This window comes from Flavobacterium sp. MEB061, from assembly GCF_000834715.1.
Lineage (GTDB): Bacteria > Bacteroidota > Bacteroidia > Flavobacteriales > Flavobacteriaceae > Flavobacterium > Flavobacterium pectinovorum.
On sequence record NZ_JXQR01000018.1, the window covers coordinates 173,015 to 230,685 of the forward strand.

59 protein-coding genes and 1 tRNA gene (2 of these 60 running past the window's edge) are annotated in these 57,671 nt (G+C 31.3%); 20 read left to right on the forward strand and 40 right to left on the reverse strand.

Features of this window, described 5'->3' with window-relative positions; genetic code table 11:
* The 15 genes from RT99_RS24690 to RT99_RS11455 form a co-directional block, all read right to left on the reverse strand.
* Positions 1-1,310, reverse strand: the 5' portion of a protein-coding gene (locus RT99_RS24690) for a phosphate ABC transporter substrate-binding/OmpA family protein (RefSeq protein ID WP_052483651.1). It extends 505 nt beyond the left edge of the window; the window shows 1,310 of its 1,815 coding nt (coding positions 1-1,310); the start codon lies at positions 1,308-1,310; its stop codon lies off the left edge, out of view.
* A gap of 25 nt (positions 1,311-1,335) precedes the next feature.
* On the reverse strand, positions 1,336-2,457 hold the full coding sequence (locus tag RT99_RS11390; protein ID WP_042564867.1) for a hypothetical protein: 1,122 nt from the start codon (positions 2,455-2,457) through the stop codon (positions 1,336-1,338).
* 4 nt (positions 2,458-2,461) lie between these two features.
* Positions 2,462-3,133, reverse strand: coding sequence for a hypothetical protein (locus RT99_RS11395; RefSeq protein WP_042564868.1), 672 nt, complete (start codon positions 3,131-3,133; stop codon positions 2,462-2,464).
* A gap of 398 nt (positions 3,134-3,531) precedes the next feature.
* On the reverse strand, positions 3,532-4,392 hold the full coding sequence (gene atpG, locus RT99_RS11400) for an ATP synthase F1 subunit gamma (RefSeq protein ID WP_042564869.1): 861 nt from the start codon (positions 4,390-4,392) through the stop codon (positions 3,532-3,534).
* An 86-nt stretch (positions 4,393-4,478) separates the two neighbouring features.
* Positions 4,479-6,056, reverse strand: coding sequence for a F0F1 ATP synthase subunit alpha (atpA, locus tag RT99_RS11405; RefSeq protein WP_042564870.1), 1,578 nt, complete (start codon positions 6,054-6,056; stop codon positions 4,479-4,481).
* 38 nt (positions 6,057-6,094) lie between these two features.
* Positions 6,095-6,628: an ATP synthase F1 subunit delta gene (gene atpH / locus RT99_RS11410; RefSeq protein ID WP_042564871.1), complete on the reverse strand. Its 534-nt coding sequence runs from the start codon at positions 6,626-6,628 to the stop codon at positions 6,095-6,097.
* Between the two features lie 4 nt (positions 6,629-6,632).
* A complete protein-coding gene (locus tag RT99_RS11415; protein WP_042564872.1) occupies positions 6,633-7,133 on the reverse strand; it encodes a F0F1 ATP synthase subunit B in 501 nt (166 codons plus the stop codon).
* A gap of 90 nt (positions 7,134-7,223) precedes the next feature.
* The gene (atpE, locus tag RT99_RS11420) at positions 7,224-7,421 is read right to left on the reverse strand and encodes an ATP synthase F0 subunit C (RefSeq protein ID WP_008465835.1); all 198 of its coding nucleotides are present in this window, start codon (positions 7,419-7,421) and stop codon (positions 7,224-7,226) included.
* A gap of 37 nt (positions 7,422-7,458) precedes the next feature.
* Entirely contained in the window at positions 7,459-8,634 is a 1,176-nt protein-coding gene (gene atpB / locus RT99_RS11425) for a F0F1 ATP synthase subunit A (RefSeq protein WP_042564956.1), read from the reverse strand.
* Positions 8,635-8,751: 117 nt separating this feature from the next.
* Positions 8,752-9,144, reverse strand: coding sequence for a hypothetical protein (locus tag RT99_RS11430; RefSeq protein ID WP_042564873.1), 393 nt, complete (start codon positions 9,142-9,144; stop codon positions 8,752-8,754).
* A 57-nt stretch (positions 9,145-9,201) separates the two neighbouring features.
* Complete coding sequence (locus RT99_RS11435) at positions 9,202-9,429, reverse strand: AtpZ/AtpI family protein (RefSeq protein ID WP_042564874.1); 228 nt, start codon at positions 9,427-9,429, stop codon at positions 9,202-9,204.
* The gene (locus RT99_RS11440; RefSeq protein WP_042564875.1) at positions 9,395-9,802 is read right to left on the reverse strand and encodes a polymer-forming cytoskeletal protein; all 408 of its coding nucleotides are present in this window, start codon (positions 9,800-9,802) and stop codon (positions 9,395-9,397) included. The genes RT99_RS11435 and RT99_RS11440 overlap by 35 nt, the downstream gene beginning before the upstream one ends.
* 4 nt (positions 9,803-9,806) lie before the next feature.
* Positions 9,807-12,428 carry a tetratricopeptide repeat protein gene (locus tag RT99_RS11445; protein WP_042564876.1) on the reverse strand — a complete coding sequence of 874 codons (2,622 nt, stop codon included), beginning with the start codon at positions 12,426-12,428 and terminating at the stop codon, positions 9,807-9,809.
* An 89-nt stretch (positions 12,429-12,517) separates the two neighbouring features.
* A complete protein-coding gene (locus tag RT99_RS11450) occupies positions 12,518-13,213 on the reverse strand; it encodes an ABC transporter ATP-binding protein (RefSeq protein WP_042564877.1) in 696 nt (231 codons plus the stop codon).
* Positions 13,214-13,282: 69 nt separating this feature from the next.
* Entirely contained in the window at positions 13,283-14,743 is a 1,461-nt protein-coding gene (locus RT99_RS11455) for a DUF5687 family protein (protein WP_042564878.1), read from the reverse strand.
* 124 nt (positions 14,744-14,867) lie between these two features.
* Between RT99_RS11455 and RT99_RS11460 the strand changes: the two genes are divergently transcribed.
* The 3 genes from RT99_RS11460 to RT99_RS25685 all read left to right on the forward strand — a co-directional run bounded on the left by RT99_RS11460 (position 14,868) and on the right by RT99_RS25685 (position 16,958).
* Positions 14,868-15,920 (forward strand): ferredoxin--NADP reductase, encoded by a 1,053-nt coding sequence (locus RT99_RS11460; protein ID WP_042564879.1) that lies wholly within the window; start codon positions 14,868-14,870, stop codon positions 15,918-15,920.
* 143 nt (positions 15,921-16,063) lie between these two features.
* Positions 16,064-16,372 carry a hypothetical protein gene (locus tag RT99_RS11465; RefSeq protein ID WP_042564880.1) on the forward strand — a complete coding sequence of 103 codons (309 nt, stop codon included), beginning with the start codon at positions 16,064-16,066 and terminating at the stop codon, positions 16,370-16,372.
* 340 nt (positions 16,373-16,712) lie between these two features.
* Positions 16,713-16,958: a hypothetical protein gene (locus tag RT99_RS25685; protein ID WP_242607193.1), complete on the forward strand. Its 246-nt coding sequence runs from the start codon at positions 16,713-16,715 to the stop codon at positions 16,956-16,958.
* 96 nt (positions 16,959-17,054) lie between these two features.
* Here the strand turns inward: RT99_RS25685 and RT99_RS11475 are convergent, their stop codons facing one another.
* Positions 17,055-18,053, reverse strand: coding sequence for a glycosyltransferase family 9 protein (locus RT99_RS11475; RefSeq protein ID WP_117614814.1), 999 nt, complete (start codon positions 18,051-18,053; stop codon positions 17,055-17,057).
* Between the two features lie 36 nt (positions 18,054-18,089).
* Complete coding sequence (locus RT99_RS11480) at positions 18,090-18,695, reverse strand: DUF4254 domain-containing protein (RefSeq protein ID WP_042564958.1); 606 nt, start codon at positions 18,693-18,695, stop codon at positions 18,090-18,092.
* A gap of 111 nt (positions 18,696-18,806) precedes the next feature.
* On the opposite strand from RT99_RS11480, the gene upp reads away from it, so the two are divergent.
* The gene (upp, locus tag RT99_RS11485) at positions 18,807-19,460 is read left to right on the forward strand and encodes a uracil phosphoribosyltransferase (RefSeq protein ID WP_042564882.1); all 654 of its coding nucleotides are present in this window, start codon (positions 18,807-18,809) and stop codon (positions 19,458-19,460) included.
* Here upp and RT99_RS11490 read toward each other — a convergent pair.
* The gene (locus RT99_RS11490; protein ID WP_042564883.1) at positions 19,455-20,384 is read right to left on the reverse strand and encodes a DUF6427 family protein; all 930 of its coding nucleotides are present in this window, start codon (positions 20,382-20,384) and stop codon (positions 19,455-19,457) included. The two genes, upp and RT99_RS11490, sit on opposite strands and share 6 nt — an antisense overlap.
* Positions 20,385-20,523: 139 nt before the next feature.
* On the opposite strand from RT99_RS11490, the gene RT99_RS11495 reads away from it, so the two are divergent.
* Positions 20,524-20,754, forward strand: a complete 231-nt coding sequence (locus tag RT99_RS11495) for a hypothetical protein (protein WP_042564884.1) — start codon at positions 20,524-20,526, stop codon at positions 20,752-20,754.
* Here the strand turns inward: RT99_RS11495 and purD are convergent.
* Positions 20,746-22,020 carry a phosphoribosylamine--glycine ligase gene (purD, locus tag RT99_RS11500; protein ID WP_042564885.1) on the reverse strand — a complete coding sequence of 425 codons (1,275 nt, stop codon included), beginning with the start codon at positions 22,018-22,020 and terminating at the stop codon, positions 20,746-20,748. The genes RT99_RS11495 and purD overlap by 9 nt on opposite strands.
* Positions 22,021-22,156: 136 nt before the next feature.
* Between purD and RT99_RS11505 the strand changes: the two genes are divergently transcribed.
* Entirely contained in the window at positions 22,157-23,467 is a 1,311-nt protein-coding gene (locus tag RT99_RS11505) for a phenylacetate--CoA ligase family protein (protein ID WP_042564886.1), read from the forward strand.
* A 39-nt stretch (positions 23,468-23,506) separates the two neighbouring features.
* The gene (locus RT99_RS11510; RefSeq protein WP_042564887.1) at positions 23,507-24,034 is read left to right on the forward strand and encodes an ORF6N domain-containing protein; all 528 of its coding nucleotides are present in this window, start codon (positions 23,507-23,509) and stop codon (positions 24,032-24,034) included.
* Positions 24,035-24,174: 140 nt separating this feature from the next.
* Here the strand turns inward: RT99_RS11510 and RT99_RS11515 are convergent, their stop codons facing one another.
* The 3 genes from RT99_RS11515 to RT99_RS11525 form a co-directional block, all read right to left on the reverse strand.
* A complete protein-coding gene (locus tag RT99_RS11515) occupies positions 24,175-24,942 on the reverse strand; it encodes a glycosyltransferase family 2 protein (protein WP_042564888.1) in 768 nt (255 codons plus the stop codon).
* Positions 24,942-26,309, reverse strand: a complete 1,368-nt coding sequence (locus RT99_RS11520) for an undecaprenyl-phosphate glucose phosphotransferase (RefSeq protein ID WP_042564889.1) — start codon at positions 26,307-26,309, stop codon at positions 24,942-24,944. The genes RT99_RS11515 and RT99_RS11520 overlap by 1 nt, the downstream gene beginning before the upstream one ends.
* A gap of 64 nt (positions 26,310-26,373) precedes the next feature.
* Entirely contained in the window at positions 26,374-27,357 is a 984-nt protein-coding gene (locus RT99_RS11525; RefSeq protein ID WP_042564890.1) for a UDP-glucuronic acid decarboxylase family protein, read from the reverse strand.
* A gap of 166 nt (positions 27,358-27,523) precedes the next feature.
* Between RT99_RS11525 and RT99_RS11530 the strand changes: the two genes are divergently transcribed.
* A complete protein-coding gene (locus tag RT99_RS11530; RefSeq protein ID WP_042564959.1) occupies positions 27,524-28,633 on the forward strand; it encodes a glycosyltransferase in 1,110 nt (369 codons plus the stop codon).
* On the opposite strand, the gene RT99_RS11535 is transcribed toward RT99_RS11530, so the two are convergent.
* From RT99_RS11535 to RT99_RS11575, 9 genes are all read right to left on the reverse strand, one after another.
* Positions 28,569-29,705 carry an O-antigen ligase gene (locus RT99_RS11535; RefSeq protein ID WP_242607194.1) on the reverse strand — a complete coding sequence of 379 codons (1,137 nt, stop codon included), beginning with the start codon at positions 29,703-29,705 and terminating at the stop codon, positions 28,569-28,571. The two genes, RT99_RS11530 and RT99_RS11535, sit on opposite strands and share 65 nt — an antisense overlap.
* A 139-nt stretch (positions 29,706-29,844) precedes the next feature.
* Complete coding sequence (locus tag RT99_RS11540) at positions 29,845-30,909, reverse strand: hypothetical protein (protein WP_042564892.1); 1,065 nt, start codon at positions 30,907-30,909, stop codon at positions 29,845-29,847.
* A 12-nt stretch (positions 30,910-30,921) separates the two neighbouring features.
* Positions 30,922-31,941 (reverse strand): glycosyltransferase family 2 protein, encoded by a 1,020-nt coding sequence (locus tag RT99_RS11545; protein ID WP_165587197.1) that lies wholly within the window; start codon positions 31,939-31,941, stop codon positions 30,922-30,924.
* Positions 31,942-31,951: 10 nt separating this feature from the next.
* Entirely contained in the window at positions 31,952-33,256 is a 1,305-nt protein-coding gene (locus RT99_RS11550; RefSeq protein WP_042564893.1) for an MATE family efflux transporter, read from the reverse strand.
* Between the two features lie 26 nt (positions 33,257-33,282).
* Positions 33,283-34,275: a hypothetical protein gene (locus RT99_RS11555; protein WP_042564894.1), complete on the reverse strand. Its 993-nt coding sequence runs from the start codon at positions 34,273-34,275 to the stop codon at positions 33,283-33,285.
* Between the two features lie 8 nt (positions 34,276-34,283).
* On the reverse strand, positions 34,284-35,963 hold the full coding sequence (locus tag RT99_RS11560; protein WP_042564895.1) for a hypothetical protein: 1,680 nt from the start codon (positions 35,961-35,963) through the stop codon (positions 34,284-34,286).
* A gap of 248 nt (positions 35,964-36,211) precedes the next feature.
* A complete protein-coding gene (locus tag RT99_RS25690) occupies positions 36,212-36,412 on the reverse strand; it encodes a hypothetical protein (protein ID WP_242607195.1) in 201 nt (66 codons plus the stop codon).
* Between the two features lie 154 nt (positions 36,413-36,566).
* The gene (locus tag RT99_RS11570; protein ID WP_042564897.1) at positions 36,567-38,051 is read right to left on the reverse strand and encodes a GH3 auxin-responsive promoter family protein; all 1,485 of its coding nucleotides are present in this window, start codon (positions 38,049-38,051) and stop codon (positions 36,567-36,569) included.
* 8 nt (positions 38,052-38,059) lie between these two features.
* Positions 38,060-38,566, reverse strand: a complete 507-nt coding sequence (locus tag RT99_RS11575) for a hypothetical protein (RefSeq protein WP_042564898.1) — start codon at positions 38,564-38,566, stop codon at positions 38,060-38,062.
* A gap of 208 nt (positions 38,567-38,774) precedes the next feature.
* Here RT99_RS11575 and RT99_RS11580 point away from each other — a divergent pair, with 208 nt between their 5' ends.
* Positions 38,775-38,954, forward strand: coding sequence for a twin-arginine translocase TatA/TatE family subunit (locus RT99_RS11580; RefSeq protein ID WP_042564899.1), 180 nt, complete (start codon positions 38,775-38,777; stop codon positions 38,952-38,954).
* Positions 38,955-39,070: 116 nt separating this feature from the next.
* Positions 39,071-40,471, forward strand: a complete 1,401-nt coding sequence (locus tag RT99_RS11585) for a glycosyl hydrolase family 8 (protein ID WP_042564900.1) — start codon at positions 39,071-39,073, stop codon at positions 40,469-40,471.
* A 110-nt stretch (positions 40,472-40,581) separates the two neighbouring features.
* Here the strand turns inward: RT99_RS11585 and RT99_RS11590 are convergent, their stop codons facing one another.
* A complete protein-coding gene (locus RT99_RS11590) occupies positions 40,582-42,705 on the reverse strand; it encodes a Tex family protein (protein WP_042564901.1) in 2,124 nt (707 codons plus the stop codon).
* A gap of 116 nt (positions 42,706-42,821) precedes the next feature.
* Here RT99_RS11590 and RT99_RS11595 point away from each other — a divergent pair, with 116 nt between their 5' ends.
* On the forward strand, positions 42,822-43,091 hold the full coding sequence (locus RT99_RS11595; protein ID WP_042564902.1) for a DUF1294 domain-containing protein: 270 nt from the start codon (positions 42,822-42,824) through the stop codon (positions 43,089-43,091).
* 150 nt (positions 43,092-43,241) lie between these two features.
* On the opposite strand, the gene rpiB is transcribed toward RT99_RS11595, so the two are convergent.
* On the reverse strand, positions 43,242-43,673 hold the full coding sequence (rpiB, locus tag RT99_RS11600) for a ribose 5-phosphate isomerase B (protein ID WP_029271350.1): 432 nt from the start codon (positions 43,671-43,673) through the stop codon (positions 43,242-43,244).
* 786 nt (positions 43,674-44,459) lie between these two features.
* Positions 44,460-44,693, reverse strand: a complete 234-nt coding sequence (locus RT99_RS11605) for a putative signal transducing protein (protein WP_042564903.1) — start codon at positions 44,691-44,693, stop codon at positions 44,460-44,462.
* A gap of 108 nt (positions 44,694-44,801) precedes the next feature.
* Here RT99_RS11605 and rnr point away from each other — a divergent pair, with 108 nt between their 5' ends.
* The 3 genes from rnr to RT99_RS11620 are packed head-to-tail and all read left to right on the forward strand — an operon-like array spanning position 44,802 to position 48,371.
* Positions 44,802-46,982 (forward strand): ribonuclease R, encoded by a 2,181-nt coding sequence (gene rnr, locus RT99_RS11610; protein WP_042564904.1) that lies wholly within the window; start codon positions 44,802-44,804, stop codon positions 46,980-46,982.
* A 23-nt stretch (positions 46,983-47,005) separates the two neighbouring features.
* A complete protein-coding gene (locus RT99_RS11615; protein ID WP_042564905.1) occupies positions 47,006-47,674 on the forward strand; it encodes a head GIN domain-containing protein in 669 nt (222 codons plus the stop codon).
* Positions 47,675-47,690: 16 nt separating this feature from the next.
* Positions 47,691-48,371: a LysE family translocator gene (locus tag RT99_RS11620; RefSeq protein WP_042564906.1), complete on the forward strand. Its 681-nt coding sequence runs from the start codon at positions 47,691-47,693 to the stop codon at positions 48,369-48,371.
* 284 nt (positions 48,372-48,655) lie between these two features.
* Here RT99_RS11620 and RT99_RS25330 read toward each other — a convergent pair.
* The 4 genes from RT99_RS25330 to RT99_RS11635 form a co-directional block, all read right to left on the reverse strand.
* A tRNA-Cys gene (locus tag RT99_RS25330) sits at positions 48,656-48,726 on the reverse strand.
* Between the two features lie 93 nt (positions 48,727-48,819).
* The gene (gene folB / locus RT99_RS11625) at positions 48,820-49,179 is read right to left on the reverse strand and encodes a dihydroneopterin aldolase (protein ID WP_042564907.1); all 360 of its coding nucleotides are present in this window, start codon (positions 49,177-49,179) and stop codon (positions 48,820-48,822) included.
* Positions 49,180-49,184: 5 nt separating this feature from the next.
* Positions 49,185-49,478, reverse strand: a complete 294-nt coding sequence (locus RT99_RS11630) for a type II toxin-antitoxin system RelE/ParE family toxin (protein ID WP_042564908.1) — start codon at positions 49,476-49,478, stop codon at positions 49,185-49,187.
* Positions 49,479-49,697 (reverse strand): hypothetical protein, encoded by a 219-nt coding sequence (locus RT99_RS11635; RefSeq protein WP_042564909.1) that lies wholly within the window; start codon positions 49,695-49,697, stop codon positions 49,479-49,481.
* Between the two features lie 110 nt (positions 49,698-49,807).
* Here RT99_RS11635 and RT99_RS11640 point away from each other — a divergent pair, with 110 nt between their 5' ends.
* The 5 genes from RT99_RS11640 (at position 49,808) to RT99_RS11660 (ending at position 54,407) form a co-directional block, all read left to right on the forward strand.
* Complete coding sequence (locus RT99_RS11640; RefSeq protein WP_042564910.1) at positions 49,808-51,925, forward strand: glutamine--tRNA ligase/YqeY domain fusion protein; 2,118 nt, start codon at positions 49,808-49,810, stop codon at positions 51,923-51,925.
* Between the two features lie 899 nt (positions 51,926-52,824).
* Complete coding sequence (locus RT99_RS11645) at positions 52,825-53,301, forward strand: hypothetical protein (RefSeq protein WP_042564911.1); 477 nt, start codon at positions 52,825-52,827, stop codon at positions 53,299-53,301.
* Positions 53,302-53,392: 91 nt separating this feature from the next.
* On the forward strand, positions 53,393-53,719 hold the full coding sequence (locus tag RT99_RS11650) for a YtxH domain-containing protein (RefSeq protein ID WP_042564912.1): 327 nt from the start codon (positions 53,393-53,395) through the stop codon (positions 53,717-53,719).
* Between the two features lie 77 nt (positions 53,720-53,796).
* Positions 53,797-54,147: a hypothetical protein gene (locus RT99_RS11655; RefSeq protein ID WP_042564913.1), complete on the forward strand. Its 351-nt coding sequence runs from the start codon at positions 53,797-53,799 to the stop codon at positions 54,145-54,147.
* Between the two features lie 5 nt (positions 54,148-54,152).
* Entirely contained in the window at positions 54,153-54,407 is a 255-nt protein-coding gene (locus tag RT99_RS11660; protein WP_042564914.1) for a DUF6327 family protein, read from the forward strand.
* 18 nt (positions 54,408-54,425) lie between these two features.
* Here the strand turns inward: RT99_RS11660 and RT99_RS11665 are convergent, their stop codons facing one another.
* Both RT99_RS11665 and gltX read right to left on the reverse strand, forming a co-directional pair.
* The gene (locus RT99_RS11665; RefSeq protein WP_042564915.1) at positions 54,426-55,409 is read right to left on the reverse strand and encodes an SPFH domain-containing protein; all 984 of its coding nucleotides are present in this window, start codon (positions 55,407-55,409) and stop codon (positions 54,426-54,428) included.
* Positions 55,410-55,607: 198 nt separating this feature from the next.
* A complete protein-coding gene (gltX, locus tag RT99_RS11670) occupies positions 55,608-57,113 on the reverse strand; it encodes a glutamate--tRNA ligase (protein ID WP_042564961.1) in 1,506 nt (501 codons plus the stop codon).
* 162 nt (positions 57,114-57,275) lie between these two features.
* On the opposite strand from gltX, the gene RT99_RS11675 reads away from it, so the two are divergent.
* A protein-coding gene (locus RT99_RS11675; protein ID WP_042564916.1) for an O-antigen polymerase crosses the window boundary here: on the forward strand, positions 57,276-57,671 show its 5' portion. It continues 3,015 nt past the right edge of the window; the window shows 396 of its 3,411 coding nt (coding positions 1-396); its start codon is at positions 57,276-57,278; its stop codon lies beyond the right edge, outside the window.

Below are 57,671 nucleotides of genomic sequence, written 5' to 3' on the forward strand. Positions count from 1 at the left end.
ACCTGATTGTAAACTGATTTATATCTGTTCACTCCATCCGTTAAACCAAAATATTGCATTACATCTGCATAATTAAAAACTTTTGAACCTCCCATATTATAAGTCAGTCCATTTTTTGTTTCTTGCTGACCTTTGAACATTTTATACCAATATTCAGGAGTCTCCATCTGATAAGTATCAGCAACAGCCTTTGATGCTCTTACTTTCCAGTCTTCGTAATTTTTCATCTGGTTAGATGCTGTCAATGAAGATTTCAAAATATTAGAAACAATTTCAGGATTTTTTTCTGCCCATTCTTTTACTCCAATAACAACTGTTGGCATTTGATTGTTAAACTCTTTTGTAGAAACGATATCAACAAATCCTGAAAGTTTATCAAAAACAGTTTTATCACCGGGAGTCCATGTAGCACAACCGTCTATTTTTTTGTTTACTGTTTTTCCGGTTAGTTTTCCATTTACAACTTCCTTAAGACTTACTGTCCAGCCCGTTGTTTGCGATTTTATCAATTCTTCTGCTGATTTAATATAATCATCATTTTCAGATGGGTAAATATTCACCGCGTCTGCATCATACGTAGCCGGATCCGGGTTAACTTTCAAACCGTTGGCAAAGCAATAATTTACTGTTGTAACCCAGTCACCATCTCCAAGAACTGCTGAAATTACGGAACCTTTCATGGATTTAGGATCTGATTTCCAATTTGGCGGACCAATTAATTTATCTTCACCATTACTCATTCCAACAACCCCCATAACTTGTACGTGATATTTATCTTTTCCGTATTTTTCGTTTAATGACTTTTGCATAGAACTGATATAAAAAGGCGCTCCATCACCCATCATCATAATAGCGAAAGCACTTTTGTTGGAAGATGGATATGTTTGCCCTCTATCAAATTCTTCGATAAATTTCATTTGCATATTACGTAACTCTGAAAGCCAGTCCTGACGAATTATTTCAAGATTAACTCCGTTTTTTTCCATCAAAGAACCTTTGGTTGTTTTTGGACCACCATTAGAAACGATAATTCCAGATTGAGCATTCCAGGCATAAGCTGCAATTCTAACTAATGGTTTTCCTGTAACTTCTGACGAAACATCTGTAGACGGAAGTGCTATTTTTTCAGCATTACTTACATTATTAACATCCATTTGGTTAAGATCAATTCCCCTCAATTGCTTTGAAACTGCCGTTTTGATACCCGGAGATAAATAATAAACTCCACCCAAAATAGCACCAATTGCAGCCACTACAATCAATAATTCAGAAAACGTGGTTAACTTTTGTGTTCTTAAAATTTTTCCCATTATATATATAAATTAAATTCTTTTATTAAAAAATATCTCCAAAACCGCCACTTGATAATTTATCCTCTTTGGTCATTTTATAATTAGAACCTGAGTATTTTGTTGAATCCGGTATTGTATTATTTCCCGTTTTAATTTGATCGGCAAGTGAATCTAATCTTGAATACAGTTCATCATTATCAACAGAATATTTAGATGTCAGAGCGTCAATGTCAATTAAGTTTTCAGATGTTTTAGCAATATCCTGAGCAATTGTAGAAGTCACTACTTCTAAAGCGTACTCTAATTCCCAATCTTTAGTAAACATCATCGCGCTTTTTGCACTCTCTGTTGCTTCTTTAGCATTTCTGGCAAATTCGTACTCCTTTTGTAACATTTTAACGGTAGCATCAAAATCAGCAATTTTAATATCGATGGCTGTCCCGGCCAAAGTCAGTTTTCTGTCCATTTTACCAAGGACATTTGCACGAACGCCATATTTTTGAATAAAACTTTTACTTTGCTCGTATTGAGTTGAAATTCTCTGTGAATCACTCAATTTTTTTGCTAATTCACTCTGTAATGCAACATACTCATCTGTATCTTTTGCAGCTACACCGTTAATCTTAACCATTTCATCCATAGCCGATTTTAGCCTTTCTGACTGACGTTGTAAACTCAATACATCATCCTGAAAAGATTTGGCTTCTTTTTCAGATTTATTGGCTTCAATCTCCATTTCGTTTTTTAGCCCTTTTAACTTCGCCTTTGTGTTTTTAAAAACTTCGCGGTTTTTAATCATCTTTTGCTTTTGTTCTTCTAACTCATTAAAAGGATCACTTTGAATTAATGCTTTGTGAATATTTTTTGTAGCAAAACGAAGTGCTTTCATAATTACGGGAGCCATCATAACTAAAAAAACCAAAAAAACACCTGTGGCTGATAATGCAATAGCCTGACCAAGCATTGTAAACAATGGCGGAATTATATACGTCCACATCAGATAACCTCCAACACCAAGTAAACCAAGCGCTAATGCCAGAAATAATGATTTTTCACTACTTTTAAGCGCACCCGTTTTTAAGGCAATTTCTCCCTTTGACTCATCAAAATGTTTTAATATTGGTAATGATAAAAGTGTACTTTTTTCTTGTTCGTACTTATCCATATTTTTATAAGTATTGATTTATACCTGTTATTACAGTATTTATTGATGACATAATTTTTTCTTTTGCTAAATCATTAGCTTCAATTTTCAATTGAATTTCTGTAAGTTCTTTTCTATTAGCCGGATCCATCTTTTGAAGTTCTGCTTTTTTTGCCTCTAATTCTTTTTGAAGCTGCACGATATTCGATTCTAAATCGGTTATACTTTTAGAAAGGTTGTATTTGTCTTTTGTAATATTATTATCAAGCTCTTGCTTTTTTGCTTTCCCAACTACATTATACTTTTCATACACTTTCTCAATTTCTGCGATATAGAAATTTGCTTTTTGCAGCAGAAAATCTTTGGTTAAATCTGAGTTTATAGATTTACCCATTGTAAAAGCCATTTGATAACTCTGCGGATTTGTAACACCAACTACTAATACCGATTTATATAATTCAAAAAAATCAAAGCCGGGCTCATTTAATGATTCAAATCCTTTGTCATAAACTTTAAAAATTTCTTTTAAAAATGGATTTGCTGAGGAGTCTGTCGCATATGTCTGTTCAATTTGTTGAGGGAATTTATTTTCCGGATTTAATGAAACCGGTTCTTCTTTACGAATGACTGATGAAGTACTATGGCTATCATTATCGTTTACGAAAAGACTCTTCCAGTTAAAATTTTCTTTTGCCATTGTCTTTTGATTACTAGTTCATGTCATTCTTACAACTAAAAAATGACATTATTATATGAAAGGCAAAAATATACTTTTAAATCAAATTATAAAGTTTTTCTTTCAAATAAAATAAATGTTTAACAATTTATACTACAAAAAAAGAGTGTGATAAATAAGCAGATAAGAAACAGCTCTAAACATCCTAATAGCTACGGTTTAAAAAAAGAAGAAAAATATACAATAGTAAAATACAGGGACAAGTAAATAATTCTAATTGCAATCCCTGAAAAAATAGGGTCGCAAAAATAGAATTACTTTATTTAGGTAAATTAAAAGCAAAAATTAGTTGAAAATATTATACAAAAAAAGAGCCGACAATTATTTGTCGGCTCTTTTTTTTGTATGTCTTGAATAAATTATCCGTTCAAAGCCTCTGCTCCACCAACAATCTCTAAGATTTCATTAGTAATAGCTGCCTGACGTGCTTTATTGTAAGTCAATTTCAATTGGTTTCTCAATTCAGTAGCGTTGTCAGTTGCTTTATGCATAGCTGTCATACGTGCTCCGTGTTCTGAAGCAAATGAATCACGTATACCTTTATACAGTTGTGTTTTCAATGATTTAGGAATCAAAGTCAATACAATTTCTTCTTTTGAAGGTTCAAAAATATAATCTCCTGTTGAAACTGCAGTATCAGATTTAATTGGAGCTAACGGTAAAAACTGCTCTGTCTGAACAATTTGAGTTGCAGCATTTTTAAACTGATTGTAGATTAATTCAATTCTGTCGTATTCTCCAGATAAGAATTTTTCAGTAAGATTATCAGCAATCCCGGCAACGTTTTCAAAAGTTAAATGATCAAAAATTGCATTATGATGACCGTGAACTTTATGTGTTTTACTTAAAACGTCATTTCCTTTTTTACCAATAGCAAAAACGTCAACTTGTTTACCAGCGTAAAATTCAGTACGGTTTTTAATCTCTTTAATTACGTTTGAATTGAATGCTCCACATAAACCTCTGTTTGAAGTTATAGCAACAAGCAATACTTTTTTTACCTCACGTTGAGTTGTGTAATCACCACCTACTTCACCATCAAGTGTAGCAGAAAGATTTTGCAACAGCTCCGTTAATTTCTCGGCATAAGGGCGCATTGCAGTGATTGCATCTTGTGCTTTCTTAAGCTTTGCAGCAGAAACCATTTTCATTGCCGATGTAATTTGCATCGTCGATGAAACGGAAGTAATTCTATTACGGATTTCCTTTAAATTTGCCATTTGTCGATTAAAGAATGTGACAATTTGAAAATTAGATAATTAGAAAACTTTGAAAGATTCTAATTATCTAATTGACAATTATCTTATTAGTTATATTTTGCTGAAATTTCTTTTGCTGCTTTTTCGATAACATCAGTAATGTTGTCATCTAATTTACCAGCTTTCAACGCGTTAAGCGTATCTTTATGCTTACTGTTTAAGTAAGCAATAAAATCAGCTTCAAATTCTTTTACTTTATTTACAGGAACGTTTCTTAATAAGTTTTTAGATCCAGCATAAATAATTGCAACTTGGTTTTCAACAGGATAAGGATCGTTCAAACCTTGTTTCAAGATTTCAACGTTTCTTTTTCCTTTTTCAATTACGTTTAAAGTAACAGAATCCAAGTCAGAACCAAATTTAGCGAAAGCTTCTAATTCACGGAATTGAGCCTGGTCTAATTTTAAAGTTCCAGAAACTTTTTTCATTGATTTAATCTGAGCATTACCTCCAACACGAGATACAGAAATACCTACGTTAATTGCAGGACGAACCCCAGAGTTGAACAAATCTCCATCAAGGAAAATCTGACCATCTGTAATCGAAATTACGTTTGTTGGGATATATGCAGAAACGTCACCAGCCTGAGTTTCAATAATCGGCAATGCAGTTAATGAACCACCACCTTTTACGATAGACTTAATAGAATCTGGTAAATCGTTCATGTTTTTAGCAATTCCGTCATCAGCAATTACTTTACAAGCACGCTCTAATAAACGAGAGTGTAAGTAGAAAACGTCTCCAGGATATGCCTCACGTCCCGGTGGTCTTCTTAATAAAAGAGAAACCTCACGGTAAGCAACAGCTTGTTTAGATAAATCATCATACACAATAAGTGCCGGACGACCTGAATCTCTAAAGTATTCTCCAATTGCAGCACCTGCGAAAGGAGCATAAACTTGCATTGGAGCCGGGTCAGAAGCATTTGCAGCAACAATAACAGTATAAGCCATTGCACCTTTTTCTTCTAACATTTTAGCAATTCCTGCTACAGTTGAAGCTTTTTGCCCAATTGCAACATATATACAAAATACAGGTTTTCCTGCATCGTAAAATTCTTTTTGATTTAAGATTGTATCGATACAAACAGTTGATTTACCTGTTTGACGGTCACCAATAACAAGCTCACGTTGTCCACGACCAACCGGGATCATAGCATCAACTGCTTTTACTCCTGTTTGTAATGGCTCAGTTACCGGCTGACGGAAGATAACTCCAGGAGCTTTTCTTTCCAAAGGCATTTCATATAAGTCTCCACCAATTGGTCCTTTTCCATCAATTGGAAAACCAAGAGTGTTTACTACACGTCCTACCATTTGCTCACCTACTTTAAGAGAAGCGATACGTTGTGTTCTTTTTGCTGTTGATCCTTCTTTGATTCCTGTTGATGGTCCTAAAAGTACCACACCAACATTGTCTTCTTCAAGGTTCAATACAATAGCTTCAAGTCCGTTGTCAAATTCAACCAACTCACCATATTGTACATTCGATAGCCCGTAAATACGAGCAATACCGTCTCCAACTTGAAGTACTGTTCCTACCTCTTCTAGCGTAGCACCAGATTCAAAACCTTCTACTTGCTTTCTTAATATTGCTGAAATTTCAGCAGGTTTGATTTCCGCCATCTTAATTTATAATTTAGACACTTTTATGTGTAATAAAACTAATTACTTAACTCTCTTTTTAATACTTGCAATCTGTTTGCCACAGAAGCATTATATTGATTATCACCTATTCTTAAAATAAATCCTCCAATAATTGCCGGATCTACTACATTTTCAATTGTAATTTTCTTATCTGATAATGTTGCAATTTTAGCCAAAACTTTAGCCTCTAATGCTGTATCCATTGGAATTGCTGTTGTAACTGTTGCTACTTCAACACCATTGTTTTCATCAAATAATTTTTTATATTCTAAAGCAATTGCTTCTAAAATTTCGAATCTTTTGTTTTCAAATAATAAATGAAATAAACCTTTAGTAACTCCATTTACATTTGCAAAAACTTCTAAAAGAGCACTTTCTTTTACTTCAACCTTAGTAGTTGGGTTTTGAATAAAGGTACTCAATTCTTCATTTGTTTCAATTGCTGATGCAATTGACTTCATGTCGTTATTGACAGCTTCGGCAACACCTTTAGAGTTTGCTAAGTCTAGAATTGCTTTTGCATAACGAATTGCTGCTCTTGTACTTGCCATAATCTTAGTTTAACTTTACGTCACCTAACATTTTCTCTACTAATTTAGTTTGAGATTCTTTGTTAGATAATTCATCTTTCAACAATTTTTCTGCAATGCTTAATGATAGTGTTGAAACTTGTAATTTCAATTCTGCCATTGCAGCATTTTTTTCGTTTTCGATAGCAGCTTTTGCCTGCTCGATCATTTTTTGACCTTGCTCTTGTGCTTCGTTTTTAGAATCAGCTATCATTTTCTCTTTCATTTCACGAGCTTCTTTCAACATCGCGTCACGTTCAGCACGAGCTTCATTCAAGATTCTTTGATTATCAGCTTGCAAGTTTTCCATATCTCTCTTTGCATTTTCAGCAGAAAGTAATGCATCTTTAATACCTTCTTCTCTATCTGTAATAGATTGCATGATAGGTTTCCAGGCAAATTTTACTAAAAGTAAAATTAAAACCAACAAGATTAAAGCTTGCCAAAAGAATAAACCGAATGAAAAATCGTTAATTAACTTATCCATTTTATACTATATTAAAATATTTAATTTCTTTTTTTAAAAGGTAACAACACCTTTAACCAACCGTTAAAGATGTTGCTATTTTCTTCTTTATTATTTTCCTAAGATTAAAGCAGCAAATGCTAAACCTTCTAATAAAGCCGCGATAATAATCATCGCAGTTTGAATTTTACCAGCAGCTTCTGGCTGACGAGCAATCGCGTCCATAGCAGATCCACCGATTTTACCTAAACCTAAACCTGCACCGATTACTACTAAACCTGCACCTACTAAAGTTGGAATTGTTCCCATAAGTATTTATATATATAAAATTAAACTTCTAAAAAAATTAAATGATTGCTGTTTCATCTTCATGGTGATGTGCATGATCATGATCCTGAACAGCCATACCTATAAATAGTGATGATAACATAGTGAAAATGAATGCCTGTAAAAATGCAACTAAAACTTCGATAACAGAAATAAATAATGTTAATCCTAAAGAAATTGGCAAATCAGCAGCTAAATTTTTTCCAACAAAAATCATCGCAATTAAACTCATAATTACTACGTGACCTGCAGTAATATTTGCATACAAACGAATTAATAAAGCAAATGGTTTTGTTAATGTTCCTAACACCTCGATTGGTGCAAGGATAATTTTCATTGGTACAGGAACTCCCGGCATCCAGAAGATGTGTCCCCAATAATCTTTGTTTGCACTAAATTGTGTAATGATGAAAGTAAACATTGCCAAACAAACTGTAATTGCAATATTTCCTGTAACGTTAATTCCTAGTGGAGTCATACCTAATAAGTTTAACACCCACACAAAGAAAAATACGGTTAATAAGTAACCCATATATTTTCTGTATTTTTTTTCACCAATATTTGGAACAGCGATTTCGTCTCTGATAAAAATAATTAGCGGTTCTAAAACTCTACCAAATCCAGTTGGGATTGGTCCTTTTTTATATGACTTAGCTAAACCGGTAAACATGAAGAATAATAGTACTGCAACAAAAAGCATTGAAACAACATTTTTTGTAATAGAAAAATCTAACGGTTTTTCATTTTCAGGATGTCCGTGCTCATTAAAAGTAATTGTTCCGGCAGCATCTGTTTTGTATATTTTACCATGAACCAGTTTATAGAAGTTTCCATCAACTTCTGCAACTTCTTCTCCATGGTGTAATTTTGAAGATGAGAAAATTTTCAAACCTCCATCAATAAGAATAACCGGTAATGGGAAACCATAATGTTTATTTTCTTTATCATCTGAAAAGAAAACAAAATCATGAGAGTCTTGTAAGTGGTGATCAATAAAAGCATCAACTTTTGCTTTTGGATCCTGTGCTACATGTTCTGCTTCTGCATGATTATCATGTGAAATAACTTTCTCCTCATGAGTTACCTCACTTTGTACATGCGTTGAGTCATTCTCTGAGTTTGCAAAACCCGATACTGGAAGACAAGCTACTAAAGCTGCAAGAATAAATTTAAGCGGTCTGTTTGAAATCACCATATCTGTTAAAAATCTTATTTTTACGTTTCTGAAATTTGGTGCAAAGGTACATTTTTTATTAATATTCAAAAGGATATGAAAAATTATTTTTAAACCTTGTTTTACAGAATCGTTATTTTAACGCTTTTCATTTAATAATCGGACAGTTAAAAGCGTCTCAAATAACAAAAATAAAATAAATGTTACAAAAAAATTGATTTTCTCAATCATGACCTCTTCCGATTTGTTTTCTAAAACAGGTCTCAAAATTAAATATCCTAATAACATTTGCGTAAAGGTCCCGAACAGGAAAACCATTCCAACAATTTCAAAATTATTCTTTTTTACTATTAATAATATAAGGTATAACAATGCGGAAATTCCGAAAAAAATTAAATACAAAAATTCTATACTATAATAAAAGTTTTGGGGGTTAACTTTTAAAAGTAAAAAAGCTGCTTTATGCAAAATATATGCTGCTAAAGCTAAAAAGAACAATTGTAAAATAGGTTTGTAAATTTTTAAAAGCATTTGAAATAATTTTTATGCAAAGATGCAACATTTATTTAAAGCGCTTTTAAACGTAATTTACTTTGTTTTATTAATGTCGTTTACTTGCCGAATAACATTATATAAGGCAAGTCCAACACCAAGCATTACAAAAATTGTATTATAATAAACTTTAGGACTTGGATGATTTTCATCTAACCAAGTACCAAAATAGGAAAACAAAAAAATAATAATTCCCATTTGAACGGGAATATTTATTAGCGGCAACCATTTATTCCGCCTGTTTTTGTTGGGCTCCTTTTCCATCTTTATTTGTTACTTCGTTGTTTTTTAACATCGTACAAGTAGCTGTAAATTCGGCTCCTGGCTCAATAGATAATTTTCCAACAGCAACTTCTCCATGAATTCTTGCTGTTGCCTTAATATTAAGAATTTCAAGTACTTTTATTTTTCCGTGAAATTCTCCTTCAATATCGGCATTGTTACAAATAATTTCTCCTTTAATAACACCACTTGCACCAATCACTAATTTTCCTTGTGATGTAAAGTTTCCTATTAACTCTCCATCTAACCTAAAATCGGCTTTAGAAACAATATCGCCAATAATGGATGTGCCTTCTACAATTCTGTTTGTTTTACCTAATTGCTCAGTTCCGTTTTTTTTTACTTTGTCAAACATTTTATTATGGATTTTTGGGGGCTAAATACGCTTCAATGTTTTTCTTGATTTGAATAACTTTATAATTGTCACTCGAGATAATAATTCCTGGCTGTGCAATTTTATATTTTTTATCATCTCTTAAGATTCCAACAACATCATTTGCATACGCCTCTGATTTAATTCCATGGATAACTACAAAATTGTAAGTTTTATTGTACTTATCTACAGAAGTTGTTAATCTTTCATAATTTTCAACTAATAAAAATACTCTTATTGCTTCTTCAATTTTTTTACTTATTTGAGAATCAGTACTAGAAACCTGATATAAAATTTTCCAGTTTTTATTGTCAACTGTTGTAAAATCAAGCTTTTCTAAACTCGGAATTTGTTTCTCCAGGATTTCGCGTGCATTTTTTCCTTCTTCCGTATTTGGATAATTATCTGCAACTGCTTCAAGACCTTTTTTATAAGCCGCTAAACCATTTGTCTTCCCTAAAGTATTCGCTTTCAACAATTCATATTTAGAAACGATTTCATCACCTGAATATTGATTTATTAAATTATCAATATTGTCTAAAACAACATAATATTGTTCTTCTTCAAACAGCTTATACCATTTCTTGTATTCTTTGTCGGGTGTAATTAAATCATCTTCACTTGTCTTATTCAAAATTTGCGCATATCTCGAATTTGGATAAGTTCCTGTAATATTTGCTTTTATAGCTTCGGCTTTAGCAGGATTTGTAATTTGATAGATTTTATACAAATTATACATCGATGGCAAAACCAATTTCTCTTCAGGATTGTTTTTTAATAATTGTTCCAGCTTATCGCTTGCTAAATTATACTCTTTAAATTTTTCTTTATAAATAAGTCCTAACTGATAGTAAGCAAAATTTCGTTCTTTACCAATGCTGTCCATTACAATTTGAGATGTTGGAAGCTGTTTTTCATAAAATTCTGTGGTGTACTTTTCAATAACAATGGTATCTTTTAATGCATTAATTGCATCTGGATTATTATTTAAAGTATCATTTAATGCAATATTATTTGCAGATTTTACAGCTGCTAATCTCCAGTTTGTTCCTAAAGTTCGGTTGTTGCCCCACATTTTTTTAAATTGCAGCTTACCGTAGGCAACTGTTGTAGGATTATAAAAATAGAAAGTACTTACCGTCGAATTTCCATCAGGCGGCATAATAGCTCCCACATTTGGATCTGATGGTTTTCCTATTGATGCAGGATTCACAGCTGTTGGCCCGCCACCACCAGAATTTGAATTACGTTCTATGTTTGCCAGTCTTTCTTTTTCCTTTTCTTCTAAAATACGTTTGGCTTCATCTTTCTTTTTTAATTCAGCGATGTAATTTTCAAAATAAATTTTTCGATCCGGTGCCGGTAAATCATGAACTTTTATAATACTGTCATTTCTTTTGGCAATTGCTTCATATTTAATGACGTCATCTAGATTTTTTCGGTTTTTTTGAATAAAAGCGTATTCTCTCGTTTTAGGATCTAATTTTACCAATGTACTGTCATAATATTTGGCAGCCATTGTATAATCTGTATTTTTAAAATACATATCTCCTATATTTCTATAAGTCGAAGCTACTAAATATGAATCTTGCGATTTTCTGGCTAATGATTTATTATAGAATTTCAAAGCGTTGTCTTGCTGTTTCTTTTTATCATAAAAAACCCCCATTTCATAAAAAAGGACATCATAGTAAGGTCTGTTTTCACGATCCTTTACTAAATCATTATAGGTTTTTAAAAATATTGTGTCATTGCCATTTTCATAATCATACATCTGCGCTTTTTTAGCATACGCATGCATCATATATTTTCTGTCGGCTTTGCGGTTCATATCAATTACACCATCATAAAAATAATTGGCGCTGTCTTTTTTTCCAATTTCCTGATACATCTGTCCAAGAATAAAACGATAGCGTGCTTTGTCTTCGTTTATTCTCGAAAATTCTTCCGCAATTTTAAGCTTCGTCACAGCACTATCTCTTTCTTCTAAATTTAAAAAAGCTTCTGCTAATAATGCATTTGCATCCGAAAATGTTTGCTTATTTAAATCCGTATTTTTTAATAAAAGATTGATGTTTTTTACTACAATGGCATCGTTACCTAAACGCATATTGGTTTTTTCGCGCCAGATTTTTGCTGTATAAATATTACTGCTGTTTGGGTATTTATATAAAATATAGTTGAATGCTTCCAAGGCAGGAATAAAGCGCTGATCGTAGTATCTGGCTTTTCCTAACATTAAATAAGCCTCATCAATTTGGGAGTTTTTTTCTCTTCCCCCAATATTCATAGAATGTTTCTGAATGGCTTTTGTTGCTTTGGTTTCTGCTTTTTCAAAATCTGCATTTTTTGCTTTTCCTTCTTCAGAAAAATTTTCATCAACCTGCATTTTTTCAATAGGAAGCATCTTCCAAAAATTATCCTTATTATCTGCCTGAATAGATTTTAAGCCTTTGTCTAAACCAATACCGCCATTGTACAAAATATTATATTTTGTACTTAAAGCGTGAGAATTTCTTGACAAAAAAGTGTTCTTTTTGGTAGAACAAGCTATCAAGACAAACAGAAATGCCAAAGCAGAACTATATTTAAGAGTATTCTTTTTCAATAGAAAAGATTTTAAATCAATTAACTTCTAAAAAGGATTTTTAGTATAATGCCCCGTAAAATTACGCTTCTTTTTGATATAACTGTACTTTAAACAGCAAAAAACGATTCGAGTTCTTGTAAGGTTTCTTCTGATGTTTGAATATCTTTTACAATTTCACCCTTATTAAGTGCAACAATACGATCGCAAACTTCCACTGTATGCTGCAAATCATGGCTGGAAACCAGAACTGTAACGTTTGGATTTTGTGCCAGCTCTTTTATAATTTTTTTCAATCGGCTTACAGTTGTCGGATCTAAATTTGCAAACGGTTCATCCAGAATAACAACTTCAGGATTTCCTATAAGTGTGGCAATAATCCCCACCTTCTTCTGATTTCCCTTAGATAAATCACGAAGATATTTTTTGTTGTTGAGAATTTCTCCATTAAAAAACTCTTCATATTGGGCTAACAAAGCGTCTATATCTGCTTTATTTTGATGGCGCAAATCTCCAATAAAATAAAAATATTCTTCGGGAGTTAAATAGCCAATCAAAAAACTTTCATCTAAAAATGAACCTGTAAATGATTTCCAGTTTTCACTTGTATTTACCTCAATATTATTGTTTTTAATATTTCCTGTTGATGGTTGAATCAGGTCTAACAGTAAACTAAAAAAAGTAGTTTTCCCTGCTCCGTTATTTCCCACTAATCCAAAACTTTGACCTTTTGGTATTTCAAGATGTTTAATGTTTAAAACTGTTGTTCCGTTATATATTTTTGAAAGCTGATTTACTTGTATCATCTGTAATTTTTGATTTTAGATTAAAAAATCTGATAAATTATCTCATTATCAAATTGGCACACTGGCTAATTAGTTTTTCTGTTTGTAAGCTTGAATCGTACTATATTTTTCTATTTTATATCTTTTTTCGATTAATGAAAAAACAGAGTTCCTAAAAATAAAACCCAAAACCCCTGCTCCTGCCACTAAAAGTAATCCGAGATTTTTATTTCCTAAATAAAGTCCGATGCCGTATAATCCCAAAGGCAATAATAATTTTGGTAAAGTCAACAACATGGCGCTTACGTTAAATGCTTTTTTGTCTCCAAAAGCGCCTCCGGCATTACTTAAATCAATTGGAGTCTTTGTAAATGCACCTCCAAGAAGTACCAAATGCGAATTGACTCCTATATTATAGATGGCTCCAACGACAATGGTTAAATAAATTTCCCATCCGTACAAAAGATAAAATGATGCTAAAATTGTCGAAATAAAAGTGGCAATTACAACCAGCCACCATTTTGAAGTAATGTATCCGCGATATGGAATGTTTTGTGTCATCATCAACTGATAATACGAACTGTCCCAGCTTGGTACAAACTGTCCGAAGACAAATAAAAATCCGCCCGAAACAAATATTCCGGCAAAAATATGCATGATTGGTGGTTGATGTGTATTTCCAAAAAAGATCAATCCGTAAAACAAAAAGAAAAAACTCATAATAAGAGTCGTTTTTGATCTTTTGTTTCTTCGGATTAATTTAATATCATTTTTAAGAAATGTTCCTAAAGTTCCAAATTGATTTAACCAAACTAAATTTTCGGTCGTTGCAATATCTTCTTTTTTAGAAAGTCCGGCATCTAAAAATAAATTGTTTTTAAAATATTTAAACGTAAACTGATACAACGCAATTAAAATTAAAACTGGAATTAAAAATAATCCCTTTTTGTTATAAAGTCCCTGAAAAAATGGTGTTGTAAAAACTGTAATGTCAAATAATTTATAATATTGGGCTATTCCTAAAACCAAAGCAAGTGCAATAAAAACAACAAATAATTTATCGATATTGCTTAAAATAATATTGAGAAAATTGTTGATGTAGATTAAAGAAAAAATCGCCAAAAGCCAAAACGCAATTCCAATGATATCATAACCTTCTATTATTAATACAATTGCAAACGGAACAAAGAAAAGCGCATGAACCCAATTGAAAAACGACAAAGCCGTTTTGCCCAATGAAAAATGAACAATTGTTGGTTTATTAAAAGGTAAAACCAACAACGGTTTTATATTAAGAACAGGAATTGCCTGCATTAACAAACGAATGACCAAATCGAATAAAAAATAATAAATCAAAAATCTATTGACTGTTGATAATGGTTCGAAGTTCATTTCTTTGAGGAGGTAAAATGTACCAACGCCCATTGCGATAAAGATGACCGAGAAATAGACCATCAAAAAGCCTATTAAAATTTTCATGGCCAGATTTGCTCCAAAAGATGCAGATCTTGTAAAGGCTTTCCATTCAAGATAAATAAACTTTCTAATCATTGTTTTGGTTTTGAGTTTATAGTAAGAGTCCAAATGTAAGAAAACATTACAAAAAAAGTTAAAAATAATAAATTCGTATCTATCAATTAAGCGCCGTTTGCTACTTTTGCATAAAAATTAAATCATGCCTTCATTCTTAAAACTTATAATTAAAGAGGTAAAACGTGAAACTGCCGATGCGGTTTCGATACTTTTTAATGTTCCGGAAGAACTAAAATTAGATTATAAATTTATTGCCGGACAATACGTAAACTTAAAGTTAACTCTTGATAATCAAGAAATTCGCCGTGCTTATTCTATTTGCTCAGCTCCAGAAAGCGGTGAATTGAGAATTGCAGTAAAAGCAGTAAAAAACGGTTTGTTTTCGCAATTTGCCAATACTAAATTAAAAGCAGGAGACGTTCTTGAAGTAGGGCAGCCAGAAGGAAAATTTACTTTTGAACCAGATGCCGAAAGACAAAAAAATTATGCGGCTTTTGTTGCCGGAAGCGGAATTACTCCAGTACTTTCTATCATAAAATCGATATTAAAAAGTGAGCCAAAAAGCTCATTTGTATTAGTTTACGGAAATAGAACTCCAGAAGACGCCATCTTTTACCAGGAATTGCACGACTTGCAATTACAATATGTAGGACGCTTTTTTGTACATTTTGTTTTTAGTCAGGCTAAAGCTGAAAACGCATTGTTTGGCAGAATCGAAAAATCGGCAGTAAATTTTGTTTTGAACAACAAACACAAAGAACTTGAATTTGATAAATTCTACTTGTGCGGTCCTGAAGAAATGATCAATACCGTTTCGGCGATTTTGAAAGAGAAAAACGTAAAAGATTCCGCAATTAAATTTGAGCTTTTTACTTCTTCATCTCAGGAACATGAAATAAAAACTTCATTGGAAGGACATACAAAAATCACTGTTTTGGTTGATGATGATGAAGTTTCTTTTGAAATGTCTCAAAAACAAACCATTCTTGATGCAGCTTTAAAACAAGGAATAGATGCTCCGTATTCTTGTCAGGGCGGAATTTGCAGCAGCTGTTTAGCGCGTGTAACATCCGGAACTGCAGAAATGACTAAAAATTCTATTTTAACCGATAAAGAAATTGCTTCAGGTTTAATTTTAACTTGTCAGGCTCACCCAACTTCAGAATCTATTTATGTAGATTATGATGATGTTTAGAGGTTAAAATTCCAATAAAAAATTAAATTCCAAATTCCAACTTTACAATTGGGATTTGGAATTTTTTTTGTTTGTAATTATTAGCAATCTTTGTCAAATTGGAATTTGGGATTTAAAAAATTTGGAATTTAATATTAGCTATTATGAAATCAGTACGTGAAATTTTTAAAAGTAAGGAATACCTTTTAGATGAACCTGAAGTTGTAAAACTTATTGATTATTGTGAAGAACTGCAAGATGAAATTGTGGAGTTTAAATTTCAAAAAAACAATAATAAAGAACTGGCAATGCTAGACATGCTTAGGGAAGTTATAAAAGGTTGTAATGAAATTGAAAAAGCACAAATGGAACATGAACGATTTGGCTTTGAAGTTCCTGATTATCAAGCTACAATTTCAAATCTTAAAAGTTATATTTATGGAAGATGCCGTGATGAAAAAATTTGGTTGTAAAAATTAAAATTTCCAAATTCCAACTAAAATTAAAACCGCTATGTGTAATTGACAAAAAAGTATATTATATTTTAAGTATTTTTAAAAAAACGAGCTAGAATTTTAGTATATTAGTACTTCAAAAGCTGATACATTTTTATCTATGTAAAGCTATTTCTATTTGTCAACACGTTTAAAACATTAAATTATGGCAATGCATCACTACCTCCGTTTAACTTTTATATTCCTTTTTGTTGTAACATCTTTGTTTTGTGTCTACTTTATAATTAAAAAAAGAAGAAACAGAAAAGTTCCTAAACTACTTTCGAAAGAAAAGTATAATTCGACAATAACTGGGGAAATGGCAGAAATATCAGTCTCTACAGATAGTTTTTTTAATATTTGGCCTTATATAAGTGAATTAAAAGCTGCTAAAATTTTATCAAATAAAATCAAAGAATCTCAATTGATACACAAGGTTTACAGAAATTCTACCGAAGATTTTGAACACATTTTACTCGCTACCGAAAAAGAAAATCATTTTGTTAAAATCGTAGTCGATAAAAACAAAAAGAAACCAATAGGATATCTTTTTCTTGATTTATGAGAAAATTAAATATTCAATAAAAAAAATTCCAAATTCCAATTGTAAAGTTGGAATTTGGAATTTGGAATTTTTTTAGATATTTCTATTTTGGAATTTTTATAATAACCGCTGAATCTTCTCAACAACAGTCTTCGAAGAAATCGTTCTCATCGCATCTTCGTAACCTTCAACAATTTTATTTCCGTAAACAGATGTTGGCAATTTCGGATATTGATTTCTGTCTGAAGTTAAAGCATTTTCCAAGCTTTGATTAAACGGCAAAAATCCTGCATAAGGATGCGTTGCGCCCCAAAGTGTAATAACTTTTACGCCCAACATTGCTGCAATATGTGCATTGCCGGAATCCATAGAAAGCATTACATCGAGATTGCTTATTAGTTGTAATTCCTGCTGAAATTTAATTTTTCCAGCCATGTTTATTACATTTTCAAATGGTTGTGAAAGTGAATCTAATATTTCGATTTCTTTTTTTCCTCCGCCAAAAAGCAAAATTTTATAGTCTTGATTTTGTGCCAAAGTTGTAATAACTTCTGTCATTAAATCCAAAGGGTAAACTTTAGAATCATATTGTGCAAAAGGTGCAATTCCAATTAATTTTTGATTTTGACCGCCAATAATCTCTACACTCAAATTTGCCTTTTCAGGGAAAGTTGCCTTTGATAAATCCAGAGGAAAACCAAGTTCTTCAAAAACCTTTGCATGTCTTTCGAACATTGTAGGCAATTGCTTGAATATTTTATTTTCTGCCCGGGTTAATTCTTTTTTTCCTTCACGGCCTTTGTCAACAGTGGCTCTTTTTTTTCCGCTTAAAGCGAAAAGCAAACTCACAATTTTAGATCGTAATACATTATGAAGATCTGCAAAAGCATCAATTTTTAATTTCCGGACATCCTGAAACAACCGTAAAAGTCCTCCGAAACCTTTGTGACGTTCTTTTTCATCAAAAGCAAAAAAATCAAGATTGGGAATTCCTTCAAAAAAAGGTTTAAAAAACGGACGTGAAATTACTGTTAGTTTAACTTCCGGATATTGTTTTACAAAAGCGCGTAAAACAGGAACCGTCATGGCGACATCTCCCATTGCGGAAAGTCTCATGACGGCTATATGCTTAATATTGGACAATTTTGCCAATTATTTTTTATTTTGATATAAAACAGGATTTAATTCATCGTCGTTGTACATTTTCATTTGTTTGTACACTTTCATGAATTTTTCTCCACTTTCGATGTCTGCCAACAAATCATCAATAGCTGTAGACAAATCGCTTCTTTGCTCTAAAAGAATGTTTAATTTTTCCTGGCATTTATCTCTGTGTTCTTGTGAAGCCTCAGCACGAGTAGCTTCTTCGTTCATGTGATAAATTTTTAAAGCCAAAATAGATAATCTGTCAAAAGCCCAGGCCGGACTTTCAGAATTGATTTTTGCACCATCTTTTGCTTTTACATCACTGTATTTTTGCAAAAAATAACTGTCAATATATTCCACCATATCTGTACGTTCCTGATTTGAAGCATCAATTCTTCTTTTTAAAGTTAATGCAGCAACCGGATCAATTTGCGGATCACGAATAATATCTTCAAAATGCCATTGAACTGTGTCAATCCAGTTTTTTAAATATAATAAATGCTCGAATTTATCCTTAGAATATGGATTGTTTATAGGTTGATCAACGTTATCAAACTGGTGATAATCTTTGATGCTTTGTTCGAAAACAGAATATGCTAATTTTGAAAACATGTCTTTAATTATTAGAGAAGCAAAGATACTTTTTATACTTTTATGCTGTGAAAAAAACGTTGGTTTTTTCATTTTAGTATCACAAATCATTGATAATTCTAAAAACTCCACATGAAAATTCATTATATATCTGAAAATAATAGCGTTTTAAATCATTTTTTGGGTCAAATCAGAAATGTAAATGTTCAAAATGACAGTATGCGTTTTAGAAAAAATATCGAACGAATTGGCGAAATTATGGCTTATGAATTAAGCAAAAATTTGTCATATAAAAATGTAGATATTCAAACGCCGCTTGGCATTAAAAAAACTACCGAAATTAATGATGATTTGGTTTTATGTTCAATATTAAGAGCCGGATTACCATTGCATAATGGCTTTTTAAATTATTTTGATCATGCTGAAAATAGTTTTGTTTCTGCTTGCAGATATCATCCGAATAACGATCATGAGTTCGAAATTCGGGTTGAATATCAAGCCGTTTCAAATATCAATAATAAAACAGTTTTACTTCTTGATCCCATGTTGGCGACGGGACAATCAGTAGTGGCAGTTCATGAAAAATTGGTTCAGAATGCTACTCCAAACGAAATTCATATTGTTGTCGTTATTGCAGCTCCTGAAGGTGTCGCTTATCTTGAAAAAAATCTTCCGGACAATTGTCATCTTTGGGTTGCATCTTTGGATGAAAAACTGAATGAAAAAAATTATATCGTGCCGGGACTCGGCGACGCCGGTGATCTTGCTTACGGCAACAAATTATAATTGGCTGAAAAAAGTAAATAAACTACACGCAATTAAAGTATAAAATACAATTTCGCTGTTTAATTTTTGCTGTACATATTCGACATAACTTGCCGCCATCATTGTTAAAGGAGCAATGCTGAACAACAATAAATCGTTGCTTTTATCTGGTGAAATAATGAAAACAAAAGCTGCTATAAAAAAACAGGCTACGATTTTTTTGTATGAAGAGTGTACAATTTGAGGTCTGTTTGAAAAAGTCATTAACATCGAAACGACAAAAAATAATGCCACGGCAACATAAATTGATAGCGCTCCGTTTTCGTAATTGTTTTTAAAATAATCAATATTAAAATCAACCACAGCGCGTTTTTGAAAAAATTCAATTGCGTTAATATGGAAGATTAAAGAGATCAGTAAAAAGATAACCGCAACGGCCATAAGTGCTATAAATGGCAAAACCCAGTTTCTATAATCGCGCGAAACGTGAAAAATAATCGATATAAAAACCAATATCAGGAAAAGAATAGACCAAAATTGAAATAAAGAAGCTATTAAAATCCAAAAAGAAGCATCAAATATTTTTTCTTTTGAAGCTTTTAAAGATTGTAAAGAAATCAATCGTCGAAGTGCCAGCAAAACAAAAAAGTTGGCATATACTACATTTGCATTATTAAATATTGTGGGGAAAAACAATATAAACAATAAGTAAAAAAATATCGCGTAACCATTGTCTTTACTGAGTCCGTTCTTTTTTACAATAAAATTTATCAGAAAAAAAGAAGCAAATATAAAGCACAATAAACTTATTTTCTGAAACGCCAAAAATGAAGAACTCATCCATGATGGTTCCTGAAATTGAAACAGAAAAAAGAAAACCAGTATTAAAATTACGACCAGCGAATAATTTAATGGCGTAGATTTTCTAAAAACACTTGTTATCATAAGGATATTTTATACTTTTGTGATTGTAAATATAATACTTGTTTAAAAAGTAAAACCAACAAGTTGAAAAAAGATTCTATAATCTGAATTTGATTTCAATGCGTTACACAACAATAAATAACATATAATTTTAGAAATTATGACAGCTTTTTTTGAAGGAATACAATACTTATTCGTTAACATTTTATTTGCTCCACTTGACTTTTTACGTCGCTTAGAACTTGTTACATGGTTTGGTGCAAATACAATTAACTGGATTTTTATGATCATCTGCGCATGCGCAATCGTTTATTGGATTAAACAATTACGCATTTTTGATGACGCTGGAACAGAAAACCAAGATACTACAGCTCACTCTTTTTTAAAGTAAGTCGAAGCCAATATCTTTTCTAAAATACATCTTATCAAAATTTAGTTTATCTATGTTTTGGTAAGATTTTTTTATGGCTTGTTGGAAATCATCTCCATAAGATGTTACTGTTAATACACGTCCTCCATTACTAACGACATTTTTGCCATCTAATTTTGTTCCTGCATGAAAAACAATAGAATCTGTAATATTTTCTAATCCGGTAATTACTTTTCCTTTTTCAAAATCTTCAGGATATCCGCCGGAAACTACCATAATTGTAGTCGCACTTCTTGGATCTACTTTTAATTCGAAAGAATCTAATTCCTGATTAGCAACTGATAAGAATAATTCAACCAAATCAGATTCTAATCTTGGAACCACAACTTCAGTTTCAGGATCTCCCATTCTTACATTGTATTCAATAACGATTGGTTCATTTTTTACATTAATTAAACCAATAAATACAAAACCTTTGTATTCGATTCCGTCTTTTTGGAAACCTTCAATTGTTGGTTTTACGATTCTTGTTTCAATTTTTTCCATCAAAACAGCATCAACATAAGGAACCGGAGAAACTGCTCCCATTCCGCCTGTGTTTAATCCTGTGTCACCTTCACCAATACGTTTGTAATCTTTTGCAGTTGGAAGAATTTTATAGCTTTTTCCGTCTGTCAAAACGAAACAGCTTAACTCGATTCCGTCCAAAAATTCCTCAATAACTACTTTTGAACTTGCTGCTCCAAATTTTTGGTGAACCAGCATGTTTCTCAATTCAGTTTTAGCTTCTTCAAGATCCTGAATAATCAAAACACCTTTTCCGGCTGCTAATCCATCCGCTTTTAAAACGTATGGAGGTTGTAGAGTTTCAAGAAATGCACATCCATTCTCTACTGTTTCGGCAGTAAAACTATCATAAGCAGCAGTTGGAATATTGTGTTTCATCAGGAATTCTTTAGCAAATTCCTTACTTCCTTCTAATTGAGCACCCAATTTTGATGGACCAATAACCGGAATATGTTGTAAACTTTCGTCGTTTTTAAAATAATCATAAATCCCTTTTACCAACGGATCTTCTGGTCCTACAACAACCATTTTTACATTTTCTTTTAGTACAAATGCTTTTATGGCATCAAAATCGGTTGGAGACATTGCAACATTTGTAGCAATTGCAGCTGTTCCCGCATTTCCTGGTGCAACAAAAAGTTTTTCGCAAAGCGGACTCTGAATCATTTTCCACGCAAAAGCATGTTCTCTTCCGCCTGATCCCAATAGTAAAATTGTCATGGTATAGTTGTATTTAGTTGTGGTGCAAAAATAATTGCTTTTGTACGTAAAAAATAATTAAATCTTAAAAAGTTGTTGATTCTTCTATATTAGTAATTGGTAAATATTATTTTTGGTGAAAATTTATCTTCAAAAAATGCTGTCACTTTTCGATCTTTCCTTAAAAATAAATGGTTTTCCGATAAAGAAAGCAAAAGCCGAATTAGAATCAATTGTGAATTTATCTACTGAGGAACATGCAAAATTCATTCAGGATAAAAAAAGAGAAATTGTTGATTTTCATTTACAAAACAATTCTTTTTACCAGAAATTAGTTGAAAATAAAACGAATATCAACTGGGAAGATTTACCCATTTTAAACAAACAAAATCTACAAAAACCACTTTCAGAAAGACTTTCTAAAGGATATACATTAAAAAACGTTTACCTCAACAAAACATCCGGATCTAGCGGAACTCCTTTTGTTTTTGCCAAAGATAAATATGCTCACGCTTTAACATGGGCGTCGAATATTATGCGTTTTGGATGGTTTAATATTGATTTTAATCATTCTTACCAAGCGCGTTTTTATGGCATTCCGATGGATTTTATTGGATATCAAAAAGAACGTTTTAAGGATTTTTTGAGCAGACGTTTTCGCTTTCCGGTTTTTGATTTATCTGATGAAGTTTTGACAAAATTTCTAGCAAAATTTAAAACGCAAAAATTCGATTATATCAATGGTTACACAAGTTCGATCGTTTTGTTTGCTAAATTTTTAGAAAAAAGAAATATCATTTTACGTGAAATTTGTCCGACTTTAAAAGCTTGTTTTGTTACTTCGGAAATGCTTTTTGAATCGGATAAAATATTGCTGGAAAAACAATTCGGCATTCCAATTATCAATGAATACGGAGCTTCAGAACTTGATTTGATTGCTTTTGAAAATACAAAAGGCGAATGGCAAATAAATGCTGAAACATTATTTGTTGAAATTTTGGACGAAAATAATCAGATTCTCCCTTACGGAAAAGAAGGCCGAATTGTAATTACTTCTCTTTTCAATAAAGCAAATCCTTTTATAAGATATGATATTGGAGACATTGGGATTTTGGATGAAAAAAGTACGCCACAAAAACCAATCTTAAAAAAATTGGTTGGTAGAACAAACGATGTTGCCATTTTACCAAGCGGAAAAAAATCTCCTGGCTTGACATTTTATTACGTTACAAAAAGCATCATTGAAGATGATGGAAATGTAAAAGAATTTATCATTAAACAGACACAACTAGATACTTTTGAAATTGAATATGTTTCTGAAAATCAATTAAATTCAGAACAAATTCAAAAAATAAAAGAAGCAATCGCTCTATATCTTGAACCAAACTTGAGCTTCATTTTTACCCGAAAAAATGTTTTAGAAAGAACCAATCGTGGTAAATTAAAGCAATTCAAATCTTACTTATAATATAAATAAAATCTTACATTTGTTTTTTTAATTAAACTTATGGACGATCAATCTTTACTTTCTGAAGAAACTATTTCAAACAAAATATATTTTATCCGCAATCAAAAGGTTATGCTTGATAGCGATTTAGCTTCACTTTATCAGATTGAAACTAAAGTTTTAAAACAAGCTGTTAAAAGAAATTTGTCAAGATTTCCAGAAGATTTCATGTTTGAGCTTACCAAAATAGAATATGATTCTTCAAGGTCACAAATTGTGACCTTGAAGAATGGTAGAGGATCAAACTTAAAATATTTACCATTTGCTTTTACAGAACATGGTATTTTAATGCTTTCAAGTATATTGAAAAGTGACAAAGCCATTCAAACCAATATTCAAATTATGCGCATTTTCACAAAAGTGCGACAAATGCTTCAGGACACAACAGAAATTAAAGTTGATATTCTTCAGATTCAAAAGAAACTAGAGAACCATGATAAAAATATAGAGTTGGTTTTTTCTTATTTGGATGAATTGACAGAAAAAAAAGAAAATGAAAGTGAAAGAGTGAAAATTGGATATAAATAATTTTTAAGTCCTATTTTCTAAGGTCGCAATTTGCGACCTTAAAGAATTAAATCACAATCTTGAAGCCGCAAATTGCGACTTCAAGATTTAAAAACAAGATCTGATTTCTCTAAGGTCACAAATTGTGACCTTAGAGGATACTAAATCTTCTTGATATATTGAGGTTTTATAATCAATTGTGTGAATAAAAATCGTGTCATCAACAAAACAGAAAATACAAAATTGAATCCGTGAAATTCTCTATAAACACCAAAGTTGTGTTTTATCAATTTGAATTTTGAAGAGGATATGGAATCTTTCCTAATTCTGTAAAGGGCTAAAATCTCCGGTACCGGTTTTGTTGCTTCAATTTGTTTTAAAATGGTAAGCCATAATCGCCAGTCTTGTCTTTTTTGGGTCGCTTGGATAACAATTTTTCCGAAAAAATCTACATCATAAATTGCGGTTAAGTTCCCAACGTAATTGCAAAAAAACAATTGATCATAAGTCAATTCTAAAGGCGCTTCAACTCGCCTGTTTAAAGAATTTCCTTCTTCATCTATACAATCATAAAAACTGAAAGTAAAGGGTAAATTGTTGGCTTTTAAAAACTTGATTTGCTTTTCTAGTTTTTGTGGCAACCAAATATCATCTGCATCTAAATAAGCAATATATTTTCCTGTTGCTTTTTCTAAAGCTATATTTCTCGCAAAACCATTTCCTGAATTTTTAGGCAACTCGGTTAATTTTAAACGATTATCTTTTTGAGCAAATTCTTTTATGATCAAAACAGTTTCATCTGTAGAAGCATCATCAACCAAAATCATTTCCCAATTTTGATAACTCTGATTTTGCACAGATTCTATCGTTGCCCGAATAAATTTTTCGGCATTAAAAGTTGGCGTTATAATCGAAACTAATTCATTCATTAATATGCTTTTTTATCGCCTTTAAAAATATTGATTACAGTTTGAAGAATTATTTTCAAATCTAAAATAAGAGACCAGTTTTCGATATAAAAAACATCAAATTTAATTCGGTTAATCATGTCTCTTTCTATTGTGATTTCACCTCTAAAACCACTAACCTGTGCCAATCCGGTAATTCCGGGTTTAACACAATGACGAATCATATATTTTTTTACTTTGTTTCCGTATTCTTTATTCTGCGACCAAAGATGTGGCCTTGGCCCAACGACCGACATGTCTCCTTTTAAAACATTAAAAAATTGCGGTAGTTCATCTATACTTGTTTTTCTCATAAAACGACCAATTGCCGTAACGCGGGGATCATTTTTTGAAGCTTCTGTTTCGGTTGTTTTATTAATTCGCATAGAGCGAAATTTATAACATACAAATTCATTTTCTCCTAATCCAGGTCTTCCCTGTGTGAAAAAAACCGGGCCTTTAGACTCTAATTTTATTAGAATTGCTAATATTGGGCCTAACCAGGATAACACAAACACAATGATTAAAATAGAGAAAACAACATCAAAAGTACGTTTCAATATTTGAATTGCCGGTTCATTAAGCATGGTCTGCTTTAACGAAAGTACGGGAAAAAAATCGTAATAATCTATTTTTAGATTCTTGGAGAAAATCTCTTTTGTGTCTGGAATAAACTTTATTGTTTTATTATTTTCATCGGCAAAATCAATCAAATCTTTCAAATATTTGTTTGATACTTCATTCAAAGAACAATAGATCTCATCTACTTCATTTTCAATTATAAAAGGTTTTAAATCTGTCAATTTTCCTGTGATATTCTCGCCTGATTTCTTATCTGAAAAATATCCAAGAAACCGATATCCATAATCTTTTCTGGTTTCAAAAAGGTTTTTTAATCGAATTGCTTCTTCTGTAAATCCTATTATAACTGCACTTCGATAATTGCTTCCAGTAATTATTCTGTATTCTTTTAAATAAAAAAACAATGAGAATTTAAAAATTGTCACCAATAATATTGCTAACACTATAAATATTATAATGGCAATTTGGCTGAAAATCACTTGTGGCGAAAAAGGAAAAAAAGCAATTACAACGAGAAGAAACAAAATTTCCTGTCTTAATATTTTTGCGGCAATTTCTATTGGAGTTGTAAATCTGTACACATCATAAAAATGTGTTGAAAAAGCTATTAAACCCCAGCCAATATATTGATACAAAACAAAAACCAACATATTTGAAACCAGCTCTTTAAATATAAAAAAGCTTAATACTGTAATAATTGTCAGATCAATTAAAATACTAATTGGCCTGATATATTTTGAGTATCTTCCTGTTTGAAATACTGTCATAATTTGTTCCTCTATACAATCATTTTATTGCACATGTGATTTTAAATAGCCTGACTTATAATAGCTATTTTATATAATTCGAAAAATCCTTGTGCTCTTCTTTTGAAAGTTCTTCTTTTGAAAGTGATCTAAAATAATCATATGTAATTTTCATTCCTTCAGAACGGCTTACTTTTGCTTCCCAACCTAACAATTCTTTTGCTTTGGTTGTATCTGGCTGACGTTGTAACGGATCATTTATTGGCAGCGGATGATAAACCACTTTTTGATTTGTTCCGGTAAGTTTTATAATTTCTTCGGCAAAATCCTTAATTGTGATTTCATCCGGATTTCCAATATTTACCGGATAGACATAATCAGAATGCAGCAATCTAAAGATACCTTCAACCTGATCGTCAACATAGCAAAAAGAACGCGTTTGCATTCCGTCTCCAAAAATGGTTAAATCCTCACCACGAAGTGCCTGACCTATAAATGCAGGAATTACACGTCCGTCGTTGAGACGCATTCTTGGTCCGTAAGTGTTAAAAATACGAACGATTCTGGTTTCAACACCGTGAAAAGTATGGTAGGCCATTGTTATAGATTCCTGAAAACGTTTGGCTTCGTCATAAACGCCTCTTGGTCCAATTGTATTTACGTTTCCGTAGTATTCTTCGGTTTGGGGATGAACCAAAGGATCTCCATAAACCTCAGAAGTTGAAGCAATCAAAATTCTTGCTTTTTTAACTCTGGCCAAACCTAATAAATTATGTGTTCCTAATGATCCGACTTTTAATGTCTGAATCGGAATTTTTAAATAATCGATTGGGCTTGCAGGCGAAGCAAAATGTAATATATAATCTAAATCTCCCGGAATATGAACAAATTTAGTGATGTCATGATGGTAAAACTCAAAGTGCTCTAATTTGAATAAATGTTCGATGTTTTTAAGATCACCGGTTATTAAATTATCCATACCAATAACATAATATCCTTCTTTGATAAATCGATCGCACAAATGCGATCCTAAAAAACCCGCCGCTCCGGTAATAAGTATTCTTTTCATAATGGTTTTATTTAACCTATTGGTTTTGATAATCTCTGCAAATATGCACAAATGTAATAAAATATCCTGCCTTTAAATTGACTAAATTTTTATGCAAAGAGAGATTCAATTTTTAATTCATTATTAATTGCTTTATTCTACTTTTACTAAACTAAATTTAATTATTTTGAAAGTTGTACATGTCGTTGAAGCACTAGAAGGTGGTGTATATACTTATTTTAGAGATTTGTCTAATTTTTTTGGAGATGATGGAATAAGTAAAAATATAGAAACCACTATTGTCTACAGCAGTAATAGAAAAGGAATTAGTTCTGAGAAAGTAAACTCTGAATTTTCAAATGGTGTTAATCTGATTCATCTTAATATGGTTCGGGAGATTTCTCCTTTTCAGGATTTAAAATCTATTTTTAAATTAATTAAAGAACTTAAAAAAATTAACCCTGATATAATTCATCTTCATTCATCAAAAGCAGGTGTTTTAGGTCGAATTGCCTATTTTTTCCTATTCAAAAAAAAGAAAGTTTTTTATACGCCTCACGGATATGCTTTTCTAAGAACTGATATTTCAAAATCTTCCAGAAAATTATATTCGATCATTGAAAAAAGTTTTCAGAGATTATTTGGCGGAACAATTGTGGCATGTGGAGATACCGAATTTGAAATTGCTAAAAAAATTGGTCCCTCAAAATTGGTGAGAAATGGTGTAGATATTCCGCCTATTCGTGAATACTTTTTACCTCATCAAAACTCAAAATTAACTGTTGGCATTTTAGGCCGAATCACAGCCGCAAGAAACCCTAAATTATTTAATGATATTGCCCTAAAGTTTCCGGATTTCAATTTTATCTGGATAGGCGATGGCGAACTAAGCCATTTAATTACTTCTGAAAATATTAAGATTACCGGATGGATTATGGATAAAAATATTGTTTTTGAAACTTTAAATTCAATCGATATTTATCTCCAAACCTCTCTTTGGGAAGGCTTACCAATTGCATTATTAGAAGCAATGGTTTTAGAAAAACCAATTATAGCAACCAATATTATTGGTAATAAAGATATTGTCTTACATAATAAAACAGGATTTCTTTTTGATAATATTAATGAACTTGAAAATTATTTTGAAATTCTAAAAGAGAATAAAACCAGAACTGATTTTGGAAAAAATGCATTAAAAAGATGCGAAGATTTATTTGATAAAAATCAAAATTTTAAGCAGCTTTTTGCTCTTTATCAAGAATCCCTTTTTGCTGAAGCCAATAACTTGCAAAAATAGAAAACCATAATCCACTGAAAGCTATTCCATCAAAACGAAGTAAAAAATCATCGGTTAAATTTGAAGTAAAGAAGATCATAAAAAATGAAATTATGATGGCACTTTTTAAATCGTAACCTAAAAATCCAATCGTAAACATATAAAGCAACACTACTATTGGCCCAAGAATTCCGAATTTTAATAAAAAATCAAGAAACTGGTTATGTGTTGGAAATTCATATTTAGCCAAAAAATGCTGATTGGTTTGTTCGTAATATTTAACCAATTCCGGCTTTCCGTCTGAAGCTCCAACTCCGAAAGGAAGATTTTTTTCAGACAATTCCCAAGCAGATTTCCAGATAGAAAGACGGGTTACAAAAGAATTGAAAACCTTAATTTCAGGATGATCAATTTCATCTAATTTCCCTACTTTATCCATATAAGCAAAAGTTGTTTTAGAATATTTCTCTTTCATGTATGGGTTTTTTTGAACGAAGAAAAACAAAATACTTCCCAATAAAATCAAAGCAATTGCTGAAATTATTGCCGTTTTTTTTACGTTTATTTTTGATTTAAATTCAAGAAAGAAAACAATCGCAAATCCAGCCAAAACATTAACCAACGCTATTCTGGTATTCACAAAAAGGACGAAGAAAAACGATAAAATAAAAACAATTAATCGAATAATCTTAAAACTTCTTTTTTCCTGATTTTTAATACTGTAAAAAACAAAAAACAAAGCACAAACCGAAACAAAAGCCAAGTGCATATTTAAAGCCGGAGCATGAATACCAATACTGTCTGCAAATTGATATCCCATTTCCCATAAATCGATTCCGTTAAGGTATTTATTCATCAATTCGGGATAAATAACATTAAAACGGATAAACAACAACAACATTAAAATTGTTGTTGCAATGCTGTAAATTTGTGTTATTCTCAAAAAATTAATTCTTTGATAATTACCAATAATAAAAATTGGAAACAATAATAACGAAGTGCTTTTTTCTATTGCTTTTAGTCCTTTTGTAAAAGAATCATTATTCCAAAAAAACAATAACTCCAACAATATAGGTGAAGCAATACAGGCCATTAAAATAAGGCTCGTTTTGGTGAATTTTAACTTTCGAATAAAAACCAAATTAAAAACAGCAAATAAAATTATAAGCAATGAACATGGTTTTCTAAAAATCATCGCAACAGCGATGAGACATAAAAAAACATGGAATATTTTATTGAAGTTCTTTTCGGAAAGATTCATAGTATAATGCAAAATAAATTAAAGGAAAAATGCCTATTTTATGTCGAACTGCAGTACCTAAATCTGGTTCGAATACACCCTGAACAATAAAAAAGGAAAAAAGAATCAATAAAATCAGAAGTTCTTTTGAATACGTTTTTCTTTCTTTTAGGCATTTAGAAAAGCGAACCAATAAAATGTAAAACAACAAAAGCTGCCAAATTATAAAGATTATAATTTGAGGAGAAAATATATATTTTAATCCATTTAAAGGAACATTCACTGTAAAAAAGCCGTAAAAAACACTCACCATTTCTCCATACCAGGTATCTGTTTTTACAGGCGAAACAATCATAGAATTTGCATCTGCAGAACCTATTCGGTCATTGTTTACCAATTCACGACTAATTTCTGAAAGATATTTTCCCTTTATAATACCATGGCTCAATGATAAAAAAAAGGCAATTAATAAACCGTAAAAAATGGTAGTTACGGTTTTGTTCTTAAAGCTTATCAAACTAAGCAAATACATTCCCCCGCCAATAATAGGAATTAAGGCAAAATAAGGACGAAAAATTGCGCCAAAAAACAACAAGATTAAAATGGTATATACAACTGTTTTCTTTAGCGATACCTCATCATTCATACACAAAAAAACAATTGGCGTTACGTATAAAAAGGTTATAAATTCTTTTGATGGCATTGAGATAAAAATGGCAATCATTAAAATTCCCATATAAACCAAAATGTTCTTGACATTAAGTTTTTCAAATCTATCGGGAATACCAATTTTATACAAAACATACATCAAAACGGGGAATTGAATTAACGCTATTACGGGAAATGGCAAATAACGGAACCCTGAAATTTTATAGAATAAGATTGAAAGGGGATAACTTCCAAAATATCCTATCAAATTTCCTTTATCATAGGCTATAATGGCCGCATCATAAAAAAAACGGGGTGGCAAAATAAAAAAAGCAGTACATGCAATAACCAAATTGGCAATTGCAATAAGCAAAAATGCTGCGGTGCTTTTTTTTATATTTTTCTGCATACTAAAATCCTTTTATTTTAAAGCTCTGTATTTCTTGAACAAAATTGTTTTAATTCTATATCCGTTTAAAAAAAGTATCAATGCTGTGAACGGTAAATATTGATAAAAAGTTACCACTTTATCAACTCTTAAATTTCGCTTTTTTTGAAGCAAATACTTCCAGGAAACTATATCATTCCAAATATTACTTCTCGTTTTTGAAGAGAGTACGTAAAAATCTTTTAAAATTACAACATAATTAAAAGCCCAATAATTTTCTATCGCCTGATTTATATTTTCAAAATTTGCTTTTGGTGCATTTAAACCATTTTTTACCATAAAATAAACATCTTCAATATGTTTTTCGGTTACGTTTGTAGTTATAGATCCTTTTCTAACCTGACGATAAATGTAAAATGATTTAGAATAAATACTAAAAGTGTCAATGTAATGCATTAATCGGCCGCACCATTCAATATCTTCAGATTTTCGTCCTAAGGGGAAAAACAATTGATTATCTATTAAAATTGATCTTCTAATTACTTTATCCCAGGCAGATGCAACATACAAATCATAATAAACCAAGTTGATTATTTCGTCATCAAATTTTCCTGATTTGTTTTTTATAAATCGCTGGTTGTACTTGCAATGCACATCCTGCTCAGAAAAAAAACGGCTTTCCTCATGAATAATCAAATCCGGATTTGATTCTTCGATCAGATTATTCAAATCCCTTAAAACAGAATCTCCTGACCAGTAATCATCGCTGTCTGTAAAAATAATATAATTGCCTTTTGACGCTAATAAACCTTTATTTCTGGCGTCTGATAAACCTCCGTTTTCTTTGTTAATTAATTTTATGTGTGATGAAATTTGCTGGTATTTTTGACAAATTTGAAAAGAAGAATCTGTAGAACCGTCATTAACCAAAACAATTTCATAATTAGAATAGGTCTGGCATAAAATACTTTCTAAACATTGGTTTAGATAATCCTCAACATTATAAACCGGAATAATAATGCTAAAAAAAACAGCTTTTTCCTGATTACTCATTTCCTTCATTTTAATTCAAAAAAACTATTATCTTATCTTTTTTATAAATGATTATCGCAACCATAAAATTCCAGAAAAAAGAGCTGGAAACAAACGCAATTGCGGCACCGTTCATGCCATAAACAGGAATTAAAAATCGATTCATCATAAAATTAATTATAAAAGCGATTATCAAAATAACCTGAAAAGCATGCTGTCTTCCCGTCATATTTAGATAAACAGGAGCGGCTCCAAATGCAGAACAAATTCCCTGACCTATTATTAAAATTAAAAATGCCTGTTGGGCGACCACATATTGATGGCCAAAAAAGTTCAGAATATTTTCTGAAAAAATGCACATTGCAATAATTACCGGAACTGTAATTCCGAAAATTAAGCGCGAGCTATTTCTTAATGTTTTTGTTAGTTCTGCTTTGTTCTGACTTGAAAAATATTCTGAAATTTTAGCTGAAATCGTAATATTGATTGACAAAATAACTACAGAAACAATAGTCATTAATTTGACTCCAATAGAATAAAAGGCAACTGTTTCATCATTACGGTACTTTTTTAAAAACATAATATCAAAACACATTAATAAAAACATAGCCATGCTGCTAATCGCAATTGGATATGATTTAAAAAAAATTTCTTTACTAGAAATACTGTAAGCTGTTTTTACAATTTTTACTTTTCTAAAATAATGTAAAACCAATGCTGAACTCACTATTGCTAATAAAACAAATCCCCAAAAGAAAACATCAACCAAATAGTTTTCTTTATTCCAGTAAAGCAAAACGATAGAACCTATTATGAGCGGTATATATTTGAGAATGTTTCTGAATAATTCTGCAATGTAGAGTTTATCTAAAGCTCTTATGACTTCTGTATTTAATATTGAAAGGCCGTAAAAAAATAAGGTTGCAGCACCTTTTAGAAAAATAAGATATACCTCAGAATCACTAAAATAACCATTCACTATTTCGTCATCGATCATTAGAATTATAATGAATGCAAGTACAGAAGTTGCAAAAAGCATCTTTACCATTTTAGCGTAAATCTTTTTCAATTCTGAAATCGCATTGTCACTGGCTAATTTCCCTTTAAAATATAAAATGGACTGATCAAAGCCCAACATACAAATACTGCTAACCGATATCAAAAACGATCTTGCGAAATCATATTGCCCTACTAGTTTTGGGCTGTAAGATTTGGTTAGAAGGACCGTAAAACCAAATAACAAGAGAACTCCAAAAACCCTTAAAAGCAAAGTGGCAAAACTTTGTTTTAAAAATGGGTTTCGAGATAATTTCTCAAATATAATATTGATTTTCAATTGGTGTATGTTAAAGAGAATATCCTTTAAATTGATTTTGTATTATGAATTCTCTGCTGTTTGCTGTAAAATTTAGAAAATAAGCTGATAAGAACAAAAATAAATATGAAGAAAATTGGAAATAAAAATTTGAGCTTTCCATTTGTAATTTTATTATCATTTATGTTAAGCGTCGAATTAATTTCTCTAATGGTTTTGTCAAAACTTATTAATTTTAATCTGTTTTCTCCCTGATCTGTAACTAATTTTTGTTTGGTTTTTATAATATCGTTTAGCTGTAAATTCTCGTTGTAATAAATCAGTTTATCATTGTTTGAACCTCCTTTTACTTTATTCGAAAATCCGTTCAAAACATTGTCTATCTGCAGCAATATCGTATCGTTTTGAGCAATTTGCTGTTCCAGATTTTTATATCCTATTTTTTGAATTGCGGCAAAATATTCAGAATCATTCAAATATTTCATCAACGGTTCAACTACTTCTTTTTCATTTATAGCCTCACCTGAAACGAAAGAAATTGTATGAAAAGTATAGTTTTTACTCGTTACATTATCTTCTAAAACTTTTTTTACTTCGCCAACCTCAGCCATTAATTTTATAAGTTCGAAGTTTTGCTCTTTGTCTTCAATAAATTTATAAACGTCGGCAACAGGTTTAATCTCTATTTTCTTAATTAATTTTGGATCTGAAATTCCTACCACATTTTTTAAGAAAGACGTATCTCCCGAAATAACTTTAGATTGAATTAAATCGATTTTAGCATACAAATAATCAACACTTCCAAAATTTGGTGTGACAATTACCTGATTTTCAAATGATTTCTTATTAGAATCTAAGTACCATCCAAAACCAAAACCAACTATAAGCAAAATCAAAACAACAACCCAGTTTCGAACAAAAAATTGAATCGACTGAAAAATTGCAGCATTAATTCTATCAAAAAAATTACCAATACTTTTTGAAAGCTGAAAAATATCAATTTCCTGATCTGTGGTATTTTCGGGTACTTTTGTACTCATTTAAGTTTTTATTTTACGTTGAAAATTTGTTCCAAAATTTTAATAGTAATCAAATAAGTTGGTTTTACACCAGTTGTTCCTAATCCGCCCGAAGCAAGTGTGCTTCCGGTTTCCAGTGGGTTATCTGAAGCATAATAAGCATATCGAACTTTAATATCGTGTGGTACGCTTTTTCTAATTTTTGATGCCGATTGTATTGCTTTTTGATAATAAGAACCTTCCATTTCAAGACCAATTACTCCCCAGGTAGACTCATGAAAGAATTTTAGCAAATCTCTGTTTTGCAATGATGTTCCTAAAACAGTAACCATTGCGCCTTCAAAAACAGCAATGTCGTTACCTTCAAACATAGCACCTGTTAATTCATTTTCGAAGAAATAATTATCTGCCGTTCCCTCATTTATATGTGCAGACGGAATCATAATATCGCCTTTTCCGCCTTCCAGGATTCCGGCTTTACCCATTATCGAAACTGATTTTACATTTAGTAACGTTTCTTTTTTATATGGTTTTAAAAGTTCGTCGATAGTTTCGTAAGCCTGCTCGCCAAATGCATAATCCATTACAATGATTACAGGTTTTTCTTCATCTATATTTCCATATGAAAATGCCGTTTTTGACCAGTCAATTTTGGCCGTGTCAAAAATTTGAACATCAATATTTGTTCCTGAACTATCCGGTAATGAAATCATTCCGTTTTTCAACGCCAGTTCTTCAACGTGTGCTCTAAGTTCTTTTGCGCCAGACTTGCTTAGTTCTTCATAAATAAAGAAATCAGATTTGTCTTTGAATTTTGTTTTCAACAACGGCGTTGCAAAAATCGAATTCATTACACTATGCATATTCGCACTTATCACATGAATTGGGCGCTTTAAAAGACTATTTGCTTTTAAAACTTCCTTGATATTTGTTGCCCAGATTTCACCATGAATATGATGTCCAAGACGTTCTCTCAAAACAGGACTAAAAGTGATTGTACGTTTGTTATTATCGATCATTTCTTCTATCGCTAGTTTCCCTAACCAATAAATAACGTGCAGAAAACGATCCGGAGCATTTTCTGATCCAAAAGCATCATAAATATCCAGAACTTCTTCAAATGTTCTGCCTAAAATATTAGCAACATGTGAGATTGCTTTTTCTTTTTCTATTAAAGAAAGCTTTTTCGTTTGCAATACAGCTTGTTCCAATTTCATCCAATCGCGCGAAACTTCGCCACCGTCATCCAATAAAACTCTGTTTTTTATTTTGTGCGATTCGATAAAAATAAAAGTCAAATGCGTCAGAATATCATAAATGTCAGATCGTCCTCTGGTGATTTCAACATTCATTTGTTCCTCATCAATTCGGTAACAATTTCTTCTTCTTTTTGGAGGAACAATGGCCTGAAAGTGTGATTTAGAATATCCTTCATCTGAAGTTAAATTAATAAATCGACATTGTTCAATTCCTATCGGAAGACGCTCTATAACGTATAAAAGACCGTTAAGTTCTACTTTTTCTTCACCAATGTTTCCGTAAATTTCCGGACGTAAGGCCAATAATGATTCGCGTAAACTATCACCAGAAACTCCCATAGGTTTATAAAAACCACGGTTGAATAAGTGGCGCATTGTTATGTACATTTTTTCAATTGCTGCAGATGATTCCTGCGCTCTTGATCTTGATATATGTTTGGTTTCTTTCATGCTTTATATTTTAAAAATCTTCCGTTTTAGAAGATTAATCTGAGTATTATTAATTTTAGCGAAAATAGGAATTAAAAACGTTAACTCTGCAAAACATCATTATTACTAAACTGTTATTACAATATAATTTTATAGTAAGTAACTTATTATCTGCAATTTAAAAAATTTAGAAGAAGAATTTATCTTAAGTTTTCTATTTCAAATTATCGCTCTTATTTGATAATTCTAAACTATTTATTATTGTATTATTATTTATAATCTTCGAAGTTAACTTCTGCTTTATGGAAATTTTTATCTTTTAGTAAAATCAAATTTATCTTGTTGATACATTCCTGATTATTATCTGACATTATAAAAGCCAGATCCCAAATGTCTTTTGAAACATAGAATAAACCAATATCCGAGCTAACTTCTATCTCAATTTCATCATTCATCCAAAGGTCATTCATTTTATCAACTTTTGGATTTATTTCTGAAATTGAATCTAATAGGTCTGTGAGAAAACATTCGTCTTCGGCACCACTAAATATCTCTATTAACAGATCTTGAGATTTATATCCCGGTCTTAAATAATATTTATATTTCATAAATATAAACTGCTCTCTATTTCAAATTATCTGCAATATCTCTATTGTTTGATAATCTCGGAATTTTATTTTGTCCGCCTAATTTTCCCTGCGATTTCATATACTCCTGAAATCCGTTTTTAGACACTTTGGTAACAACCACTTTTCTTAAAACATTACCGGTAATTAAATCATCGTAGTAGATGTTTTGTTTTCGCATCGAATTGTCAATTGCTTCTTCAAAAACTTGCATATTCTCCGGCTCATTTTCAAATTCTACAAACCATTCGTGATAGGGTAATCCGCCTGACGGATTAATTTGTGGTGCAACTGTAAATTCGTTTATAACCGTTTTTGTTGCTTCGGTTGCTTCTTTCATCGCTTTTTCGACTTCATTGGCAATAACGTGTTCGCCAAAAGCAGAAATAAAATGTTTAATTCGGCCCGAAACAATTACACGATGCGGAAACAAAGACGTAAACTGAACTGTATCTCCTATATTATATCCCCAAAGTCCGGCATTTGTAGAAATTATTAAAGCATAATTTACACCTGTTTCTACTTCGCCAATAGTATGTCTTTTTGGATTTTCTGTAAAAAATTCATCGGCTTTAATGAACTCGTAAAAAATTCCTGAGTTTAAAAGCAACAACATTCCTTTTTCTTTTTGTGAATCCTGATAGGCAAAAAATCCTTCTGAAGCTGGAAACAACTCAATGCTATCGACTTTTTTACCAATCATTTGTTCAAACTTGGCGCGATATGGTTCGTAATTTACGCCACCGTAAATAAACAGATTAAAGTTCCTGAAAATCTCGGTTATCTTTTTTCCACCGCTTTTTTCCTGTAAACGCTCAAAATACATTTGAACCCAGGCCGGAATTCCGGAAATAACCGACATATCTTCTTTAATCGTTTCGTCTACAATTGCATTTACTTTTGTATCCCAATCTTCTATACAATTGGTTTCCCACGAAGGCATTCGGTTTTTCTGCAGATATTTAGGAACAAAATGCGCCACGATTCCGGAAAGTCTTCCAAATTTAATTCCGTATTTTTCAGTCAAAATAGGGCTTCCCTGCAAAAAAATCATTTTTCCGTCTACAAAATCTGCATTTCCGGTTTCATTAATATAATGAAGGATAGCATTTCGTGCTGCATTTACGTGCGTAGGCATTGATTCTTTGGTAAGCGGAATATATTTTGCCCCGGATGTTGTTCCGGATGTTTTGGCAAAATAAAGTGGTTTCCCTTTCCAGAGAATATCTTTCTCTCCCGTTCTAACTTTGTCGATATAAGTTTTTAAATCTTCGTAATCGCGAACCGGAACATTTTTTCTAAAATCTTCGTATGTTTTTATTTTATCAAAATGATGATCAATACCAAATTCAGTCCTTTTTGCATCTTTGATTAAATTCTTAAAAACTGCCAATTGTGTTTCAACAGGTTTATTGGCCCAGGTTTTGGTTTGATGGTATATTTTGCCGGCAAATAATTTTGCTGCTACTGATTTAATTGACATTGTATTGATTATTTTTTGGCTTTTTTGTTTTTATTTCCCGTTTTACCGCCTGACCCTGACTCCTTTTCTATATTATTTACTTCTTCTCTCAATTCCATTTCCTCTTCTGAGGCTTTCATATTAAGGTACGGAGTCTCTTCTGCTTCTGATAAAATAGAATCTTTATTGAATTTTGCATAATCCAGTTCGCCTCTCAATACTTTTTGAATTCCTTTTATATAAGCTTCGTTTTTCTTTAAAGCAACAGCCAGAGAATCTGATTTAATGGCCAATTGTGTTGCGTTCTTTTTTAATTGCGTTGAAGAGTATCCCGGAATAAATTCTCTTAATGGCGTAAAAGCGATAATAAAAGTTGTTACTAATATTAAGAATATTCCACCCAAAGAAAAAACTACAAAAACATTCATTAAGGTTAGTTTAAATGAAAAAATCTCTTCAAAAGTATCTTCATTCAAAATTACCAATCGGTTTTTGGTATATAATTTTTTCCGTAAATCGCGTTTTTTCCTTGCCATTGTTATAAGATATACTCGCAAATATAATAATTAATCGCCTTGTTAATATCAGACAAAAATTGGCAAGCGTATTAATTTACTTATTTTATAAAATATTTAACGCTCTAAAAAATAAATTTTTAATCCAAAAACACTTGTTGTTCGTATATTCTATATAACTTTGCGTCAAAATTAAGAATTAATTTGCTTCGGCATTAAATATACAACCATGGGAAGATTAGGTCTTACAGAAATCCTTGTTATAGTAGGTATTGTGATATTACTTTTTGGAGGTAAAAAAATTCCAGAATTAATGAAAGGTTTAGGAAGTGGAATTAAGGAATTTAAAAACGCTGCTAAAGACGATCAACCTGCGCCTGCTAAAAAACAAGAAGAGGAAACTAAATAATAACCTTCAAATTTATTGAAAATCCCAAACAACAATTTTAGAATTGTTGTTTGGGATTTTTTTTATATCTAAAAATTCTTACTTTTAGAGTCCCTAAATCAAATAAATAATATTTTATGAAAAACCTACTTTTAGTAAGTATTGCATTTTTGTGTCTCAAAAGTTATTCACAAACTCCTACCCAGCCTTTTCCTGCCAACAAAGTTTATAGTAATGGCCTTATGGCAACCAATAAAAATAGCCAGGATGCTCAGACTAATTATGATACCTGGAAAAACAATTTTGTTGCAGATTGTACAAATGGCCGAAAACGAATAAAATTTGACGATCCTTCTAAAACTGTTTCTGAAGGAATTGGTTATGGAATGCTTTTGTCTGTTTATATGGCCGATAAAACGCTCTTCGACGGACTTTGGCTGTATTATAAAGACAATGTCAATTCAAACGGTGTTATGAACTGGAAAATCAATGGCTGTTCCGGAATTGACGGCCCCAATGGTGCAACAGATGCTGAACTGGACGCAGCTTTTGCTCTTATCGTAGCCGATTATCAGTGGGCAAGCACCGGAAATATCAATTATAAAGCGGATGCCAAAACATTAATCGCTACTATTAAAGCACATGAAGTCGAAGCAAATACTTTTGTTTTAAAGCCCGGAGACCAATTCGGCGGAAGCACAATCACCAACCCTTCTTATTTCTCACCAGCCTATTACAGAGTTTTTGGAACTTTTACTAATGATGTTTCTTTTTGGAATTCGGTTATTGCAAAATCGTATACAATTATCAACAATAATTTAACTGTAAATAATGCCACCGGTGGATTGGTTTCTGACTGGTGTATGGCATCCGGAGCTTATTCTTCTGCGGCTGGAGGCTATAATAACGGAGGAAAGACCTATACGTATGATGCAGCCAGAACTCCATGGCGTATTGCTGTAGATTATTTATGGTTTGGCAATGCCGATGCCAAAACCTATTCTAAAAAATCATCCGATTTTGTTCGCGTAAACCTTGGCGGATCTGCAAATATTAAAGATGGTTATAATCAAAATGGTTCTTTAATAGGACAATGGCATAACGCCACGTTTGTTGGAGCGTTTGCCTGCGCTGCGATGGGAGGAGAAAATCAAACGCATCTTGATGCTTCTTATACTGATTTAAAAAACTTAAACGAGCCTAACAGTTATTTTAATCACACGTTAAAAACATTATATTCTTTGTTATTAACGGGTAACTTTTATTTACCATTGAATGCAACATTATCAAATGATAAATTTGAGTTAGAAAATTCGACTGTTACTTTATATCCAAATCCCAGTGCCGATAAATTTACCGTTTTTGCTCCCGAAAAATCTGTGATTTCAGTAATTTCACCACAAGGAAAAATTATCTCCGAACAAAAAACAAATGCCGAAACCACCGAAATTAATTTGGCCAATCAATCGTCTGGATTGTATTTGATAAAAATTTCAAACGAAAATAAAAGTATTACCAAAAAGGTGATTTTGAAATAATCCCAAAACACAAAATCCCAAATTACAATCGTAATTTGGGATTTTAATTTTTAAAGTTTAGCAATTCCATTTTGGATTGGAATTTGGAATTTAGCTTTTATTAGAATTTTCTACAAAACCATGGTCAACTGAATTCTCTTTCTATCCTCATCCACCTCAGTAACTTTTACGTCAACATGCTGGTGCAATTTTACAACCTCATTTACATCGCTTACAAAACCTGCTTTTAGCTGAGAAATGTGAACCAATCCGCTTTCTTTGATTCCGATATCAACAAAACAGCCAAAGTTGGTAATGTTGTTTACAATTCCCGGTAAAATCATTCCGGTTCTTAAATCTTTGATTGATTTTACATTTGCATCAAATTCAAAAACCTTCGCAGACTTTCTTGGGTCTAATCCTGGCTTTTCAAGCTCTTTTATGATGTCTTTTAAAGTTAATAAACCAATTTCCGGTGTAATATATTTTTCGGCTTTAATTAAGGCGGTTTTCTCTTTGTTTGCAATTAAGTCGTTTACCGAAAGATTTAAATCTTTTGCCATTTTCTCCACAACCGGATAAGCTTCAGGATGTACTGCCGAATTATCCAGCGGATTTTTTGCGTTCGAAATTCTAATAAAAGCCGCACCTTGCTGATACGCTTTATCGCCTAATCTAGGCACTTTTTTAAGTTGTTTTCTATCTTCAAACGGTCCGTTTTCTGAACGATATTGCACAATGTTTTCTGCAAGCTTCTCTCCTATTCCACTCACATAACTTAGCAAATGTTTACTAGCCGTGTTAATATTAATTCCAACCGAGTTCACGCAGCGAATTACCGTATTGTCTAATTCTTCTTTTAGTTTAGTTTGATCAACATCGTGTTGGTATTGGCCTACGCCAATGGCTTTTGGATCGATTTTTACCAATTCGGCCAAAGGATCTGAAAGTCGTCGACCGATAGAAACCGAACCACGAACGGTAACATCGTAATTTGGGAATTCTTCACGTGCAATTTTTGATGCCGAATATACCGAAGCTCCAGCCTCAGAAACGATAAAAACCTGAACGGGTTTGTCAAAAGCGATTTTTTTTATGAAAAATTCAGTTTCTCTCGAAGCCGTTCCGTTTCCGATAGAAATGGCATCAATTTGATACGCATTTACCATAGAACGAATTTTTTTAATCGCCATTGCTTCCTCATTTTGCGGTGCATGTGGATAAATGGTTTCGTTGTATAATAAATCGCCTTTTTCATCCAGACAAACTACTTTACAACCACTTCTAAATCCAGGGTCGATTGCCAAAATTCGTTTTTCGCCCAAAGGCGGCGCTAATAATAACTGCCCTAAATTGTTCGCAAAAACCTGAATGGAGTTGGCATCAGCTTTAGCTTTAGCTTCTTGTAAGGTTTCGTTTCCAATTGCCGGATTCAATAATCGTTTGTAACTATCTTCAATCGCCAATTGCAAATGTGCCGTTGTACTATTTTGTTTTTTAATGATTATTTCGTCAATAATATCATAAGCTTCATCGATATCAACATCAACTTTCATTTTTACAAAACCTTCATTTTCTGCACGAAGCATTGCTAATAATCGGTGAGATGGTGCTTTTGTCAACGGTTCTTCCCAATCAAAATACTGACTGAATTTTTGGGCTCCTTCTTCTTCGCTTTTCTTTTTTACGACTTTAGTTCCTATTGTCGCTTTTCTACTAAATAATCGTCGCAGTTGTTTACGAACATAAATGTTTTCATTAATCCATTCGGCGATGATATCACGTGCGCCCTGCATTGCGGCTTCTTCATTAATGACATTTTCATTTAAATATTGTGTCGAAATAAAATCAACATCAACATCATTTTCTGACATGATTATTTTTGCCAATGGTTCTAAACCAAATTCGCGAGCTACATCGGCTTTTGTTTTTTTCTTCTTTTTAAAAGGTAAATAAAAATCTTCAATTTCTTGTAGGTCAAAACTTTGCTCTATTTTTTGCTTCAATTCGGGTGTAAGTGCTTTTTGCTCTTCAATCGATTTTAAAACTGCTTCTTTACGTTTTACAATCGCTTCATATTCTTTATGAAGTTTTGCTATCTGCTCAATTTGAACTTCGTCAAGATTTCCGGTTGTATCTTTTCGATAACGGGAAATAAACGGAATCGTACAGTCTTCTTCTAACAGTTTTACCGTGTTTTGAATGTTAATCGCTGCTGTTTGAACAGTCTTGGCAATGAATTGAATATTAGTCATAACTTTTAATGAAATAATTCTTAATTACAAAATGATATAATTTACTTGTTAAAATAAAGAAGCAAATTAATCAATAATTCTGCTAAAATAATATCTTTGTTTTTAATTTTAAGCCTATGGAAGTTTTATTCGCGTATTTTTTAATTGTAACTTGCCTAACCTTCGTCATTGCTGGATATGACAAATATTTAGCCATTAAAAACAGATATCGAATTCCTGAAAATACATTATTTACAATCGCTTTTTTTGGAGGTTCAATCGGATTATTGTTAGCCATGTTATTGTTTAGACATAAAACGAGTAAATCTTCTTTTATTGTTAAATTTGGGATAATTCTTTTACTTCAAATTGTATTGGTTTATCTAAAATTAACCCATAAAATATAAACATTTCCATTGTTAACAACTCTACAAATAACTATTTATCAGTTAGTTAATTTATTAATTTTTAAGCTTTTTAAATAAAAAACCGGATGAATTAAAAATCCACCCGGTGTGTTTATTTATAGGTGCGTAGCACCCGATTTTTTTGACTTTTTACGAACAGGCGATTTTATTCACTCTGTTTTGGTGTCTTCCTCCTTCAAATGCGGTTGTTAAAAACGTTTCAACAATTTCTACTGCTTGTGGAATCGAGGTAAAACGTGCCGGAATACTCACGATATTGGCATCATTATGTAAACGTGTTAAATAAGCAATTTCTTTAGTCCAGCATAAACCAGCTCTTACTTTTGGATGTTTGTTAACGGTCATGGCAATTCCGTTTCCGCTTCCGCAGATGACAATTCCAAAATCAGCTTTTCCTTCAGACACATCATTTGCTACCGGATGTCCAAAATCAGGATAATCAACAGAATCTTCAGAATCTGTTCCGTAATTGGTTACTTCATATCCTTTTGCTTTAAGCATTGCAACGATTGCTTTTTTATAATCCGGTCCTGCGTGGTCGTTTCCTATCGAAATTTTCATTTTAAATACTATTAAGTTGTGTATTGCAAATTTACTTAATTAATAAATGGTTGCCACTAATTCCGCTAATTTTCACTAATATTTTTCTTTTAAACCTTTTTAGAACACAATTTAACAAATCAATATAATTCGTGTACATTCGTGAAATTAGCGGTAAAAAAAACTAAATTTATAACTTACTTCATATCAAAATCTTATACGTTATCAACAATTTTAATAACTTGTAATTATCTGTAAATCAGTTAAGAATATTTTACTTTTTTGTTAAAATTTTAGAATGTTAATACCTAAACCTAATTCGTTGATATTCAGTTAACTTTAAATTAACATTATTTGTTAATAAGTTAAGATAGAAAATTAGAAGTATTTTTTGGTTGTGTCGAAAAAAAACCTAATCCAAAACCGGAATCAAAAAACCTAATAAAGTTTGATGAATTTTTAGAAAAGTTATCAATATCAAAAATGCCATTTTCAACAAAAATCAACATATGAACTTATCTACAAATTGAATGTGTTTTTGGTTGTCAACCGTTGTTAATTAAAATACAAAAAGTCTTATAAATTAATCATTTAGCAAAATATAACTATGTTGATAACTCTATATAACTAAGAGAAACTTCATTTCAATACTTTTAAAAATAAATTTATTCGACATATTAACAAGCTATAATAACCATCAAAAATTAATTAAATTTAAAATTTCTTTTTTGTTGTATTTAATATATGTTGACAACTTTGAAATTTGAAAAGAGAAAAAAATTTTTGAAACTGAAAAAAAGAAACTGTTTAAACGATTTTAAGAGGGTTATTAAGATTGTCCAGAATTTGTTGAACTTCTTCGAAATCGTTTGGATGAACTTTAAGTTTAATTCCGCCGAGTGCCGAAGTATACATTGGAACAACCGAAAGTGTTATTTCGTTCTCAAAAAAATACGGAATTTCTTCTTGCTCTAATAAGTGTTTCAGAACCACTGTTTCGTGCTGATAATTAAATATTGCGATGGTTTTAAAGCTTTCCATAAAGTGTCTTTTTATAAAGATACGAAAGTTATATTTTTAATAATTTATTTGTTAAAATCTATAATGTGGTATCTTATTTGTAATTTTAACTTTTTAAGAAAAAGATTTATGAGTAAGAAAATTAGAAAGCCGATAAAAAATGAGAAAGATTTCTCGAGCAAAATAGTAAAAATTTTATCGCAAAGCCCAAATAAAGCATTCAATTATAAACAGATAGGAGCAAAGTTAGAACTTGATGATACAAAAAGCAGAAATCAGATTATAAAAGATTTAAAGATTCTGGCTGCTTCAAAGAAAATAATAGAGACTGAACCTGGTAAATATTTAGTAAAAGTCGAAAGCCAGGATTATTACGAAGGAACAATTGATATGACCAGTAGAAAAACGGCATATTTTATTTGTCCTGATTTTACAGAAGATGTTTTTATTCCGACCAATAATTTAAATCGTGCATTAGATAAAGACAAAGTAAAAGTTTACGTTTATAACAGAAGAAAAGGAAAAAGACCTGAAGGTGAAGTAATTGAAGTTATAGAAAGAAACAAAACAGAGTTTGTTGGAGTAATTGATATTCAGGCAAATTTTGCATTTGTGTCTACTGCAAATCCTAAAATGTATACGGATATTTTTATCCCGAAAGATAAAATTGGAGAAGCAGAAAATGGTGATGTTGTTTTAGTTACAATTGAAGATTGGCCAAAAAGAGCTGATAGTCCGTTTGGATCTGTAATCAGAGTTTTAGGAAAACCAGGAGAACATAATACAGAGATTCACGCGATTTTGGCTGAATATGGTTTACCTGCAGATTTTCCGGTAGAAGTAGAGGTGTATGCTCAAAAAATAGATACTTCGATTCAGGAATCTGAAATTGCAAAACGTCGTGATATGCGTGATACGCTTACGTTTACGATAGATCCAAAAGATGCAAAAGATTTTGATGATGCCTTGTCTTTCAAAAAGTTAGAAAATGGAAACTACGAAATTGGGATTCATATTGCCGATGTTTCTTATTATTTGGAAGAAGGAACAATTTTAGATGATGAAGCCTATCAACGTGCAACTTCTGTTTATTTAGTAGATAGAGTAGTGCCGATGCTTCCTGAAGTTTTATCCAATTTTGCTTGTTCGCTACGTCCAAATGAAGAGAAATATACATTTTCTGCCATATTTGAAGTTTCAGAAAATGCTCAGGTTATTAACCAATGGTTTGGTAGAACTGTAATTTATTCTGATCAGCGTTTTGCTTATGAAGAAGCGCAATATATCATTGAAACAAAAGATAGTACGATTCCAGTTGATGTTTCTATTACAGGAGAATCTTATACAGTTTCGGATGAAATAAAAAATGCAACTTTAAAATTAGATGAATTAGCTAAAATTTTAAGAAAGAAAAGAATGGCAAATGGTGCTATTTCTTTTGATAAAGTAGAAGTAAAATTCAACTTAGATGCTGAAGGTGAACCAGAAGGAGTTTACTTTAAAGTTTCTAAAGATGCCAATCATTTGATTGAAGAATTCATGCTTTTGGCTAATAGAAAAGTGGCAGAATACATTGGAAAACAGAAAAAAACATTTGTTTACAGAATTCATGATGAACCAAATGAAGACAAATTAATTGCGATGCAAACCGTAATTGCTAAATTTGGTTATAAAATTGATTTCCGTAACAAAGGTGATATTTCGAAGTCTTTGAATGCATTGATGGAAGAAGTAAATGGGAAAAAAGAGCAAAACTTAATTGATACTCTTGCAATTAGAAGTATGAGTAAAGCCAAATATTCAACAGATAATATTGGTCATTATGGTTTAGCTTTTGATTATTACAGTCATTTTACTTCGCCAATTCGTCGTTATCCTGACGTTATGGTACATCGTTTGCTACAATATTATCTGGATAATGGAGCTTCTGTAGATGATGAAGTTTATGAAACAAAATGTTTGCATTGTTCTAATATGGAAAGTTTAGCAACAAATGCTGAACGTGATAGTATTAAATACATGCAGGTTAAATACATGCAGGATCACCAGGACGAAGAATTTTTGGGAGTTATCTCAGGAGTTACAGAATGGGGAATTTATGTTGAAATTGTTTCTAACAAATGTGAAGGAATGGTAAGAATCAGAGAAATTAAAGATGATTATTATACTTTCGATGAAAAGCAATATGCTTTAGTTGGCGCAACTTCAAATAGTATATTGCAATTGGGAGATGAAATTTATGTTAAAGTAAAAAATGCAGATTTGGTTAAAAAACAACTGGATTTCCATTTTTTAAGAAGAGCAGAATAGTTGTTAAATTAAAAAATAGAGAGATGAAAAAGTTATTAATAGGAGCTGCAATTTTTATTGCACAAATGTCTTTTGGTCAGGTTACTAAAGAATTAGGTGATTTTGATACAGTGAAAGTTTATGATAAATTAAGTGTAAAACTAGTTCAGTCTTCTGAAAATAAAGTTGTTATAAAAGGAGCAAGAGAAACAGAATTAGAAGCTGTTAATAAAAATGGTATTTTAAAAATAAGAATGCCTTTTCCAAAACTTCTTTCAGGAAATGATCTCGAAGTGACTTTGTATTATAAACACATTGAATTAATCGATGTGAATGAAGGTGCAGAAGTTACGAGCAAGGAAACATTGAAAGCAACTTCATTTAAAGTAAGTGCTCAGGAAGGTGGTAAAATTAATGTAGATTTGAATGTTGATAAGTTGAAAGTAAGTTCTGTTTCTGGCGGTGAAATCACTGCAACCGGTAAAGCAGATAACCTTGATGCAAGTTTAGGAGCCGGCGGATATTTCTTAGGAAGTAAATTAGCGACCTCTCAAACTAAAGTAAGCGTTTCTGCGGGAGGAAAAGCAGATGTGAATGCTTCTACTCTTGTTGATGCAAAAGTTAGCGCAGGAGGCTCTATTTACATTTACGGAAAACCAAAACAAATCAATCAAAAAACTGTTCTTGGTGGTAAGATTGAAGAAGTAAAATAAATCAATTTGTATTTGAATGATAAATGATATTTTAGCTGGGCTGCCATGGGGAATTTTCCTGAGTTTTATGGTAGGCCCTGTATTTTTTATACTATTAGAGACCAGTATTACAAAAGGGTTCAGAGCTGCAATTGTCTTTGATTTTGGTGTAGTATTAGGTGATATTTTTTTTATAGCAATTGCTTATTTAGGGAGTTACAGATTAATTCAGAGTTTAAAAGATAAACCGGCACTCTTTATTTTTGGTGGAATTATAATGGTGGCTTATGGAATTATTTCTTTCGTAAGATTAAGAAATGAAGAAAAAATTGATGACGAAGAAATAGATCGTGATATTATAAAAAGAAATTATGGTAGTTTGTTTATAAAAGGCTTTTTACTCAACGTTATTAACATTGGAGTTTTGGGTTTTTGGCTGGCAGTTATCATTTCTGTGGGACCAAAATTAGAAATGCAAAACTCAAGAATGTTTACTTTTTTTACTTCAGTTATTATTACTTATTTGCTAGTTGATTGTATTAAAATACTATTAGCCAAACAATTAAAATCTAAAATGACACCAAGAAATATTCTAAAAATTAAAAAAGTAATTAGTATTGTTTTAATGATTTTTGGATTGGTTTTAATAACACAAGGCTGGTTTCCAGGTGAAAAAGAAATGGTTAGAAATGCTTTTGAGAAGATTGAAAAAAAGTAGTTGTTAATAACCTTAAAATATAAAATTAAACCTCTGAATTTCGGAGGTTTTTTTTATGTTCTAAATCTTTGTCAAAGTTTCAAACTTTGACAAAGATAATTGCGGATTTGATGCAATCTTATCATTTCAGAAATTACATAAAATGCGAAAAAAATATGCACAAAAAAACCTCCAAGTTTCCTTGAAGGTTTTAGAGGATTGTCCGGATTCGAACGTAAATCTTTATCTAATTTTTTCTAAAAATTAATCATAAAAAAACCTCCAAGTTTCCTTGAAGGTTTTAGAGGCATCGTCCGGATTCGAACCGGAGTAGGAGCTTTTGCAGAGCCCAGCCTAGCCGCTCGGCCACGACGCCGTAGTTGAACGGATGGCAAAAGTAACTAAAATCTTTAAAATTCAAAACTTTAAAAGTAACTATTTTAAAAAATTAGTTTTTTACCTGAAAGAATTACTTTCTAATTTCCGTCATTTTTATAGTAACTGATTCAACATCACCACCAATAGGAGGATTTATTTTAGAAACCCAAACCGTTGTTTTTTCTATCATTTCTATTTCTGCAAGTACCCGAATATTGATTCTTTTGGCCACATGTTCTAATAAATGCGAACGAATTGCCATTTCTTCAGTAACAATTCTATTCAAATGTACATAATCAACTGTGTCAGCTAAATGATCTGTTTGTGCTGATTTTTGTAAATTGGTTTTAATTTTTAGATCGACAGTGTAATCAGATCCAATTTTTCCTTCTTCAATTAAACATCCGTGGTAGGAGAAAGTTCGAATGTTTTTTAGTTTTATAACTCCCATTTTTATTATTTTATTCTTGTAATATTTGGATCTTGGTAATTGGATGTTAACGCTAGAATGAAAACTATTTTTTTGTCCTCATCAACTGTAAAATGAATAGTGTAAGGAAATTTTCTTAATGGTAATGTACGAACTGTTTTATATTTTTCCTCGAAAAAAGGAAATGTTATTAAAGTGTCTACATAATCTTGATATTCATTAAAGAATTTTGTTCCCAAGCCATTTGATAAAGATTCGTAATATTCAGCAGTCTCATCTACTTCTTGCTCAGCGCGTATGAGAATAATTATTTCATACATTTATTTATTCCATTTAGTGTTGAGTCTTTTTTTAGATTCTTCCCAGCTAATATAATCTTCTGGTTTAGCATTTTTCAATCGTTCTAAAACCATTTCCTGTTGCCATAGCGGAATTTCATTCGCAGTGTTTTCATCAATAGAAACATCAGGAACATGTTTAAAAAAACTAATAAAAGTTTCGTAAAAATCGTCTGGAATTGTAACAGTTAATTGTCTCATAACGCTTAATATTTATACAAAAATACTAATAAATTTAATTCAAAGTCTATGAACCCTAAGTCCCTATCTATCATCTATTTTTTTATCTTTGCTAAAATTACTATAAAATAATGGCATCAGAAGAGAAATCACTCAATTTTATTGAACAAATCATAGAAGAAGATTTGAAATCAGGTCTTTCCAAAACTAAACTTCATTTTCGTTTTCCACCAGAACCAAATGGTTATTTGCATATTGGACATGCCAGTTCTATTGCTTTAAATTTTGGTTTAGGAATTGATTATCAGTCACCTGTAAATTTACGTTTTGACGATACTAATCCGGAAAAAGAAGAACAGGAATTTGTCGATGCTATTAAAAAAGATGTCGAATGGCTAGGGTATTCCTGGTCAGAAGAACGTTATGCTTCTGATTATTTTCAACAATTATATGATTGGGCCGTTTTGTTAATTAAAAAAGATAAAGCTTATGTTGATAGTCAGTCTTCTGAAGATATGGCAATTCAAAAAGGAACTCCATCTACTGTTGGAACTGATAGTCCATACAGAAATCGTTCTGTTGAAGAAAATTTAGATTTATTCGAAAGAATGAAAAACGGTGAATTTGAGGCTGGAACACATATTCTTCGTGCAAAAATAGACATGAAATCGACCAATATGTTGATGCGTGATCCTATCATGTACAGGATTTTGCACAGGCATCATCATAGAACCGGAGACGATTGGAAAATCTATCCAATGTACGATTGGGCACACGGACAAAGTGATTATTTAGAAGAAATCTCACACTCATTTTGTACACTTGAATTTTTGCCTCACCGTGAATTATACGATTGGTTTTTAGACCAGATTATTGATGAAAATCAGATTCGTCCAAAGCAAAGAGAATTTGCAAGACGTAACCTTTCACATACAGTTGTTAGTAAAAGAAAATTGCAGCAACTAGTTAAGGAAAAGCATGTTAACGGTTGGGATGATCCAAGAATGTCTACCATTTCAGGATTAAGAAGACGTGGTTATACTGCAGCTTCATTGCGTAATTTTGCCAATACAATTGGTATTGCAAAACGTGATAATTTAATAAATGTATCGGTTTTAGAGTTTTGTATTCGTGAAGATTTAAACAAAATTGCACCTCGTGTAATGGCTGTTTTAGATCCTGTAAAATTGGTCATCACAAATTATCCTGAAGGAAAAGAAGAATGGCTTGAAGCTGAAAATAATCAGGAAGATGAGAATGCAGGTTTCAGAAAAGTACCTTTTTCTCGTGAATTATACATTGAAAGAGAAGACTTTCTGGAAGAAGCTCCAGCGAAGTTTTTCCGTTTGACTTTAGGTAAAGAAGTACGTCTTAAAAATGCATATATCATTAAAGGTGAAAGTGTTATAAAAGATGCTAGCGGAAATATTACTGAAATTCATGTTACTTACGATACTGATTCTTTAAGTGGAAGTGGGACAGAAGCAAGCCAAAGAAAAGTATCCGGAACCTTACACTGGGTTTCTATTCAACATGCCGTTGAAGCAGAAGTTCGTATGTACGATCGTTTGTTTACAGATGAAGCTCCGGACAGTTATAAAGAGAAAAATTTCTTAGATTTTGTCAATCCAAATTCATTAGAAATCATCAAAGGATTTGTTGAGCCAAGTTTGGCAACAGCTCAAAACGAGGATAAATTTCAGTTTCAACGTTTGGGATATTTTACTATTGATAAAGACTCAACTCCTTCAAAAATAGTATTTAACAAAACTGTTGGATTGAAAGATGCCTGGGAAGAAAAAGGTAAAAAAGAAGAAAACAGCATCAATAATTCTTTAAAAGAAATCAATAAATATTTCAAAGTTGAATCTAAACCAGAACGTATTGCAATTGAAAGTGCAATAGGGGAGAGCATCAAAAATGTTTCAAGTTTTTCATTATTACAAAATTCATTAAAGAAGAATATCAACAATAATAAAGCTTCATTATTATTTTCTCAGTTTCTTTTGAAATATTCTAGTTGGAAATCAACAGATTTTGAAGAAGAAGATATTAAAAAATTATATACAATGTCTCTAAGAAGCGAATCGACTTATGTTCGATCAAAAGCACTTTTAAATTTAAGAGATATTGAAAATGAAAGTTTCAAAAATCAATTTGATGATGAAATTTTAAAATTATATTCAAATCCTCCAAAAAATGCTTCGGAGAGAGAAATTGAAATTCTTGCCGAAATGGTAAAAAAATAATATAATTAGAATCTATTAAAAAGCGCTTTATATAAGCGCTTTTTTTATTATTAATATTTTCTATCAAAAAAATAAAAATAATAAATATTTTAGATTAAAAGTGACTTTCATAAATTATTTTTAAGCTATTTTTTTAATTCTTCCATCTCAATTATCATCTTTTAAAAGTTAGTAGTTTAAAACGCTTTATTTTAAGTTTAGCCCTTATTTTATGCTACTTGACAGGTTATTAACAGTGAATTGTTTATAAAGTATAATCGATGTAATTTTTCTAAAAACAGATCAAATTTTTAGCTCAATACTAAAATCAAATTGAAAATTCTTTTTTTTATATTAAATCAATTAAAGTGATTATTTTAGTTTAATTAGTAGGTTTTATTTATTATTTATATAATCTATTATAATTATATTTTTAATAGTTTATTTATATAAAAAGTGACTTTCATATCTTATTTTTAAGCTATTTTTTTATAGTAGTCGACACATTATTCGTTTTTTGAATTATTGTTTGTTATTGGTCTTTATTTTAGTTTTAGCTGTTATTTTTGTCAGTTTAACGGGTTATTAACATACAATTGTTTATAAAGTTGGTATTTTTATCCAAAGGTCAAATCTGAAATTTTATAATTTTAAAAATGACACTTTAAGAATCGAAACTGAGTTTTTCTAAAATTTTAAAATATAATTTTTGTTTTAGAATTTACTCTAAGTCTGAATTCTGAAAATTGGTTTTATGGTCAATTTCTAATTATGATTTTGTTTGATAATACTTCAACGTAAAAGTATTTTTTAATGCATTACATAATTTTTCAAAATTTCATGAAATTAGTTTTGTGGTTTATTTAAATTTTGATTTTCATTTGAACTAAGAAATTTTTTAATCCTTAAATTTAATTATCATGAAAAATTTATTTTTTACACTAGCTATTCTATTTGCAAACATTGCAATTTCTCAGACTCATCAAATTACAAAACACAATGGTGAAAAATTGGATGTAAACTTTATTAAAAACGAAAATGGTTTAATTTATTATTCTTTTAACGGAAGTGCAGAAGAACATAAAATTAGTAAATATGCTGTTTCACAAATTACCAATAAACAAACAAATCAAACTCAAAAAATATCTGATAAAATTATAGTAGATTCAAAATCAGATTATTCAATGGTAACTGTTTTGTCTCAGGAGAAAACAATTGGATTGAAACAAGCGGCTAATTTTACCGGAGTCTCGACAAAGACAAAAGGAGAACCGCCAATGGCTAATAAAAATCATACTGCTATGAGAATCAAAACTAAGTCAGCATCAAATGGTTATCCTTTTGTAAGTATTATTGAAAAAGATGGTAAATACGAAGCTGTGGCTTATGTGTATTAATTTTATTGTTAATTATTAGTAAATATTTTTTAATCAATTATTTATCTTTCAAAAATACTGTACCTTTAGTATTCATTTAAATTTTAATATTATGTCAAATAATTCAAATACAATAGCGGCTATTTTAGCTGGTGCTGCGGTAGGGGCGGCAATCGGAATTTTATTGGCTCCGGATAAAGGTTCGAATACAAGAGCAAAACTTAAGGAAGGCTTTGATGATGCAAAAGGCAATATAAAAGATTCATTAGGAGCTACTTCGGATGTTCTTCGTGAAAAATTTGCCGGAGCAACACAAAATCTTGACGGAACTTTAGATGAGTTGCTATCGAATGTAAGCCATAAAACTGAAGAAGTTATTACTTTTTTAGAATCTAAGTTGGCTGATTTGAAAGCTCAAAACGCTAAACTTCAAAAATAAAATCGATACAAGAAGCACATAACTTTACTTATTTTTATAGGTAAGTTTTGTGTTTTTTTTATTTTAAAAAATTAAATATGGCTTTTGAAGAGTTAAAAGAAAACACAGAAAAAATTCAGGATCAGACTAAAGTTTATATTGACAGTCATTTGGCTTATTATAAACTTTGGGGTTTTAAGGTAGCAATGAAGTCGACAACTTTAATTTTAAAGTTTACTTTGATTTTATTGTGTTTTACTATGGTTCTATTTTTTGGATCTTTTGCGGCAGCTTATGCTTTTGGAGATTTATTCGGAAGTAATGCTCTTGGATTTTTGGCAGTAGGAGGGATCTATCTTTTGTTTACAATATTACTTTTTCTTATAAAAGATAAGATTGTCGAAGGACCGATTTTAGAGAAATTTTCAGAAATATTTTTTAACGATTAAGAAATATGGAAAAGAAAAAATACTCATCTTATGCTGAAATCGACAGAGATTTAGAAATTCTGAAATTAGAAAAAGATATAAATTATCAGAAATTAGTTTTGAGTTTTCAGAAAACTAAAGAAGGCATTACACCACAAAAAATTGTAAATGGATTTGTTTCTTCATATAGAGATTACTTTTCAGAATCCTATCCAAAAATTTTACAATCAATTTTACCATTTGTTTTCAATTGGTTTATAAATAAAAAAAGAGGCCATTAAGCCTCTTTTTCATTTTATTTATTGTTGTACATCTGGTTGAATGTCATCTTCATAACCAGATTGTGGTTGAATAGGTTTTGGTTTTTCTACTTTTTTATTGTTCTTTTTCATCATTTCGCCAACTTGGTTTGAAGCTGTAAATGATGCAACCATATTATTTAACATATCACTTCCGGCTTGTGGAGAATTTGGCAGCAAGATTAAATTAGAATTTGCATCGGCACCAATTGCTTGTAAAGTATCATAATGTTGAGTAACTACAATTAGGGCAGAAGCTTCCTGAGAATTGATTCCAACATTATTCAAAACTTCAACACTTTCTACAAGACCTCTTGCAATTTCACGACGTTGATCTGCAATCCCTTGACCTTGTAAACGTTTACTTTCTGCTTCAGCTTTTGCTTTTGCAACGATTCTAATTCTTGAACTTTCAGCTTCAAATTCAGCAGCCGTTTTTTCTCTGTCGGCAGCATTAATTCTGTTCATGGCATTTTTTACCTGAATATCCGGATCGATATCAGTAACCAAAGTATTGATAATATCATAACCATAAGTAGTCATGGCTTCATTCAATTCTCTTTTTACAGCAATTGCGATATCATCTTTTCTTTCAAAAACATCATCCAATTTTAGTTTTGGAACTTCGGCACGAACCACATCAAATACATAAGCGGTAATTTGATCGTGTGGATATTCCAGTTTATAAAAAGCATCGTATACTTTTTCCTGGATAACTTTAAACTGAACCGAAACTTTCATTTTGATAAAAACGTTGTCTTTGGTTTTGGTTTCGATGATAACATCTAACTGTTGAATCTTCAAATTTACACGTCCTGCAATTCTGTCAACGATCGGAATTTTTAGTTGTAAACCTGAATTTCTTACGCTTAAAAATTTACCAAATCTTTCGATTACAACAGATGATTGTTGTTTTACTGTAAAAAATGAAGACATAAAAATGAAGAATCCAAATACTAAAAGGATAATTAAAGCTGTGTTCATGGTGATATAATTTAGTTTTATATGATCGGGTAAATTACGAATATTCCTCCAATTTAAATTTTTTAAAGCATAAAAAAACGCTAAGAACATTTTATGAATGTTTCTTAGCGTTATGAATTTTCTTTTTACGATTAAGATATTAAGAAAAATTAAGTTTAGCTTTATGAACTTAATATCTTAATGGTGAAAATATTCTAATTATAAAGTTGCTATTGCTTTCTGAATTCTCGAAATCGTTTCTTCTTTTCCAATGATTTCAACAATGTCAAATAGGTGAGGACCTTTCAAAGCTCCAACCAAACTCAAACGGAATGGCTGCATAACTTTACCCATTCCAATTTCGTTTTTGGTTAACCAGTCTTTTACGATTGCTTCGATATTTGCTGAATCAAATCCATCAATATATTCAAGAGTCGAAATCAATTCCTGCATTAAAGCCGGTGTTTCTTCTTTCCAGTTTTTGCTTGCTTTTTCATCATATGATGTTGGAGCCTGGAAAAAGAAATCAGTCAAATCCCAAAATTCAGAAACAAAATGGGCTCTTTCTTTAATCAATGAAACTATTCTTGTAACGTCATATTTAGAAATATCAACACCTTTTTCAACTAAAATAGGAGTGAAGCTTTTCGCTAAATCAGCATCATTTTGTTTGATTAGATATTGGTGATTGAACCATTTGTTTTTCTCCGGATCAAATTTAGCTCCAGATTTATGAACTCTGTTTAAGTCAAAAGACTCTACAAGTTCTTCTAATGAAAATAATTCTTTGTCCGTTCCGTCATTCCAACCTAACAAAGCAAGGAAGTTTATAACCGCTTCAGGGAAAAATCCGTTCTCTCTATAACCAGACGAAACGCCTTCTTCGGTTTTCCATTCTAATGGAAACACAGGAAATCCTAATTTGTCACCATCTCTTTTTGATAATTTTCCGTTTCCAACCGGTTTTAAAATCAAAGGTAAATGTGCAAATTCCGGAGCATCCCAACCAAAAGCTCTGTATAATAAAACGTGAAGCGGCATTGATGGCAACCATTCTTCACCACGAATTACGTGTGAAGTTTCCATCAAATGATCATCCACAATATTCGCTAAATGATACGTAGGCATTCCGTCACTTTTAAATAAAACTTTATCGTCAAGTAAACTTGTTTCAAATTTTACATCACCACGAATAATATCTTTTAAGTGTAAAGTTTCATCAACCGGAGTTTTAAAACGAATCACATAATGTTCTCCATTTGCAATTCTTTTAGCAACTTCATCAGCAGAAAGTACTAAAGAAATATCTAGTTTTTCACGGATTGTATGATTGTAAATAAATGTTTTTCCTTCAGCTTCTTGTTCTTTTCTTAAAGCATCTAAAGCTTCCGGAGTATCAAAAGCATAATATGCCCAACCAGAATTGATCAGCTGATCTGCATAAGTTTGGTATAATTCCTTACGATCGCTTTGTCTGTACGGACCAAATTTTTCATTCTTTCCAACCGTTTCCTCAGGAGCAATTCCCAACCATTCCAATGCTTCCATAATATAAGCTTCGGCACCTGGAACAAAACGGGTCTGATCTGTATCTTCAATTCTTAAATAAAAAACACCGTTGTTTTTTTTGGCAAACAGATAATTAAATAGGGCAGTACGAACTCCGCCAATATGTAATGGTCCAGTCGGACTTGGTGCAAAACGCACACGAACTTGCTTTGACATTTTGTTTAAATTTTGATGCAAAGATACAACTTTAGTTAAATCCCAATTTTTTAAATTCCAAATTCCAAGGTGAAGTTCTAGTTGGAATTTGGAATTTCTTTTTTGGAATTTCAATTACTATAATTACTACTTTTATGAGTTATAATTAAAAGAGATTTTATTTTGAAAACAACATCTGCTATATATCAAAAATTAGAAGCGTTTATTAAAAAATATTATATGAATGAATTGATAAAAGGAGGACTTCTTTTTATTGGTTTTGGATTATTGTACTTTCTGTTTACACTTTTTATTGAGTATTTCCTTTGGTTAAAACCTCTGGGAAGAACACTTTTATTTTGGATATTTATAGGAGTAGAAGTTTTTCTTTTGTTCCGATTTATTCTGTTCCCAATTTTTAAGTTGTTCAAACTTCAAAAAGGAATTGATTATAATCAGGCTTCATCTATTATTGGAAATCATTTTACAGAAGTAAGTGATAAACTAACGAACTTTTTGCAGCTTTCTGCTTCTGAGAATTCAGCAGAAAGTTCAGAATTGATGTTGGCTTCGATAGAA

Bases quoted from the DNA above. Each gene is read 5' to 3' on its own strand.
- RT99_RS11525 (WP_042564890.1), bottom strand. From the start codon at position 27,357: ATGAAAAGAATACTTATTACCGGAGCGGCGGGTTTTTTAGGATCGCAT.
- RT99_RS11660 (WP_042564914.1), top strand. From the start codon at position 54,153: ATGGAAAAGAAAAAATACTCATCTTATGCTGAAATCGACAGAGATTTA.
- RT99_RS25690 (WP_242607195.1), bottom strand. From the start codon at position 36,412: ATGAATGACCTTTGGATGAATGATGAAATTGAGATAGAAGTTAGCTCG.
- RT99_RS11430 (WP_042564873.1), bottom strand. From the start codon at position 9,144: ATGCTTTTAAAAATTTACAAACCTATTTTACAATTGTTCTTTTTAGCT.
- RT99_RS11415 (WP_042564872.1), bottom strand. From the start codon at position 7,133: ATGGATAAGTTAATTAACGATTTTTCATTCGGTTTATTCTTTTGGCAA.
- RT99_RS11615 (WP_042564905.1), top strand. From the start codon at position 47,006: ATGAAAAAGTTATTAATAGGAGCTGCAATTTTTATTGCACAAATGTCT.
- folB (WP_042564907.1), bottom strand. From the start codon at position 49,179: ATGGGAGTTATAAAACTAAAAAACATTCGAACTTTCTCCTACCACGGA.
- RT99_RS11435 (WP_042564874.1), bottom strand. From the start codon at position 9,429: ATGGAAAAGGAGCCCAACAAAAACAGGCGGAATAAATGGTTGCCGCTA.
- RT99_RS11665 (WP_042564915.1), bottom strand. From the start codon at position 55,409: ATGAACACAGCTTTAATTATCCTTTTAGTATTTGGATTCTTCATTTTT.
- RT99_RS11455 (WP_042564878.1), bottom strand. From the start codon at position 14,743: ATGATTAGAAAGTTTATTTATCTTGAATGGAAAGCCTTTACAAGATCT.
- RT99_RS11575 (WP_042564898.1), bottom strand. From the start codon at position 38,566: ATGGCAAGGAAAAAACGCGATTTACGGAAAAAATTATATACCAAAAAC.
- atpH (WP_042564871.1), bottom strand. From the start codon at position 6,628: ATGGCAAGTACAAGAGCAGCAATTCGTTATGCAAAAGCAATTCTAGAC.
- RT99_RS11605 (WP_042564903.1), bottom strand. From the start codon at position 44,693: ATGGAAAGCTTTAAAACCATCGCAATATTTAATTATCAGCACGAAACA.
- RT99_RS11560 (WP_042564895.1), bottom strand. From the start codon at position 35,963: ATGAAAGAAACCAAACATATATCAAGATCAAGAGCGCAGGAATCATCT.
- RT99_RS11585 (WP_042564900.1), top strand. From the start codon at position 39,071: ATGAAAAACCTACTTTTAGTAAGTATTGCATTTTTGTGTCTCAAAAGT.
- rnr (WP_042564904.1), top strand. From the start codon at position 44,802: ATGAGTAAGAAAATTAGAAAGCCGATAAAAAATGAGAAAGATTTCTCG.
- RT99_RS11650 (WP_042564912.1), top strand. From the start codon at position 53,393: ATGTCAAATAATTCAAATACAATAGCGGCTATTTTAGCTGGTGCTGCG.
- RT99_RS11545 (WP_165587197.1), bottom strand. From the start codon at position 31,941: ATGAGTAATCAGGAAAAAGCTGTTTTTTTTAGCATTATTATTCCGGTT.
- RT99_RS11480 (WP_042564958.1), bottom strand. From the start codon at position 18,695: ATGTTTTCAAAATTAGCATATTCTGTTTTCGAACAAAGCATCAAAGAT.
- RT99_RS25685 (WP_242607193.1), top strand. From the start codon at position 16,713: ATGGCAGAAATATCAGTCTCTACAGATAGTTTTTTTAATATTTGGCCT.
- RT99_RS11580 (WP_042564899.1), top strand. From the start codon at position 38,775: ATGGGAAGATTAGGTCTTACAGAAATCCTTGTTATAGTAGGTATTGTG.
- RT99_RS11620 (WP_042564906.1), top strand. From the start codon at position 47,691: ATGATAAATGATATTTTAGCTGGGCTGCCATGGGGAATTTTCCTGAGT.
- RT99_RS11595 (WP_042564902.1), top strand. From the start codon at position 42,822: ATGGAAGTTTTATTCGCGTATTTTTTAATTGTAACTTGCCTAACCTTC.
- atpG (WP_042564869.1), bottom strand. From the start codon at position 4,392: ATGGCAAATTTAAAGGAAATCCGTAATAGAATTACTTCCGTTTCATCG.
- RT99_RS11510 (WP_042564887.1), top strand. From the start codon at position 23,507: ATGGACGATCAATCTTTACTTTCTGAAGAAACTATTTCAAACAAAATA.
- RT99_RS11635 (WP_042564909.1), bottom strand. From the start codon at position 49,697: ATGAGACAATTAACTGTTACAATTCCAGACGATTTTTACGAAACTTTT.
- upp (WP_042564882.1), top strand. From the start codon at position 18,807: ATGAAAATTCATTATATATCTGAAAATAATAGCGTTTTAAATCATTTT.
- RT99_RS11515 (WP_042564888.1), bottom strand. From the start codon at position 24,942: ATGAATGAATTAGTTTCGATTATAACGCCAACTTTTAATGCCGAAAAA.
- RT99_RS11475 (WP_117614814.1), bottom strand. From the start codon at position 18,053: ATGAGACTTTCCGCAATGGGAGATGTCGCCATGACGGTTCCTGTTTTA.
- RT99_RS11450 (WP_042564877.1), bottom strand. From the start codon at position 13,213: ATGATACAAGTAAATCAGCTTTCAAAAATATATAACGGAACAACAGTT.
- RT99_RS11520 (WP_042564889.1), bottom strand. From the start codon at position 26,309: ATGACAGTATTTCAAACAGGAAGATACTCAAAATATATCAGGCCAATT.
- RT99_RS11555 (WP_042564894.1), bottom strand. From the start codon at position 34,275: ATGAGTACAAAAGTACCCGAAAATACCACAGATCAGGAAATTGATATT.
- RT99_RS11505 (WP_042564886.1), top strand. From the start codon at position 22,157: ATGCTGTCACTTTTCGATCTTTCCTTAAAAATAAATGGTTTTCCGATA.
- RT99_RS11495 (WP_042564884.1), top strand. From the start codon at position 20,524: ATGACAGCTTTTTTTGAAGGAATACAATACTTATTCGTTAACATTTTA.
- atpE (WP_008465835.1), bottom strand. From the start codon at position 7,421: ATGGGAACAATTCCAACTTTAGTAGGTGCAGGTTTAGTAGTAATCGGT.
- RT99_RS11535 (WP_242607194.1), bottom strand. From the start codon at position 29,705: ATGGCCTGTATTGCTTCACCTATATTGTTGGAGTTATTGTTTTTTTGG.
- RT99_RS11570 (WP_042564897.1), bottom strand. From the start codon at position 38,051: ATGTCAATTAAATCAGTAGCAGCAAAATTATTTGCCGGCAAAATATAC.
- atpB (WP_042564956.1), bottom strand. From the start codon at position 8,634: ATGGTGATTTCAAACAGACCGCTTAAATTTATTCTTGCAGCTTTAGTA.
- RT99_RS11395 (WP_042564868.1), bottom strand. From the start codon at position 3,133: ATGGCAAAAGAAAATTTTAACTGGAAGAGTCTTTTCGTAAACGATAAT.
- RT99_RS11390 (WP_042564867.1), bottom strand. From the start codon at position 2,457: ATGGATAAGTACGAACAAGAAAAAAGTACACTTTTATCATTACCAATA.
- RT99_RS11630 (WP_042564908.1), bottom strand. From the start codon at position 49,478: ATGTATGAAATAATTATTCTCATACGCGCTGAGCAAGAAGTAGATGAG.
- RT99_RS11590 (WP_042564901.1), bottom strand. From the start codon at position 42,705: ATGACTAATATTCAATTCATTGCCAAGACTGTTCAAACAGCAGCGATT.
- purD (WP_042564885.1), bottom strand. From the start codon at position 22,020: ATGACAATTTTACTATTGGGATCAGGCGGAAGAGAACATGCTTTTGCG.
- RT99_RS11490 (WP_042564883.1), bottom strand. From the start codon at position 20,384: ATGATAACAAGTGTTTTTAGAAAATCTACGCCATTAAATTATTCGCTG.
- RT99_RS11640 (WP_042564910.1), top strand. From the start codon at position 49,808: ATGGCATCAGAAGAGAAATCACTCAATTTTATTGAACAAATCATAGAA.
- atpA (WP_042564870.1), bottom strand. From the start codon at position 6,056: ATGGCGGAAATCAAACCTGCTGAAATTTCAGCAATATTAAGAAAGCAA.
- RT99_RS11465 (WP_042564880.1), top strand. From the start codon at position 16,064: ATGAAATCAGTACGTGAAATTTTTAAAAGTAAGGAATACCTTTTAGAT.
- rpiB (WP_029271350.1), bottom strand. From the start codon at position 43,673: ATGAAAATTTCGATAGGAAACGACCACGCAGGACCGGATTATAAAAAA.
- RT99_RS11540 (WP_042564892.1), bottom strand. From the start codon at position 30,909: ATGCAGAAAAATATAAAAAAAAGCACCGCAGCATTTTTGCTTATTGCA.
- RT99_RS11645 (WP_042564911.1), top strand. From the start codon at position 52,825: ATGAAAAATTTATTTTTTACACTAGCTATTCTATTTGCAAACATTGCA.
- RT99_RS11440 (WP_042564875.1), bottom strand. From the start codon at position 9,802: ATGTTTGACAAAGTAAAAAAAAACGGAACTGAGCAATTAGGTAAAACA.
- RT99_RS11460 (WP_042564879.1), top strand. From the start codon at position 14,868: ATGCCTTCATTCTTAAAACTTATAATTAAAGAGGTAAAACGTGAAACT.
- RT99_RS11655 (WP_042564913.1), top strand. From the start codon at position 53,797: ATGGCTTTTGAAGAGTTAAAAGAAAACACAGAAAAAATTCAGGATCAG.
- gltX (WP_042564961.1), bottom strand. From the start codon at position 57,113: ATGTCAAAGCAAGTTCGTGTGCGTTTTGCACCAAGTCCGACTGGACCA.